Raw genomic sequence first — 55256 nt, 5'->3', positions numbered from 1 at the left:
TGACGCGCTCCGGGCCCGGGGTAGGTTCGAGGAGTGACCGAAGAAGCCTCCGCGACCGTGCCCGACTCCTGCGATGCCGGCCGGCTCGTCCTGCTCACCGCGAGCCACCGGGTCGCCCCCGGGCTGCTGTCCTGGCCCGCCTGGCGGGTCCTGCGCGCGGCGGACCTGGTGCTCTGCGCCGACGCGGCCCACCCCCAGCTGCCGTATCTGCGGGAGGCGGGCGTCGCGGTGGAGCACGGGGTGCCGGGCGCGGAGGAGCTGGTGGCCGCGTGCGCGGGCGGGCGGACGGTGGTCGTGGTCACCTCGGGCACGGGGGACCAGCCGCTGACCGACGGGCTGGCCCGCCTCGGCGGCTCGGGCCGGGTGGCGATGCCGGAGCTGGAGCTGCTGCCCGGCTCCTACGACCTGCCGGGCGCCCGGCTGCTGGACCTGGTCGAGGTCATGGACCGCGTCCGGCGCGAGTGCCCGTGGACCTCGCGGCAGACGCACCGGGGGCTGGCCAAGTACGGCATCGAGGAGGCGTACGAACTCGTCGAGGCCATCGAGGACGGCGACCGCACCGAGCTGCGCGAGGAGCTGGGGGACGTCCTGCTCCAGGTCGTCTTCCACGCCCGGATCGCGGAGGAGGACGCGGAGGAGCCGTTCTCGGTGGACGACGTGGCCGCGACGATCGTGGAGAAGCTGATCCACCGGCATCCGCACGTCTTCGGCGACGAGAGTGCCGAGACCCCGGAGGACGTGCACGCGCACTGGCTGCGCACCAAGGCGATCGAGAAGCAGCGCGCCTCCGTCACCGACGGCGTCCCGCTGGGCCAGCCCGGCCTGGCCCTCGCCGCGAAACTGGCCTCCCGCGTCCGCGCGGCGGACCTCCCCGTGGACCTCCCGGCGGGCGAGGGCATCGGCTACGACCTCCTCCGCCTCGCGGTCCGCGCCGAGGCCGACGGCACCGACCCGGAAGCCGCCCTCCGCGCGGCGGCCCGCGCCTACCGCGACGCGATCCGCACGGCGGAGTCGGCCGGACCCGCCCCGGCCTGACCGCCGCCACGGGAGCGGGTCCGCGTGCGTCAGTCCTGGGCGGGGCCCCGGCGCCGGTCCATCGAGGTCAGGTCGACGTCGATCGGGTAGGGGACCTCCGCCTTGAGCCGGCTGTGGTGGATGCCGGTCACCGCGTATGTACCGGTGGCGGGGTCGAGTTCGTAGACGTAGACGACCGGTGCGTCGCCGTTCTTCTCCACCCGCCAGAAGTGGCGGATGCCGGCGGCGGCGTACTTGCGGGGCTTCAGCTCACGGTCCCGCTGGACGGACTCCTCGGAGACGATCTCGACGGCGAGCAGGATGTCCTCGGGGGCGTACCAGGTCTGCTCGGGGCCGGTCAGCGCACTCTCCCGTACCACCATGAGGTCGGGCTCGGGGCGGTCGCGCTCGCCGAGCTTCGTCGTCATCTCCCGGACGACGTACAGATGCTCCGGCACCTGCTGCGCCAGCGCGTTCTCCAGCAGGCGCAGCGCGGCCATGTGGAAGAGAGTCTGCGGACTCACGAAGAACAGGCCCCCGTCGATCAGCTCGGTGTGCGGTGGGAGACCCTTGATCCGGTCGAGGTCGTCCGCCGTCCACCCGCCGCGCGGCGGCACCGGGAAGACGTACTGCTCCCCGGCGGACTCCTCCCGGTCCTCCCGGTCGTCCTGCTCGTCCCGGTGGCCCTCGGCTGCGGCACTCATCAGCGCTCCCATGCGACGGAGTCTGGCGCGTACCGTCAGCCTACCCAGGGGGAATGCCGGGACGTCCGCCGAAGGAGTGATCACGGCGGGGGCGCTACCGTCGTCGCATGCACGACCAGCCGCCCCCCACCCCGCCCGTTCCCGTCGCGCCCGCGCTGTTCACCTGGGAGTTCGCGACCGATCCCTACCCCGCCTACGCGTGGCTGCGGGAGCTTTCGCCGGTGCACCGGACGGAGCTGCCGTCCGGGGTGGAGGCGTGGCTGGTGACGCGGTACGCGGACGCGCGGCAGGCGCTCGCGGACCAGCGGCTGTCCAAGAACCCGGCGCACCACGCCGGGCCCGCGCACGCCAAGGGGAAGACGGGGATCCCGGGGGAGCGCAAGGCGGAGCTGATGACGCATCTGCTGAACATCGACCCGCCGGACCACACCCGGCTGCGCCGGCTGGTGTCGAAGGCGTTCACCCCGCGCAGGGTCGCCGCGTTCGCGCCCCGGGTGCAGGAGCTGACGGACCGGCTCATCGACGGGTTCGCCGGGCGCGGGGAGGCGGACCTCATCCATGAGTTCGCGTTCCCGCTCCCCATCTACGCCATCTGCGACCTGCTCGGCGTCCCGCGCGAGGACCAGGACGACTTCCGGGACTGGGCGGGCATGATGCTGCGACATTTCACACCGGGACAAGGCGGCGGCCCGCGCGGCGGGGTGGCCCGTTCGGTGAAGAAGATGCGCGGCTATCTCGCCGAACTCATCCATCGCAAGCGGGAGTCGCTGGGGGAGGAAGGGGAGGACGACCTCATCTCCGGCCTCATCCGGGCCTCCGACCACGGTGAGCACCTCACCGAGAACGAGGCCGCCGCGATGGCGTTCATCCTTCTCTTCGCCGGGTTCGAGACCACGGTCAACCTCATCGGCAACGGTGTCCACACCCTGCTGAACCACCCCGCGCAGCGGGCTCGGCTCCAGGCGTCGCTGGCGGCGGGGGAGGAGGGGTTGCTCGCGACCGGGGTGGAGGAACTCCTGCGCTACGACGGGCCGGTGGAGCTGGCGACCTGGCGGTTCGCCACCGAGCCGCTGACCCTGGGCGGGCAGCGCATCGCGGCCGGCGACCCGGTGCTCGTGGTGCTCGCGGCCGCCGACCGGGACCCCGCGCGGTTCGCGGAGCCGGACACCCTGGACCTGTCCCGCCGGGACAACCCGCATCTGGGATACGGGCACGGCATCCACTACTGCCTCGGTGCCCCGCTCGCCCGCCTGGAGGGGCAGACCGCGCTGGCGACGCTGCTGACCCGGCTGCCCGATCTGCGCCTTGCGGGTGATCCGGGTGATTTGCGGTGGCGTGGGGGGCTCATCATGCGCGGATTGCGCACTCTGCCCGTTGAGTTCACACCCCAAACAAACTGACGGTCCGTCAATTCTGTGACTTTCACGTGATCTGCGCTGCATCGACTTGTGACTCACGTTCGAATGCGGCTACGTTCACCCCCACCCGGAGACCTCACGAGGTCACACGGGTCCCCGTAGTCACGCGAAAGGCAACTGCATGCTCTCCGGGAACGGACGCCACCGCCGCCCCCGTCAGGCACCGGCCATCGTCGTCGCGGCGGGGGTGACCGGATCGGCCATCGCCATCCCGCTGCTCGGCGCGGGCTCCGCGTCCGCTGCCGACGCCGCCACCTGGGACCGGGTCGCCGAGTGCGAGTCCGGCGGCAACTGGACGATCGACACCGGTAACGGCTACTACGGCGGCCTCCAGCTCTCCCAGGAGAACTGGGAGGACTTCGGCGGCACCGCCTACGCGGAGCGGGCCGATCTGGCCAGCCGGTCCCAGCAGATCGCCGTCGCCGAGAAGGTCCTCCAGGCGCAGGGACCCGAGGCATGGCAGGCGTGCGCGGTGGTGGGCGGTCTGACGGCGGACGGGGACGCCGACCCGGGTGTCCAGCCCGGCGACCTGCTCCCCTCCGAGCCCGCCCCCTCCACCACCCCCGACGCGGACACCGGCACCGGCACCGGCTCCGACGGAACGGACCGCGACTCCGCGAAGAGCGGCTCGGTCGACGAGACCGACGGGACCGACGGGACCGGCTCCGGTGAGACGGGCGCTCCCGAGGGCGGCGCCCCGGACGCCACGGAGAAGGAGGAGGAGCCCGCCAAGGAGGTGGACCCCTCCGCCGACGCGGACGCCGGCGGCTCCGCCCCCGAGGGCGAGCAGGCCGTGCCCGAGGGCACCGGCAAGCACCGCGGCACCCCGGCCCCCGAGGAGTCGGAGACCGCGACTCCGGAAGCCACGGACCAGGACAATGCGGACGTATCCCGCGAGAACGGCCGTCATGCCTCACGAGGTGACGGATCGGCACGTGACGGTGTGACCGGGGCCGCACCCGAGGGCACGTACACGGTCCAGGACGGCGACAACCTCTGGACGATCGCCGCCGACCGGGAGGTCCCGGGCGGCTGGGCGGCTCTCTACGCCGCGAACGAGGAGACCGTGGGCGGCGACCCGGACCTCATCCTCCCCGGTCAGAGCCTCGATCTCGGCCTGGGCCAGGAGTAGTTCACCCCGCCGTTTCGTCGGGTAATGTCCGTTCTGTGCAAGTGAGACAAGGGTCTCTTTGCCGCAACTGGCCCCTTTCGCCCGCCGATTTCGGTCATCTCGACCACGACCTGCGGAAACACCCCGCACCCGCCCGGCGGTTCGTCCGTTTTCTCCCCGATGTTCCTCTTTGAACATCGGGGAGACGTGTGTTTACGGTCTGAACCGCTCGCCACCGGTGGGCACCGCTGACCGTCACGCCGAATCCTGCCGTCGGTCGGGGGAACAGTCGTCGCTGGAACAGCGCCGTAGGCAGGAGCGGGGGACCCAGGTAAGTGCCGGTCCCGGCCGCCCGCGAGGGAGGGTCGAGAACGGCTTGGGGTGAAGCCGCGCACCACGAGTGCGCGGCCGGGCACCTTTCCGGCCCGAACCCGACAGCTCACCTCGTAGGCGTCGGTGAGGAGACGATTCATGCTGCGTTCCGGCATCGCCAAGCACCGCCGCCCGTCGAAGATGACCCGTGTCGCCGCCCTCGTGGGCATCACCGGTGCGGCCGTCGCCGCCCCGCTGATCGGCGCGACCTCCGCCTCCGCCGCCACGGCCTCCGAGTGGGACGCCGTCGCCCAGTGCGAGTCCGGCGGCAACTGGTCCATCAACACCGGCAACGGCTACTACGGCGGTCTGCAGTTCTCCGCCTCCACCTGGGCCGCGTACGGCGGCACCGCGTACGCCGCCTCCGCCGACCAGGCCTCCAAGTCCCAGCAGATCGCCGTGGCCGAGAAGGTCCTCGCGGGCCAGGGCAAGGGCGCCTGGCCGAGCTGCGGCGTCAACCTGTCCAGCACCCCGTACGGCGGCGGCGCCGCCGAGCAGCCGAAGGAGCGCGCCGAGGCCCCGACCACCCGCTCCGAGCGGTCCGAGGCCCCGAAGAAGTCCGCCCCGGCCGCCCCGAAGGCCGAGTCCGCGCCGAAGGGCGGGGCCAAGGGCTTCAAGAAGGGCGACGGCGAGTACAAGGTCAAGGCCGGCGACACCCTCAGCGGGATCGCCGAGGCCGAGAAGGTCGACGGCGGCTGGAAGAAGCTGTTCGAGCTCAACAAGGACATCCTGGAGAGCGCCGACATCATCCACCCGGGTCAGCAGCTCCACCTGAGCTGACCCCTCCCTCCCGTCACCGGGGGGACCTCCCCCCACCCGCCCCGACGGGCACCGGCGACCCCGGTCCGGCGTGCCTTCCCCCGTACACGCCGGGCCGGGGTTCCGTCCGTCCGGGCCGGCCCCGAGGGCCCGGCAGCCGGCCCCCGCGGCCGGGGTCCGGGCGCGGAGGCTGGGGTTCCGCCCCTTTCTCCGCTCTTGATGTCCTTTTTCGTCCCAGGGAGCGGGCATCGGGCGGCCTTTCCCTCCGGTGCGGTTAGGCTCTTGCCGCAAGGCCAAGCAGACCTCTGCACCTATCTCGCGTCACATCCCAGAAGGAGATGCTCGTGCCGTCCATCGACGTCGTCGTAGCCCGGGAAATCCTGGACTCCCGAGGCAACCCCACGGTCGAGGTCGAGGTCGGCCTCGACGACGGCAGCACCGGTCGTGCTGCCGTTCCGTCCGGCGCCTCCACCGGTGCGTTCGAGGCCCTGGAGCTCCGCGACGGGGACCAGAACCGCTACCAGGGCAAGGGCGTCGAGAAGGCCGTCCTCGCCGTCATCGAGCAGATCGGCCCGGAGCTCGTCGGCTACGACGCCACCGAGCAGCGCCTGATCGACCAGGCGATGTTCGACCTGGACGCCACCCCGGACAAGTCCTCCCTCGGCGCCAACGCCATCCTCGGCGTCTCCCTCGCCGTCGCGCACGCCGCCTCCGAGGCGTCCGACCTGCCGCTCTTCCGCTACCTCGGCGGCCCGAACGCGCACCTGATGCCCGTTCCGATGATGAACATCCTGAACGGCGGCTCGCACGCCGACTCCAACGTGGACATCCAGGAGTTCATGATCGCGCCGATCGGCGCCGAGTCCTTCTCCGAGGCCCTGCGCTGGGGCACCGAGGTCTACCACACCCTCAAGAAGGTGCTGAAGACCAAGGGCCTGTCCACCGGCCTCGGCGACGAGGGCGGTTTCGCGCCGAACCTCGACTCCAACCGCGCCGCCCTCGACCTCATCATCGAGGCGATCAAGGAGGCCGGTTACGCCCCCGGCAAGGACATCGCGCTGGCGCTCGACGTCGCCGCCTCCGAGTTCTACAAGGACGGCGTCTACGAGTTCGAGGGCAAGTCCCGCTCGGCCGCCGAGATGACCGAGTACTACGAGGAGCTTGCCGCCGCGTACCCGCTGGTCTCCATCGAGGACCCGCTGTTCGAGGACGACTGGGCCGGCTGGAAGGTCCTCACCGACCGCCTCGGCTCCAAGGTCCAGATCGTCGGCGACGACCTCTTCGTCACCAACCCGGAGCGCCTGGCCCGCGGCATCGAGGACGGCGCCGCCAACGCCCTGCTCGTCAAGGTCAACCAGATCGGCTCGCTGACCGAGACCCTGGACGCCGTCGAGCTGGCCCAGCGCAACGGCTTCAAGTGCATGATGTCCCACCGCTCCGGCGAGACCGAGGACGTCACCATCGCCGACCTGGCCGTCGCCACCAACTGCGGCCAGATCAAGACCGGCGCCCCGGCCCGCTCCGAGCGCGTCGCCAAGTACAACCAGCTCCTGCGCATCGAGGAGATCCTGGACGACGCGGCGGTGTACGCGGGCCGTTCGGCGTTCCCCCGCTTCCGCTACGAGGGCTGACAGGCACAGCCGTTACGAGGGCTGACGCTCTCCCGGCGGACACCGCCGCCCCGCGCGGGCGGTGTGACCCCGCCTCCGTACGTCCCCGTCCCCGGTCCCGTACCGTGTCCGGGGACGTACGCGTGTGCAGCGGCGCGCGCGAGGAGCGGGAAGTTGGGGAGGCGAGCCCATGGGGCGCAGGCCGGAGCCGGACCGGTTCTCCACCGCGACCAGGCTGCGGCTGCTCGGGGAGCAGACCGCGGCCCGCGTCTACCGCTCCCAGAGCCGCCGCCAGGACCGCCGCTCCCGGCTCACCGGCCGGGCCGCGTTCCTCGCGCTCGTCGTCTGCTCCCTGGTCGTCGCCCTCGCCTACCCGATGCGGCAGTACGTCTCCCAGCGGGCGGAGATCGCCGAGCAGGAGCGCCTCATGGAGGAGGCGCGCGCGCAGGTCGAGCACCTGCGGGACGAGAAGGCCCGCCTCCAGGACGACGCCTACGTCCGGCGCCTCGCCCGTGAGCACCTGCACTATGTGCTCCCCGGGGAGACCGGCTACACCGTGATCGACCCCGAGGCGGCCGAGGAGCGCCGCCGCGACCCGGAGGCGGGCGACCGCCCCTGGTACTCCAACGTCTTCAACGGCGTCGACAACGCCGACCGCAAGTAGCGCGCGGCACGCCGACACCGCCGCCGCCCGGCCGCCCCCGCGCCGGCGGCCCGCCCACCAGCCCACCCACCAGCGGACACAGCAGCAAGGCAGGCATGGAAACCCCTCCTCCCACCACCGAGCACACCGCGCCGAGTGACGCGGACATCATCGCGTTCGAGCAGCAGCTCGGCCGGCCGCCCCGCGGCCTGCGGACGATCGCCCACCGCTGCCCCTGCGGGCAGCCGGACGTCGTCGAGACGGCTCCCCGCCTGCCCGACGGCACCCCCTTCCCGACGCTGTACTACCTGACCTGCCCGCGTGCCGCCTCCGCGATCGGCACGCTGGAGGCCAACGGCGTGATGAAGGAGATGCAGGCCCGGCTCGCCACCGACCCGGAGCTGGCCGACGCCTACCGCTCGGCGCACGAGGACTACCTCGCCCGCCGGGACGCGATCGAGGTGCTCCGGGGCTTCCCCAGCGCGGGCGGTATGCCGGACCGGGTGAAGTGCCTCCATGTCCTGGTCGGCCACTCGCTGGCCGCCGGCCCCGGGGTCAACCCCTTCGGCGACGAGGCCCTGGCGATGCTCCCCGAGTGGTGGCGCAAGGGCCCGTGCGTCACGGGCTGCGACCCGAAGCCCGCCGACGCGGACGCCCCGCAGGGCGCCACCGGCGACGCCCCGGGCCAGGGGGCGGGCGCGTGAGCGTGACCCGGGTCGCCGCCGTGGACTGCGGCACCAACTCCATCCGCCTGCTCGTCGCCGACGTCGACACCGCCACCGGCCGGCTGACCGACCTCGACCGGCGGATGACCATCGTCCGCCTCGGCCAGGGCGTCGACCGCACCGGCCGGCTCGCCCCCGAGGCGCTGGAGCGCACCTTCACCGCCTGCCGCGAGTACGCCGGGGTGATCAAGGAACTGGGCGCCGAGACCGTCCGCTTCGTCGCCACCTCCGCCTCCCGTGACGCCGAGAACCGCGCGGAGTTCGTCGCCGGGGTCCTGGACATCCTGGGCACCGAGCCGGAGGTGATCACCGGGGACCAGGAGGCCGAGTTCTCCTTCACCGGCGCCACCCGCTCGCTCACCGGCCGGACCGACCTGCCCAGGCCGTACCTGGTGGTGGACATCGGCGGCGGCTCCACCGAGTTCGTCGTCGGCGAGGACCACGCCCGGGCCGCCCGGTCCGTGGACATCGGCTGCGTCCGCCTCACCGAGCGGCACGCGCCGTCCAGCCCGGCGACCGAGGCGCAGATCACGGCGATCCGCGCCGACATCGAGGCGGCCCTCGACCTCGCGGCCGAGTCCGTCCCGCTGACCGGGGCCCGCACCCTGGTCGGCCTCGCCGGCTCGGTGACCACGGTCGCCGGGATCGCCCTGGGGCTCGACGCGTACGACTCCGAGGCGATCCACCACGCGCGGATCTCCTACGAGCAGGTCGCCGAGGTCACCGCGATGCTGCTGGGCGCGACCCACGACGAGCGCGCGGCGATCGGCGTGATGCACCCCGGCCGGGTCGACGTGATCCAGGCCGGGGCGCTGGTGCTGCGCACGATCATGGAGCGGGCGGGGGCCCGGGAGGTCGTGGTCAGCGAGCACGACATCCTGGACGGCATCGCCTACAAGGCCGCCGAGGGCTGGATCTGAGCACGCGGCGCGCCCTCCCGGGTACCCCGACGGGTCGGCGGGGTCGGCGGGATCAGTGGGGCCGGCGGGGCCGGCGGGGTCAGCCCGCCGGCTCCGCCGGCTTGAGGACGACGAACTCCGCGCCCGCCGGGTCCGTGCACACCGCGAGGCGGCCGACGCCCTCCGCGTCCTCCGGTCCCATGGAGAGGGAACCGCCGCTCTCCCGGACCTTCGCCACGGTCGCGTCGCAGTCCTCGGTGACGAAGACCGGGTGCCAGTAGGGCTTGTTCTCCCCCGAGGCGAACAGCTCCGGGGTGCCCATCACCCCGCCGAACATACGCTCATCCGACTGTCCGGCGGGCGTCACCATCGTGTATGTCCCGCCGCCGCCGGGGAGTTCCATGTCCTGGCCGGTCCAGCCGAAGACCTCGCCGTAGAAGCGCTGCGCGGCGGGCGAATCGGTCGTCATCAGCTCGATCCAGCCGAGGGTGCCGGGGCCGTCGACCGCCTGGAACCCGGCGAAGCCGCCCGGCTCCCACACGGCGAACTGCGCGCCCTGCGGGTCGGTGAGCTGCGCGAGCCGGCCGAACTCGGTGTCGCCCCAGGGCTCGCCGCGCACCGAGCCGCCCGCCTGCTCCACGGCGCGGACCGTGTCGTCGAGGACCGGGGTGTGGAAGTACGCCGTCCAGGCCGACTTGGCGCCCTCCTCGGTGAGCTTGCCGACCGCCGCGACGACCTTGCCGTCCCGCTCGAAGAGCCGGTAGTCGCCGTCACCCTCGTTCCCGCCGCCCGCGGCCTGGGCCGTCCACCCGAACACGGAACCGTAGAAGTCCGCGGCGGCGCCGACGTCCGGCGCGCCCAGGTCGAGCCAGCAGGGGGAACCGGGCACGAAGTCCGTGGTGATCATGGTTGCCCTCGCTTTCCGGGAGAGGAGCGGTGGGGGGCGGGGGCCCGCGCCGCTCGGGCGGGGCACTCCCCTTCCCAGCCTGGCACCGCGCGCCGGAACCCGCGCGCCGACGCGCCTGCCCCGGGGCGGACGCCCACGACGGCCGCCCGGCCGGTCCGATGGACCGGCCGGGCGGGTTCCGGCTTCCCCCGTGCCCCTCCTCGGCGCCGGATCGGGAGTGGACTGGTGGCCCCGGGGCGTCCCCCGGGGCCCTGGGCGTCAGAGGGTGGACTTGAACAGCAGCCGGTTCGGGGTGCCGCTGACATTGCCGCCGATGACGTTGGTGGTCGCGTGGGAGATCAGCCAGTTGTTCACGGTGGCGCTGGACGCGTCCCCGTTGGCCGACTTGTAGAGCGCGGCCACGCCCGAGACGTGCGGCGAGGCCATCGAGGTGCCGCTCATCGAGGTGGAGCCGCCGCCGGCCCGGGCCGAGGTGATGCTCACGCCGGGGGCGTAGATGTCGGCGCAGTTGCCCCAGTTGCTGAAGCTCGCCTTGCGGTCGGAGGAGTCGGACGCGGCGACCGTGATGGTCCCGGCGGCGCTGGCGGGCGAGTAGTTGCACGCGTTCCGGTTGTCGTTGCCCGCCGCGACGGCCAGGTGGACACCGGAGTTGGCCAGGTTGGTGGCCGCGTTGTTCAGCGCCTGCGAGTAGCCGCCGCCGAGGGAGGCGTTGGCGACGGCGGGCTTCACGGCGTTCTGCCGGACCCAGTCGAACCCGGCGATGATGCCCGAGAAGGAGCCGGAGCCCTGGCAGTTGAGCACCCGGACACCGCGGAGCTGGACGCCCTTGGCCACGCCGTAGGTACTGCCGCCGACCGTTCCGGCGACATGGGTGCCGTGGCCGTTGCAGTCCTGGCCGTTGCCGCCGAAGGCGTCGAAGACGTTGCGGGCCCGGCCGCCGAAGTCGGCGTGCGCGGTGTCGATCCCGGTGTCGATGATGTACGCGGTGACGCCGGAACCGTTGCGGTTGTACGTGTACGAGCCGTCCCGGCCGGTGCGCTGGTCGATGCGGTCCAGGCCCCAGGGGGCGTTGTACTGGGTGGCGACGGAGGCGACCTTCTGGTCCTCCTCTATGGACACCACACGGGAGTCGGCCCGCACCCGGGCGAGCTGGGCGGCCGTCAGGTCGGCGGCGAAGCCGTTGACGACCTCCTCGTAGACGTGCAGGGCGGTGAGCGACCGCGCCTTCAGCACGGCCGCCGGGTCGGCGTTCCCGGCGAGCGTGACGATGTAGCGGCCCTTGATCTCCTGGGCGGCGGGGGCGTCGGCGACCGCGACGAGCGGGGTGGGCTCGGCGGCGGAGGCGGCGGATCCGAGTGCCGGGGTCAGGGCCAGCGGCATGGCCAGGACGAGGGCACCGAGGTGGGTTCTGCGCATGGAGAAGCTGACACCTTTCGTGGGACCGGCCACGGGGACGCCGGGCCGGCGAGTGGGGGAGCGCACGCCCCGCCGGCAGAACGGTGGGTGGCCGCCTGCCGGGGAGGCGGGACGTGGCGCGGAAGGTGGAACAGCACGCTGTGGGCCCCTCGCGAGGGGGCGGCACCGGCCGCGGGGACGGGATCGCCGCCCGGCGGCTCCGGCGCGTCGACCGGTACGCGGCGCCAACATAGCGGCGCCGCGCCCCCGTTGACCACGGCCGTTTCGGGCATGACCCCAACCGGCCACGAGGGCGGGCCGGAGGCCCGCGCGAAGGGGACGGACCCGCGCGGGCCCGGGCCTGCGCCGGCTGGGTGGTCCTGCGGGCGGTCCGCGCCCGGGCGGGCGGGCCGCTCGGCGCCCCCGGCCGTGCCCTCGGTCGCCGCCGGGGGCGCGGCCCTTGCGTCCGGGCCGTGCCCTGGACAGGGCGCAGGGTGCCGCGCTGCACCGCTGGACCGGCACGCCACGCCGGGGCGGGGTGTTCGCCCCGCCATGGGCATGGTCGTCGCGCCGAGGCGGGGGCCGCGTGAGCCCGGGCCCGCGCCCGGGTGGGGCGGCCCCGCCCGTACCCCCCCGCACGGCCCTGGTCGGGGGCGGTGAGGCCGCCTAGGGTCGGCGGCATGCCGGTTACGCAGCGGGACGAACCCGGTGGGGAGGACCGGGCCCCCGGGCCCGGTCTGCCCGGGGGTGAGGAGGTGCCGCCCGAGGTGCGGCGGTGGCTGGCCGAGCGGCGGCTGATCGCCGGTCCGGACGGTGACGGCGGCCCCGCCGACGACCGCGTCGGCGCGCCGGAGCGCGCCCTGCACGAGCTGCTCGCCGGGCAGCGCGCCCAGCTCGGCGCCCTGCACCGCAATCTCGACGCCCTCGGCGACGTCCTGCGGCTCCTGCCCGATCTGCGGCAGGCCGGCCGGGAGACCCTGGAGGCGGAGTTCTACGCGGACCGCGCCCGGCTGCGCAGCCGGATGGAGGACCTGGACGCGCTGTGCCGGAACGAGATCCTCGCCATGCGCTCGTCGTTCGCCGCCCCCGAGGTGCTGGACGCGGGCCTCCCCGAGGACCTGCGCATGCTGGAGCGCGGGGTCTCCATGCTGCTGCTCGTGTCCACCCGGGCCGCCCGTCTCACCGGAGCGGCCCGCTACCTCTCCGTCCTGCTGGAGCACGGCGCGCGGATACGTCTCGCCACCACCGTCCCGCTCCATCTGAACGTCGTGGACCGGGCGGTCACCGTGCTGGCGCTCGGCCCCGCCCGGCCGCGCGGAGAGCAGGCGGAGGACGTGATCCTGCACGGCGCCCGGCTCGCCGGGTGCTTCGCGCAGGTCTTCGACCACCACTGGAGCACCGCCCGGCCCTACGAGCCGCACGCCGCCCACGGCCACGGCGCCCGGCCGCCCGCCGGCGCCGCGGAAGAGTGGACGCCCCGGGAGCGCGAGGTGCTGGCCCTGCTGGCGGCCGGTGCCAAGGACGAGGCGATCGCCCGGCGGCTCGGCTGTTCGGAGCGGACCCTGCGCCGGCTGCTGACCGGGCTGGTCGCCAAGCTGGGGGCCGAGAGCCGCTTCGCCGCCGGGGTCCGGGCCGCCCGCCTCGGCCTGGTCGACTGAGCCCTCCGCACCGGCCCCCGGGGCCCCGGAACCCGGCCCGTGGAGCCCCCGGACGCGCCCTCGGAAGAAAGTTCGTGAAGTTCTTCACAAGGAATTCGGTCCCGAGGGGCCCTTCCGGCCCTTGAAATCCCCTCCGCAGCCGCCCGCTGGGCTTCGGAAGGCGGGGCGCGCGCGGGCGCAGGGCCTTCCGCGCGCCCCCGTCAGGGCCCCGCGAGAAGCGCTCGCGGCCGCGCCCACGGCCCTTCGGTCCAGCTCACGCGGGGTGCACAACGTGTCATGCCCCCTCCGGGTTCCCTCCCGGCACCATGACCTGGGTCACGTGGGCGGCGGAGTGTAGCAGAGCACACCGGCAACCTTGTGAAGGGGCTCACGAAGGGGGGTGCCGGGGTGGGTGGATACTCGATGGCATGAGCACCACGGAGCGTCCCCGGATCCTCGTTGTAGGCGGTGGGTACGTAGGCCTGTACGCGGCACGTCGCATCCTGAAGAAGATGCGGTACGGCGAGGCGACCGTCACGGTCGTCGACCCGCGCTCGTACATGACGTACCAGCCCTTCCTCCCCGAAGCTGCCGCCGGCAGCATCTCGCCTCGGCATGTCGTCGTCCCGCTGCGACGCGTGCTGCCCAAGGCTGAGGTCCTCACCGGTCGCGTCACGACCATCGACCAGGACCGCAAGGTCGCGACGATCGCCCCGCTGGTCGGCGAGGCGTACGAGCTGCCCTTCGACTACCTGGTGATCGCGCTCGGCGCCGTCTCCCGTACCTTCCCGATCCCCGGCCTCGCCGAGCAGGGCATCGGCATGAAGGGCATCGAGGAGGCCATCGGCCTGCGCAACCACGTCCTGGAGCAGCTCGACAAGGCCGACTCGACGACCGACGAGGAGGTCCGCCGCAAGGCGCTCACCTTCGTCTTCGTCGGTGGCGGCTTCGCCGGCGCCGAGACGATCGGTGAGGTGGAGGACCTGGCCCGCGACGCGGCCAAGTACTACAACAACGTCAAGCGCGAGGACATGCGCTTCATCCTCGTCGACGCCGCCGACAAGATCCTTCCCGAGGTCGGCCCGAAGCTGGGCGCGTACGGCAAGGAGCACCTGGAGGCCCGCGGGGTCGAGGTCTACCTCTCGACGTCCATGGACTCCTGCGTCGACGGCCACGTGGTGCTGAAGAACGGCCTGGAGGTCGACTCCAACACCATCGTGTGGACCGCCGGTGTGAAGCCGAACCCGGCCCTGGCCCGCTTCGGCCTGCCGCTCGGCCCCCGCGGCCACGTGGACTGCAACGAGAAGCTCCAGGTCAACGGCACCGACTACATCTGGGCCGCGGGCGACAACGCCCAGGTCCCGGACATGGCCGCCCGCGCGGCCGGTGTCGAGAACGCCTGGTGCCCGCCGAACGCCCAGCACGCGCTGCGTCAGGCGAAGGTCCTCGGCGACAACGTCATCTCCGGGATGCGCGGCTTCCCGCAGGAGACGTACAAGCACGCCAACAAGGGCGCGGTCGCCGGGCTCGGCCTGCACAAGGGCGTCGCGATGATCGTCATGGGCAAGATGAAGATCAAGCTCAAGGGCCGTCTCGCCTGGTACATGCACCGTGGCTACCACGGTCTGGCCATGCCGACCTGGAACCGCAAGATCCGCGTCTTCGCGGACTGGACCCTCGGCATGTTCCTCAAGCGCGAAGTCGTCTCCCTCGGTGCGATGGAGACCCCGCGCGAGGAGTTCTACGAGGCGGCCAAGCCGACCCCGGCCCCCGCGCCCGCCGCCGTGAAGCCGGAGGCCGAGAAGGCCAAGGCTTCGTAGGACACCGCACAGCCCCGAAGGGGCCGCCTGCCATCCGTGGTGCAGGCGGCCCCTTCGGCGTACCCGGCCCCGCCGCCCCCGTACGCACCGCAGTCCCGACCGCCCCGGGAAGCGCCCCGACCGCCCCGTGAACCCGCCCCGCCGTACGCACCGTCGCCGGGAAGCCCCCGGGCCGGTCACTCTGTTGTCGGTAGTGAGCGTTTCGTGAGCAAGCATCGCGTGGGATCCAGCGTCACGGAGGTGTGTGCCATGGCCGGTGCCGCAGTGCGGCTGACCACTCTCGCCGAGGAACTGCTGGGGGCGCCGTTCCCGGTCCGCGTCCGGGCCTGGGACGGCAGCGAGGCCGGCCCGCCGGCCGGCGGCCCCGTCCTCGTCGTCCGCCACCGCCGTGCGCTGCGGCGGCTGCTGTGGCGGCCCGGCGAGCTGGGGCTCGCCCGCGCCTGGGTCGCCGGGGAACTCGACGTGGACGGCGACCTCTACACCCTCCTCGGTCGGCTCGCCGGGACCCTGTGGGACCGGGAACCGGACGCGCCGGCCGTGCACCCCCTGCGGGACCCCGGGACCCGCGCCGCCGCCCGCGAACTTCTGCGCCTCGGCGGCCCGCTGCCCCCGCCCCCGCCGCCCCCCGAGGAGTCCCGCCGGCGGTCCGGGCCCCTGCACACCCGCCGCCGGGACCGCGCGGCCGTCAGCCACCACTACGACGTGGGCAACGCCTTCTACGAGCTGGTCCTCGGCCCGTCGATGGTCTACTCGTGCGCCTACTGGGACGCGCCGGACGGCACCCTGGAGGACGCCCAGCGGGACAAGCTCGACCTGGTCTGCCGCAAGCTCGCGCTGCGCCCGGACGACCGGCTGCTGGACGTCGGCTGCGGCTGGGGCTCGATGGCCCTGCACGCGGCCCGCGCGTACGGCGCCCGCGTCACCGGCGTCACCCTCTCCCGGGAGCAGGCCGCCTACGCGCGCAAGCGGATCGCCGAGGAGGGCCTGACCGACCGCGTGGAGATCCGGGTGCAGGACTACCGGGACGTCCGCGACGGCCCGTACGAGGCGATCTCCTCCGTCGGCATGGCCGAGCACGTCGGGGAGGTCCGCTTCGGCGAGTACGCCCGGCAGCTGCACTCCCTGCTCGCGCCGGGCGGCCGGCTGCTCAACCACCAGATCGCGCGCCGCCCCGAGCCCGACGAGTCCGGCTACCGCCTCGACGACTTCATCGACCGCTATGTCTTCCCCGACGGCGAACTCCTCCCGCTGGGCCGCACGGTCGCCGGGCTGGAGGACGCGGGCTTCGAAGTCCGTGACGTGGAGGCGATCCGCGAGCACTACGCCCGCACCCTGCGCGCCTGGGTCGCCAACCTGGAGTCCTCCTGGGCGGCGGCGGTCCGCGCCACCACACCCGGGCGGGCCCGGGTGTGGCGCCTCTATATGGCCGCCTGCGCCCTCGCGTTCGAACGCAACCGCATCGGCGTCAACCAGATCCTGGCCGTCCGCCCCCTCCCCACGGGCCCCTCCGGCCTCCCGCCCCGCACCCGCACCTGGACGGCCGACGGCTCCGCCTGAGCCCCGTCCCCGGAACGGCGGAGGGCCGGGCACCCGCTGGGTGCCCGGCCCTCCGCCGTGTCCTCGCGTCCCCCGGACGCTACTCCGTCTTGATCGCCCGGAGCATGTTCAGCCGCGCCGCGCTCCGCGCCGGCCACAGCGAGGCGAGCACGCCCACCAGCCCGGCCAGCAGCAGGAAGACCGCGATCCGGTCCCACGGCAGGACCAGCTCGTACGCCGGGATGCTGTCCCGGATCGACTCACCGACCGCCCAGCCGAGGAACGAGCCCAGCCCGATGCCGACCAGCGCGCCGAAGAGCGAGATCACGACCGCCTCCAGCCGCACCATCCGCTTGACCCGGCGCCGGTCCAGACCGATCGCGCGGAGCATGCCGATCTCCTGCTGCCGCTCGAAGACGGACATCGCCAGGGTGTTGACGACGCCGAGGACCGCGATGATCAGGGCCATCGCCAGCAGCGCGTACATGATGTTCAGCATCGTGTTGATCATGCCGCCGAGTTGGTCGCGGATGTCCTGGTGGTCCATCACGTTGATCGCCGGGTTCTCACCGAGCGCGCTGATCAGGGCCTTCTCGTTGGCCGCGGTCCGGCCGCCGTCCGTCTTCACGAAGATCTCGCGGATGTACGGCTTGGCCTCGTGCTCCTTCACCACGGAGGTGTCCACGAGCACGGGCGAGAGGAACTCGGTGCCCTTGAAGACCGCGCCGACCTCCAGGGTGTCCTTCTTCTCGTCGTTGTAGACGACCGGCAGCCGGTCCCCGACCTTCCAGCCGTGCTTCTTCGCGGAGTCCTCGGCGACCGCGATCCGGCCCTCGGCGAGGGAGGCCGTGCTGCCGCTGACCACGTCGACGCGGAGCACCTTGTCGATCGCGCCCGGGGTGACGGCCGAGGCGGAGGCGAACTCGCCGTCCAGTTCGAAGTAGACGGCCTGCTGCGGTGAGACCGCCACGGCGCCGGGGGCCTTCTCCAGGGCGGTGACGGCGGACCGGTCGAGGTCGCCGCCGTTCGCCATGGTGACCATGTAGTCGGCCTTGATCTGGTCCGTGGTCGTCTTGTCGATCGCCTGGCCGACGGTCACACCGAGCACCGACAGGCCGGTGACCAGGGTCAGACCGATCGCCAGCGCGGAGGCGGTCGCGCCGGTGCGGCGCGGGTTGCGGACCGCGTTCAGGCCGGCCAGCTTGCCGGACACCCCGAACGGGCCCACCAGCAGCGGCCGCACCAGGGCGATGACCGGCCGGGAGAGCAGCGGAATCAGGATGATCACACCGATGAGGGCGAAGAACGCGCCCGCCGCGATGTAGTAGCGGCCCGTCTCACCGGCCGTGCCGGCGCCCGCGACGATCCCGAAGGCGCCGAGGGCGGTGATCGCCGCGCCGATCGAGTTCCGCACCACCAGGGACTTGGTGGTGGCGGCCGCGTGGACGCTGCTCATCGCCGCGACCGGCGGGATCTTCGCGGCCCGGCGGCCGGGCAGCCACGCGGCGAGCATGGTGATCAGCACACCGACCGCGAGGGAGGCGACGACCGGCGTCGCCGAGAGGACCAGCGGCCCGGCCGGGATCTTCATGTCGAAGGCGTTCATACCGGAGCGCAGCCCCAGCGCCAGCCCGACGCCGAGGACGAAGCCGACGGTGGCGGCGACGAGTCCGACGAGCGCGGCCTCCAGGAGCACCGAGCGGGTGATCTGCCTCCGGGAGGCGCCCACCGCCCGCATCAGGGCCAGCTCCTTGGTGCGCTGGGCGACCAGCATCGTGAAGGTGTTGGAGATCAGGAAGACACCGACGAACAGGGCGATGCCGGCGAAGGCGAGCAGCACCTGGCTGAGCGCGCTGAGGCCCTGCTCGATGTCCCGGGCCTCCTCGGCCGCGAGCGCCTGACCGGTCTTGGCCTCGGCCTCCTCGGGGACCAGCGGCTCGACGGCGTCCAGGATCGCGCCGGCGTCCGCGCCGGGGGCGGCGGTGACGGTCAGGGCGCTGTAGTAGCCGGGCTTGAGGTACTGCTTCTGAGCCACGGGGGTGTCGAAGAGGACCAGGCTGCCGCCCGCGTTGACCGCGCCGTCCTTGGTGGTGAACACCCCGCTGAGGGTGTACTCCTGCACCGGGCCGTTGGTCGCGACGCGCACCCGGTCGCCGACCTTGTACTCGCCCTTGGCGGCCGAGTCCTTGTCCAGGGCGACCTGGTCGGCCTGCACGGGGCCGGAGCCCTCGGTGAAGGTGTAGGCCGGGTCCTCGCCGTCCTTGCCGGGGGCGAAGTTGGCGCCCCTGTTGGACCAGCCGACGCCGATCAGCTTGCCGTCCGGGTCGGCGACACCGGCGAAGCCGTCGACGCGGCCGTAGGCGCCGGCGACGCCGTCCAGGCCGCGGATTTCGTCCACCGCCTTCTGGGAGAGGCCGGGCTCCTTGCCCGGGTCGTCCGCGCTCGCGTAGGAGGTCACGGCGACGGCCACGTCGTCGTAGCTCTTCGCGGACTGGTTGCGGAAGGCATGGGAGAGGGTGTCGGTGAAGACCAGGGTGCCGGAGACGAAGGCGACGCCGAGCACCACGGCGAGCACGGTCATCAGCAGCCTGGCCTTGTGCGCGAGCACATTGCGCAGGGCGGTACGGAACATGGTGTGTCCTGGGGAGGGATGCCGGCGCAGGCCGGACAGGGCCCGTGGCGCGGTGGCCGCGGGTCCGACGACTGAGGTGGGTTCCTGGGTGCGGTGCCCGGCGGAAGGGGGGCCGGTCACCGGGCGGCGGGCCGGGGGGCGCGGACGCGCCGGCCGGGCGCCGTGGCGGCGCGCGTCAGCTGGTGCGGCCCTTGGCGTCGAAGTCCTTCATACGGTCGAGGACGCCGTCCGCGGTCGGGTTCAGCATCTCGTCGACGATCCGGCCGTCGGCCAGGAAGATCACCCGGTCCGCGTAGGAGGCGGCGACCGGGTCGTGGGTGACCATCACGACGGTCTGGCCGAGTTCGCGCACGGAGTTGCGCAGGAAGCCGAGCACCTCGGCGCCCGAGCGGGAGTCCAGGTTTCCGGTGGGCTCGTCACCGAAGATGATCTCCGGCTGGGAGGCGAGGGCGCGGGCGACGGCGACGCGCTGCTGCTGGCCGCCGGACAGCTCGGTCGGCCGGTGCCCGAGCCGGTCCCGCAGACCGACCATGTCGATGACCCGCTGCACCCACTCCGCGTCGGGCTTGCGGCCCGCGATGTCCATCGGGAGGGTGATGTTCTCCTTCGCGGTGAGCATGGGCAGCAGGTTGAACGCCTGGAAGATGAAGCCGATCTTGTCCCGGCGGAGCTGGGTGAGCTGCTTGTCCTTGAGCGAGCCGAGCTCGGTCTCACCGATGCGCACCGAGCCCGAGCTGAAGCTGTCGAGACCGGCGACGCAGTGCATCAGCGTCGACTTGCCCGAGCCCGAGGGGCCCATGATCGCGGTGAACTCGGCCTGCTGGAAGTCCACGCTGACCCGGTCCAGGGCGACCACCTGGGTCTCGCCCTGTCCGTACACCTTGGACAGTTCCGTGGCGCGGGCGGCCACGGCGGTGGCGCGGTGAGCGAGGGAAGTGGTGGTCACGGAAGTGCTCCTGTCGGGACGTGCTGAAGGGGACCGTTCCATCGTGTCCGCTCCGGTGCCCCGGATCGTCACTCCCGATGCCCCTTTCCGGGGCCCTCTGCGGTCGGACGGGATCCGCCCCGCGGTCATCCTTGGGTATGACGGCGCCCCTCCCACGGGCTCATCACGGCGCCGGACCTCGCGGGCGGCGCTTTTTCGTCAATCACCCGCCCCCGCCGACCCCCACCGGACCCCGCCCCGGCTCCGCACCGACCGGTCCCACCTGCCCTGACGACCCCTCAGGAGCCCACCGCCCAGGGCAACATCGGGCCACGGACCCCGGGGGCGGGTCGATCTCCACCGATAGGCTCCTGTGCTGACGCCGACCGCGTGCACGCCCGGATGGTGGAATGCAGACACGGCGAGCTTAAACCTCGCTGCCCCTCGGGGGCGTGCCGGTTCAAGTCCGGCTCCGGGCACCACGCCGCGCACGCGTGCGCGGGTCGCGACGGGGCGTTCTCCCCCGGGCCCGCGGAAGCGCCCACGGGTGCCCCGGCGGCCTCGGGGCTCAGGGCTGACCTGCGAGGAAGTCGTCGCGGCCGGTGTCCCCGCCTGCATCGCCACCCTCGGCGCCGAGGGTGGCGCGAAATGCGAGAAGGGCATCGAGCTGCGGTTCACTTACATGGGCAGGGCCAAGGGCGGCAAGTGCATCCGAGGGGACGGGGTCGAGGGATGAGTCAGCAGCAGAGGGCGGCCGTCGGTGCGCCGGCCGCGATCTTCGTTGTCTTCCTCGGTCTGCTCGTCCACCATCAGCTCACTTCGCCGGACGGCGACCTCGCCGAGGGGCTGGCCGTCTTCGCGTTGGTCGCGGTGCCGGGTGCCCTGCTGTGCGGGTGGATCGCCGGTGTGGGCCGCCGCAAGCGCTGAGCGCGGACCGGATGCGGGGCGGTACGGCGTGCACAGCGTCGTACCGCCCCGCACGCCGTTTCCGTGCGTGGACGGGCCGGGGCGCGGGAAGGTCGTGGGCGGCCGGGCCCGACCGGGCGCGGCGGGCGAGGGAAGAGGCCGGGATGGACGCGAGTGCGTGGGCGGATGTGCGGCGGTTGGTGGAGTGGCTGGACGCGGAGGCCGTGCCGGTGCCCGGGGAGACCGCGCGGCTGCTGCGGGTGATCAAGATCGGGGAGGAGTTCGGCGAGGTCGTCGAGGCGGTGCACGGGGCGATGGGCGCCAACCCGCGCAAGGGGGCGAGCCACAGCTGGGAGGACGTGCACAGCGAGCTGTGCGATGTGATCGTCACCGCGATGGTCGCGCTGGCCTCGCTCACCCCGGACGCGCCGGGGGTCCTGGAGGCGCGGCTGCGGGAGCTCGTCGCCCGCACCGGCGCCCCGCCGGCCGCCCGCTGACGGCCGGCGGGAGGGGCCTCGGACCGTCGGTCAGACCGCCGGGAGGGGCCTCGGACCGTCGGGTCAGACCGCCGGGAGGCCCGTCACCCGGCGGCCGTGCATCGCGACCAGGCGTTGGCCGGACCCGGTGACGTACCACTGCTCGCCCGAGCCCGAGCCGTCGTTGTACGTCCAGCGCAGCCTGCCCGTGCGCGCCTCGTACGCGTGGACCCCGCCCTCCGCGTCGAACTGCGTCGCCCCGTAGAGGGTGCCGCCCGCCCTGGCGAACTGCACCGGGTACGCGGCCTCGCCCAGGTCCTCGTTGCGCCAGATCCGTTTCCCGGTCGCCGGGTCGACCGCCCACAGGGTGCGGCCGCTGTCGGAGACGTGCAGCACGCCGTCGAGGACCGCCGGGCCGTTGAAGGTGCTCCCCGCGTCCGTCGCCAGGGTCCAGCGCTCCGTGCCGGTGACGGCGTCGAAGGCGCGCAGCCGGTCGCCGTCCGCGACGATCACGAGGCCCTGGTGCACGGCGAGGCGGACGAAGTTCGACCGGCCGATCTTCTTCGTCCAGCGCTGCCGACCGGTGGCCGCGTCCCGCACGGTGACGTTTCTGCGCTGGTCCGTGTAGACGAGGTGCGGACCTGCCACGGTGGAGGTGATGCCGTGCTCCGCGGTCCCGGCGTCCCGGCGCTCGCTCCAGGCGACCTTGCCGGTCCGGGTGTCGATCGCCGCCACCACGCTCTCGGGCGTGCTGTTGTCCTCGGCGAGCAGCCCGGCGAGGACGTAGACGCGTTCCCCGTCCGCCGCGATCGGCCGGGGCAGGTCCACCCGGCCGCCGAGCCGGCTGCGCCAGGTCTCCTTCCCGGTGGCCGGGTCCAGGCCGACCAGGTCGCCGTCGTACTCGGTGCTGGTCAGGTAGAGCGTCCCGCCGCCCAGGATCAGCCGGGCACCTGGCACCGCCGCGCCCTTGCGCGACCACCGCTCCTCGCCGGTGGCGAGGTCCCGGCCGACCAGCGGGTCCCCGGACACCAGGACCGTGCTCCCCGCGACCGCCAGCGCGTCGAGGCTGCCGAGCGCCCCGAAGGCGGCCTCCTCCTGCCACAGCGGCTTCGGCGCGGTCCCCGGCGGCGGGGTGGTGAAGCCGCCGTCCGGCGCGGCCGTGCCCTGGTCCGGGCCCTTCGCCGCCGGACCGTCCGCCTCCGCCTCCGGTCCGCAGCCGGTGAGCGCCGCGCCCCCGGCCGCCAGGCCCAGCCCCGCCCCCGCCAGCCGCAGCAGCCGCCGGCGCGACAGCTCCGGCCGGCCCGCCCGGCCCGCGCCCGGTCTCTCCGCTCCGCGCACACCCTGTGTCGGCACGTCCGTGTCTCCCCACCCTTGTCGATCACCGTCGTCGATCACCGCCGCCCGGGCCCGGCACCCCTGGGGGGCGCCCCCCGCCCGGGGCCCGGACAGGCTAACCACGGGCCCCGGGCGCGCCGCCGGGCCGTGCGGAGCTGCGACCGCGCCGTGAACCTTCTGTCACAAGGTCGCGGAGCCGCCCCCTCCCGTCCCGACCCGGCCCCGCGGAGCCCCCGGAAACGGCCCCCACCTGGCGGATCGGGCAACGATTGCCGAAAGATCCTCCCTGGGCACTAGAGTCATTCTTTTGCTCGCCCATTACTCTTGTGGCAAGGCCGCGCACGGTGGCCATGGAGGAGTGAGATGAGGAGCAGCAACCCGGTCTTCTCGCGACGGGGGTTCAGCCGCGACAACGGCTACGCCGGCTTCAACGCGCAGCAGCCGCAGGCCGGGGGCCCCGCCGCAGGAGCGAACCCGTACGCCCAGGGCACCGGCGACCCGTACGCCCAGCCCGGCACCAACCCGTACGCGACGAACCCCTACGCCCCGACGGCGGACACCCAGGCCGGCGCCCCGCAGGCCCCCGCCCGCCCGGGCGCGATGACGATCGACGACGTCGTCACCCGCACCGCGATGACGCTGGGCACGGTCGTGCTCACCGCGATCCTCTCGTGGGTGCTGCTGCCGGTCGACGAGGCCAACATCGGCACGTCGTACGGCATCGCCATCGGCGCCGCGCTGGTCGCGATGGTGCTGGCGCTCGTGCAGTCGTTCAAGCGCAAGGCCTCGCCCGCGCTGATCCTGTCGTACGCCGCGTTCGAGGGCGTGTTCCTCGGCGTCATCTCCAGCGCCGTCTCCACGTACATCGCCAACGGCGTCGTCGCCCAGGCGGTGCTCGGCACCATGGCGGTCTTCGCCGGTGTGCTGATCGCGTACAAGATGCGCTGGATCCGCGTCACCCGCCGCTTCTACGGCTTCGTGATGGCGGCCGCGATGGGCTTCGTCCTGCTGATGATGGTGAACCTGCTGTTCGCCGTCTTCGGCGGCGGTGACGGCCTCGGCTTCCGCAGCGGCGGCCTGGGCATCCTGTTCGGCGTCATCGGCATCATCCTCGGCGCCTGCTTCCTCGCCCTCGACTTCAAGCAGGTCGAGGACGGCATCACCTACGGCGCCCCGCGCGAGGAGTCCTGGCTGGCGGCCTTCGGCCTCACCCTGACCCTGGTGTGGATCTACCTGGAGATGCTGCGTCTGCTGTCGATCCTCCAGGGCGACGACTGACGCACCCCGCTCCGCACGGGGCACGACACCACGAAGGGCCCGTCCGGCGACTGCCGGGCGGGCCCTTCCGTGTGCGTGCGCGGTCTTGTGTGCGTGTGTGCGTGGTGTTCGCGGTCGCGGGGCCGGGGCTACAGGAGCTTGCGCGCCGCGCGCCGCAGGTCGTACTCGTGGATGATCGCCTTCGCGTGGCCGTAGGAGAGGTCGTGTTCGCCGCGGAGCCAGCTCACCTTCTCCTCGAAACGGAAGAGGGACGGGCCTTCCTCTACGGTGCGGAGCCAGTCGGAGATCTCACGACCGGTGCAAGCGGGGATGCGGGAGAGCAGGTTTCGATGGGTCTCTTCGGAGAATGCATGGGACATCGGCGCCTCCGGACGCATTGCGCGTGGTGCTCTTCCCGCCACCGTGCCCGAGTGTCCGGCCGTTGGCAACAGTCCCGAGAGGGCGCATAGGGTCGCGGAGTGCTCGATACGACGGAATTCACCGATGCGGTGGTGCGCTTCTCCGACCGGCTGCGGGCGGCTCCGCAGAGCCGGCTCCAGCGCGGCGCCGCGGCCGAAGGACTCGCCCTCGCCCGGGAGTTGTCCCTGCGTGCGCAGCGTCTGGAGGCCCCGGGCGGGCCCGGCGGACGGGAGCCGCTGATCATGCCGGACGCGGGTGTGTTCGCGGTGGCCGACCAACTGCTGGTGGCGGGCCGGGATTTGGCCGAAGCGCTGCGGGCCGCCGACGCGGGGGCGGCCGGGGCAGGCGCGGGGGAGCAGCTGCGCGCGGCCGTCTCCCTGGTGGAGTCGGCCGCGGGGCGGGCGGGGCTGTGACGCGGGGACCCGGCGGGCGTCGTGCATGGGCCCGCGGCGTCCGTGTGCTCAGTGGGACGCGATGACGCGGTCCGCGAGGATGTAGACGCTCTCCTCGCCGCAGGCGAAGGTCAGGGCGTAGGCACCGGAGACGCCGGACCCGCCCAGCAGGACCGGGGTGTCACCCGCGCGCAGGGCCTCGGCCAGCTGCTCGGCGGTCTCCCGGTGGCCGGGGGTCAGACAGAGGGTGGTGCCGTCGGCGAAGACGTACACGTCCAGGGTGCCCAGCGGACCGGGGCGGACGTCGGTCAGCTCGGTGCCGGACTCGGCCAGCTCCTCCAGGCGCGCCACGGTGCGCTCGTGGTCGGTGACCACGGGGGTCTGCACGGGGACGAAGTCCGGGTGCGAGGGGTGACGGCGGCGGGCGGCGGCCAGCTCGGGGGAGTCCTCCGCGAACTCGGCGGCCTCGGGCAGCTCGGCCATGTCGTCCAGCGCCTCGACGGCGTCCAGGTCCATGGCCTCAAGACCGGCGAAGTCGGCCTGGCGGGGCACGTAGAAGGCGGTGACCTCCTCGCTGATGCCGGTGAAGCCGGTCAGTCCGCCCAGCGGGGCGGACTCGCCCGGGAAGCGGGCGGAGGCGTCGGCGGCGTCCCTGGCCTCCTGTGCGGCCCAGAACGCCCGCGCCTCGGCGAGCTCCCGCTCCCGCTCCTCCGCGAGCGCCTCGGCGACCGCCGCGCGTATCTCGGCGGTGTCGCTGGTGCGGGCCTGGGGGACGGACGCGGTGCGGCCGGCGCCGTACGACGCGGCGAGTTCGGTGCGCAGGGCCGTGACCTGCTTGCGGAGCCCGTGGGCGGCGTGCAGGGCAGCGGCGCCCACGGCCGTGGCGGCGGCCGTGGCCAGCAGCAGGGCAAGAGACATGGCGCTCACTGACTTACTCCCGGTTTCACTCGATACCCCCGACTTCCTACCTCAGCTTGCGATGAGTCGGCGCCTTCTGTCAGTGCATTACGTCACGAAATGGACAGGACTTTGGGCCTCATGTTTAGCCGTGGAACCACTGTGACCTGCTGAAAGACCTCTCCCCCAGGAGATAGGTCACATCCTGGGGGAGATTGAGTCACGAACCGGGTTCCCCGGTCATCGAGCGGCTCAGCTCAGCCGCTCGATGACCATGGCCATGCCCTGCCCGCCGCCCACGCACATCGTCTCCAGGCCGAACTGCTTGTCGTGGAACTGGAGGCTGTTGATCAGCGTGCCGGTGATGCGGGCGCCCGTCATGCCGAAGGGGTGGCCGACGGCGATCGCGCCGCCGTTCACGTTGACCTTGTCCAGGTCGAAGCCGAGGTCCCGGTACGAGGGGATGACCTGCGCGGCGAAGGCCTCGTTGATCTCGACCAGGTCGATGTCGGACGTGGTGAGACCCGCCCGCCGGAGCGCCTGCTTCGACGCCTCGACCGGGCCCAGGCCCATGATCTCGGGGGAGAGGCCCGAGACGCCGGTGGAGACGATCCGGGCGAGCGGGGTCAGGCCCAGCTCGCGCGCCTTGGTGTCGCTCATGATGACGAGCGCGGCGGCGCCGTCGTTGAGCGGGCAGCAGTTGCCGGCGGTGACCAGGCCGTCGGGCCGGAAGACCGGCTTCAGGCCCTGGACGCCCTCCAGGGTGACGCCCGCGCGGGGGCCGTCGTCCTTGCTCACGACCGTGCCGTCGGGGGTCGTGACGGGGGTGATCTCGCGCTCCCAGAAGCCGTTCTTGATGGCCTCCTCGGCGAGGTTCTGCGAGCGGACGCCGAACGCGTCCATGTCCTCGCGGGTGACGCCCTTCCAGCGAGCCAGGTTCTCGGCGGTCTGGCCCATCGCGATGTACGCGTCCGGGACGAGGCCGTCCTCGCGCGGGTCGTGCCAGGTCGAGCCCTCGGACTCGGCGACCGCGGCGGTGCGGGCCTCGGCCTCGGCGAAGAGCGGGTTGTGCGTGTCCGGCAGGCTGTCGGAGTTGCCCTTCACGAAGCGGGACACCATCTCGACGCCCGCCGAGACGAAGACGTCGCCCTCACCGGCCTTGATGGCGTGCAGCGCCATCCGGGAGGTCTGGAGCGAGGAGGAGCAGTAGCGGGTGACCGTACAGCCCGGCAGGTGGTCCATGCCCATCTGCACGGCGACGATGCGGCCGAGGTTGTTGCCCTGCTCGCCGCCGGGGAGGCCGCAGCCGAGCATCAGGTCGTCGATGTCGCGCGGGTCCAGCTCGGGCACCTTCGCCAGGGCGGCCTGGATGATCGTGGCGGTCAGGTCGTCCGGCCGCAGGTCCTTCAGGGACCCCTTGAACGCCCGGCCGATGGGCGAGCGGGCGGCAGAGACGATCACGGCTTCGGGCATCACGGCTCCATGGGAAGTCAGGACGGGCTGTCTGGGAAGTTACCGGTCCGTATGCCCGCGGTCACGGCGCGAGCCGTGTGATGCGGGCCTCTTTTCTAAGCGGGCGCTTGCTCAGTACGAGTGTGCCACGAGGGGGCGCTCGCGCGCCCGGGAACCGGGTCACGCGCCCGCCCCGGCCGGTCTCGGCGGGGCCTGCGGCCGGCCGGGGTGCCCAGGTGCCCGCGCCTGGCGGCGCGGAGCGCCGCGCGGCTCAGCGCGGGCCCGCGTGGTCCTGGGTGCGGGGTGGTTGGTCGGCCGGGGTGGCGGCGGGGGTCTCCGGGCCGGTTTCCGTCGCCGGGAGGCGCCGCCGGCGGCGGTGCTTGAGGAGGGCCCAGGGGGCGCGGACGCCGCTGACCTCCGTGCCCGCCTCGGACGCGGCCTCCGCCGCCGCCCGGGCCACCGGCAGGACGTCCTCGTCCCGGCCGACGTCCAGGGTGTCCGTCTCCGGCCAGAGCCCGAGCGCCGCGCAGAGCGTGGGCAGCATCGCCATCGCCGCCGTCGCGTACCCCTCCGCCGACGGGTGGTAGTTGTCCGCGCCGAACATCTCGCGCGGGTTGGCCGCGAACTCCGGACCCAGCAGGTCGCCGAGGGAGACCGTGCGCCCGCCCTGCTCGACCGCCACGATCGTCTGGGCCGCCGCGAGCTGCCGGCTCACCCGCCGGGCCAGCCAGCGCAGCGGCTGGTACACCGGCTCGATGGTCCCCAGGTCCGGGCAGGTGCCCACGACCACCTCCGCCCCCGCCGTGCGCAGCCGCCGGACCGCCGCGGCCAGGTACCGCACGGACTGCGTGGGCGGCATCCGGTGGGTGACGTCGTTCGCCCCGATCATGATCACGGCCACGTCCGGGGTGCGGGTGCGGTCCGCGAGGAGCAGGGTGACCTGCCGTTCCAGGTCGTCGGACTGCGCCCCCGGCAGCGCGATGTTGCGGACCTCCACCGGGCGCTCCGCGACCGCCGCCAGCCCCGAGGCCAGCAGGGCGCCCGGGGTCTGGCCCGCGCGCCGCACACCCTGCCCCGCCGCCGTGGAGTCGCCCAGGACGGCGAGGTGCAGCGGGTTCGCCCGGCCGAAGGAGAGCCCGTAGAGCCCGTTCCCCTTCGGTGGCACCGGCGCCGTCCCGCCGCCCACCGAGCGCTTCGCCAGCTGGACCTCCGCCAGCAGCACCCCCACCGCCGCCGCGCCGACGAGCCCGATGCCGCCCCCGCCGTACGCCGCACCCGCCGCGATGCGCCTGGCCACCCTCGCCCTCGACACAGCCAACCTCCTCGCGACCGCTGCGGGCCGCAGTCGTGCCCGTACAAGACGTAACTGCCCCGTACGGGCCGTCGCCCAATCACGTCCGTATCCGGCATACGCTGGCGGGACCATTACGGAGACCCCGGAGAACATTGTGCGCATCCACGACTCGATGATCAGTCTCGTCGGCGACACCCCGCTGGTGAAGCTGAACAACGTGACCGAAGGCATCTCGGCGACCGTCCTCGCCAAGGTCGAGTACTTCAACCCCGGCGGCTCGGTCAAGGACCGCATCGCGCTGCGGATGATCGAGGCCGCCGAGCAGAGCGGCGAGCTGGAGCCCGGCGGCACCATCGTCGAGCCGACCAGCGGGAACACCGGCGTCGGCCTGGCGATCGTGGCCCAGCAGAAGGGCTACAAGTGCATCTTCGTCTGCCCGGACAAGGTGTCCACGGACAAGATCAACGTGCTGCGCGCGTACGGCGCCGAGGTCGTGGTCTGCCCGACCGCCGTCGACCCCGAGCACCCCGACTCGTACTACAACGTCTCCGACCGCCTGGTCCGTGAGACCCCCGGGGCGTGGAAGCCGGACCAGTACTCCAACCCGAACAACCCGCGCTCGCACTACGAGACCACCGGCCCCGAGCTGTGGGAGCAGACCGAGGGGCGGATCACCCACTTCGTCGCGGGCGTCGGCACCGGCGGCACCATCTCCGGCACCGGCCGGTACCTGAAGGAGATCAGCGACGGGAAGGTCCGCATCGTCGGCGCCGACCCCGAGGGCTCGGTCTACTCGGGCGGCTCCGGCCGTCCGTACCTGGTCGAGGGCGTGGGCGAGGACTTCTGGCCGACCGCGTACGACGCGAACGTGACGGACGAGATCGTCGCCGTCTCGGACAAGGACTCCTTCCAGATGACCCGCCGCCTCGCCAAGGAGGAGGGCCTGCTCGTCGGCGGCTCCTGCGGCATGGCGGTCGTCGCGGCCCTGCGCGTGGCGCGCGAGCTGGGCCCGGACGACGTGGTCGTGGTGCTGCTGCCCGACAGCGGCCGCGGCTACCTCTCGAAGATCTTCAACGACGAGTGGATGGCCGACTACGGCTTCCTGGAGAGCGGCGGCGCCTCCGTCGCCGACGTGCTCCGCCACAAGGAGGGCGGCGCGCTGCCCAGCCTGGTGCACATGCACCCGGAGGAGACCGTCGGCCAGGCGATCGAGGTGCTGCGCGAGTACGGCGTCTCCCAGATGCCCATCGTCAAGCCGGGCGCGGGCCACCCGGACGTGATGGCCGCCGAGGTCATCGGCTCGGTCGTGGAGCGGGAGCTGCTGGACGCGCTGTTCACCCAGCGCGCCTCGCTGAACGACCCGCTGGAGAAGCACATGTCCCCGCCGCTGCCGCAGGTCGGCTCCGGCGAGCCGGTCGCGGACCTGATGTCGGTCCTGGGCGACGCGGCCGACGCGGCGATCGTGCTGGTCGAGGGCAAGCCGACCGGTGTGGTCAGCCGTCAGGACCTGCTCGCCTTCCTGGCCGGCGACGCCAAGTGAGGCGCGGGCCCGCGCGGTTGCCCCCACCCGGGTCCGCGCGGGCCTCGTCGGCCTTCGCCGAAAAGGTACGAGCGCGTCACGTCCGCGCAGCACCGGCTTAACACGCGTCCGGCACATTGGTGGATGTCGGCAGGGGGACCGGGCAGGTGACCCGGCCGGCACGGACGGCGTCCAGGACTACGGAGCGGCTCCCGGACCTCCAGGACGCCCCGGACGCGGAGACCGGCCCTGACCCGGTCCGTGTCCCTCGCGGGGACCGCCGTCGTCCCGCCCCCCGGTCCGCCGGGGGTGCGGCGGTCCCCGCCACACCCGTACGACGGCGGCGGGCGTATCCCCTGGGATACGCCCGCCGCCGTCGTTCCGTTGCCGTTCCCGCGCGGCTCAGTCGTCCCGGCCATCCCGGGCCGAGGGGCCACGCCCGCGCTGCCAGGGCCACAGATGCGCCGCGTGCGCCGCGTTCACCCCGACGATGCCGAGCCAGGTCACCAGCAGCCCGGCCAGGTTCGCGTGGGCCGCGCCGATCGCGGAGAGCGGGATCGCCAGCACCAGGGTGACGATCGCGAAACCGAAGCGCTCCCCGAAGTCCGACCCGGACGAGCGGGCCGCCGGGCGCGCCCCGCCCCGCGCGACGACCATCTGCTGCTCGGCGAGCTGCCGGCGCACACGGCGGTCCACGGTGCTGTCGAGGCGCTGCTCGACCTTCTCCAGGAACGACTCGACCAGTGCCGAGTCGTACTCCTCGCCCAGCTCGCGGCGGGCGTTCAGGGTGGCGTCGAGCTCCTTCTTGAGCTCCGGGTCCCGGGCGTCCATGGTGCCCACGCTACGAGCACGGGCCCGCGCGCGTCAGTGGGGACAACCCCCGTCTTCGCCCGGGGGTTCCCGGCCGGGTCGCGGGGCGGGGTGTTCCGCTTGCCCGGCCTGTATATCGTCATGCAGAGTTCAGGGTGGCTGAATAGGCAGGTAGGCCCGGCGGCGGTGGCCGGACGAGGGGGCAGGAAATGAGCGACAGCCCGGCCGCGCGGCTGCAGGTGCTCTTCGAGGGGCACCGGCTCACCCCGACCCAGCGGCGCATCGCGCACAGCATGGTCCGCAGGGCCGGTGACGTGCCCTTCCTGTCGAGTGTGGAGCTGGCGGAGCTGGCCGGGGTCAGCCAGCCGTCCGTGACCCGGTTCGCCGTCGCCCTCGGCTTCGACGGCTATCCGGCGCTGCGCCGGCATCTGCGCGAGGTCGCCCCGCCGGAGGCCGCCGTCCCCGACGAGGACGCGCCCAACGAGTACCAGCAGGCCGTGCAGGCCGAGATCGAGAACCTCCAGCACCTCGCGGCGATGCTCGCCGAACCCGAGCCGGTGGAGCGGGCCGGCCGGCTGCTCGCCGCCTCCCGCCCGCTGCCCGTCCTCGGGCTGCGCGCCGCCTCCTCGCAGGCGCGCGGCTTCGCGTACTTCGCCGCCAAGGTGCACCCGGACGTGCGGCTGCTGGACGAGGGCGGCTCGATGCTCGCCGACCGGATCGACGCCGCCCGGCGGGCCGGGGCGAGCACGCTGCTCTGCTTCGCGCTGCCCCGCCACCCGCGCGAGGTCGTGGAGGCGCTGGAGTACGCGCGGGGCGCGGGGCTCACCGTGGTGACCGTCGCCGACTCGGCGTTCGCGCCGGTCGCCGCGCACAGCGATCTGCTGATCCCGGCGGCCGTCGGCACCGGGCTGGCCTTCGACACGGCCTGTGCACCGATGCTGCTGGGGCGGGTGCTGCTGGAGGCGATGTGCGACGGACTCCCGGACGCGCAGGCCCGCCTGGAGGACTTCGACGCGCAGGCGGCGGAGCGCGGGCTGTTCGTCGACTGAGGCCGGCGGGAGTGTGCGGGCCCGCCGTGCCCGCGTAGACGGCGGGAGCCGCCGGGCCCGTCCGCCGCGTGGGACCGCCCGTCGCGGATTCTCAGCTTCCGCTCGGATTGCGCCGCTACCGTGCCCGCCCGGCACACCACCCTGCGGACGGACCCGGCGCGCGGCCGGGCGGAGGGAGCACCTGCCCGCCGCGGGCGGTCTGGCGCTGGCCGGGGCCGGTGCGGGCCTGTGGGCGAAGGCGGTGTGGCTCGGCCGCCGCGAGCGGGACGGCGAGACGCTGCTGTGGGTGCGCACGGACTGGCCGCCCGGCGCCCCGGCGGCCGGGCGGTGAAGGGCTTCCGCACCACGGGGGTCGCGGCGGGCGACGCCGCGCCCGGTGGGGCGCGGCGCCGCTGAGGGCCGCCCGCGGCCGGGGGCCGGGGCAGTCCGGACCGCCCGGTCAGACCTCCAGGTCCGCCTCGATCCGCCGGAGCTGGTGGCGGGCCATCGCCAGGTTGGCCCGCTCCTTGTCCAGGGCGAGGTAGAGGAACAGCCCGTTGGAGTTGCGGCTCTTGAGGAGCCGGATCAGGTGGTACTGGGTGTCGAGGGTGATCAGGATGTCCTCGATGTCCTCCTTCAGGCCCAGGTGCTCCATGGTGCGCACCTTGGCGCGGACCACGTCGGTGTTGCCGGCGGCGGCGACGTTGAGGTCGAGTTCCTTGCCGCCGCCGATGGTGCCCAGCGCCATGCCGCTGGTGTAGTCGACGAGCGCGGCGCCGACGGCACCCTCGATCGTGAGGGCTTCCTTGAGTGCGGTTTCGGTGTTGGCCATGACAGGCGCACTTTCCTTCCGTGTGGTTCTGGTTCTGCCGGTGGTCTTCGGTGTGCGTGGGGTCTTCGGTGGTGTCCGCGGTGCGGGTGGCGTCCGTGGCGTCGGGGGCGTCCCCGGGGGTGTGGTGGCCATGGGTCAGGCGTCCTGGGTTCGTTCGAGGGCGCCGTCGACCAGGTCTCCGATGCGGGCTCCGGCGCGGCGCGCCTCCAGATGGAGCCGGCCGACGTTGATCCGCGGTTCGGCCAGCACGGTCAGCACGGCCGAGGAACCGGCCGCGTACGTCGCGACGTAGCCGGTCTCGCCGCGGACGAGCAGTTCCTTGAAGCCGCCCTGGCCGGTCGCCTCGGTCAGGCGCAGGGCGACCCCGAGCGCGGCGGCGGTGAGCGCCGCCACGTGCTCCGCCTCGGGGCTGTCCGTCGCCAGCACCAGTCCGTCGGCGCTGGCCGCGAGCGCCCCGGTGAGCTGGGGCAGCCGGGCCCGCAACCGTCTGATCTCGCCGAGCACTTCGGCCTCGGCCGTCATGAGCAGTCTCCTCTCGGCGCGCAGCCGCAGCGCACGCCTCATGACGGATCGCGCCGGGCCCGGTGGGTCGGGCGGTGGTTCACAGGGTTGCCTCCAGTGCGTCGCGGAGCCGGCGTAACAGGGCGATGTCCGGGTCGTCGGAGACCCGGGGTATCCAGTCCGGGAGCCGCGCGGGGGCCTGGGCGAGCGGGTCCGGCGGGGTCTCGACGAGCCCGGCGGCGGCCATCCGCCGTACCTCGACCAGGGTGTTGAACGCGGGGCGGCCCAGGGTCCGCGCGATGGCGGCCGGGGTCCGGACGCCGTCCGCGAGGTCCAGCAGGGCGCGCTGGCGCGGGGAGGCCCCCGGCCCGGCGGGGGCGGGCCGCAGCGGGGCGGTGTCCACCTCCGGGTAGGGCCAGACCGCGTCCAGCAGATCGCGCCGCCGCAGCGCCTCGCGGGCGACGTCCGCCGCCGGTACGGGCCGGATGCTGCCGATCCAGTGCCACACCCCGTACCGGAAGCGGGTCGGTCCGCTGGTCGGCGCGAGGGCGAAGAAGGCGGCGTCGTGGAGGGCGGCCAGATGGCAGATCTCCAGCTCCCCGTCGGCCAGTTGGCCGCTGTCGACGAGGAAGCGGGCCACCTCCCGGCGGGCGCCCGCCTCGGCCACGGCCTCCTGCCAGCCCTCGGCCGGCAGCCGCCCGCTCGCCGTGAGCAGGATGTCGAGTCCGGGCGCGGCCGGGCTCTCGGCGTGCACCACCTGGCCGTCGACCAGGTAGAGGGCGCCGTGGTCGCGGACGAGGGCGCCGGTGGCGCGTTCCGAGGCGAGCCGGTCGAGCATCGGGGAGACCGCGCTCGCGGCGGTGGCGGGGGCGGTGACGGTGGCCGGGGTCATCCGAGCACCAGCCGCTCGGCGATCTCGGCCATCCGGAGTCTGGCCAGGGCCAGGTTCCCGGTGTCCCGGTCGAGCCACAGATGGAGGAAGACACTGCTGTCGAAGGTGGTCTCCACGAACCGGAGCACGTGGTAGCCGGTGCGGGTGATGACGATCAGGTCCTCGACGGGGAGCCCCTTGACGCCCTCGTCCGCGCCGCCTCCGCCGGGTGGCGCGCCGGCCGGCCGGAAGCCGCTCGGGACCTGGCCGAGGCCGCGCGGTCCGCCGGGGGCCCCGAAGGCCCGCCCGCCGTCCGGTCCGTCGGGGGCGAAGGACGGGAACTCCGCCGCCATGCGTGCCAGTTCGGCCGTCTCGGCGGCGGTCGCCTCGGCGTCGCCACCGGGGCTCTCGCCGACCGCGCCGAGGGCGAGACCGCTGGTCCAGTCCACGATGGCCGCACCCCGCGCTCCGGGCACCACCATGGCCTGGAGCAGACACTCGTCGATTCCGGGCACGCGGAACTCCCCTCCCCGCCTCGGTACGCTGCGCACGGATGCGCACCGGTGACGGACAGGTTACGCAACGTGGCTTCGTCCGTGGGGAGTTCTGGCATTTTCCAACGGAAGTTGCCCGGGGTCGGTAGTCTCCCCGGCCGAAATCCGCCGGGCGCCCGGCCGGCGGCGCGTCCCGGGGCCCTCAGTCCTCCGGCCGCAGCCGCATGAACAGCCTGTTCACGCCCCACAGGACGATGCCGAGGGCGATGAGCACCCCGGCGCGGACGTAGACGTCGGCCGCCCGGTCCGCCAGCGGACTGGCCAGGATCAGGGCGGTCAGGGCGCCGAGGACCGGCAGGGCGGTCGGGGTGCGGAAGTGCCGGTGCGCCACCCGGTCCCTGCGCAGCACCAGGACGGCCACGTTGACCACCGCGAAGACGATCAGCAGCAGGAAGGAGGTGGTGTCGCCCAGCCCCTCGATCTCCCCGGTGGACACCAGGCCGAGGGCGAGGACGGTGACGAAGGCGATGCCGACGACCGGGGTCCGCCGGGTGGGATGGACCTTGCCCATGCCGCGCGGCAGGACGCGCTCGTTGGCCAGCCCGTAGCAGAGCCGGGAGGCCATCATCAGGTTGATGAGCGCCGAGTTGGTGACGGCGAACAGGGCGATCAGCGCGAAGAGCTGGGGCGGGAAGTCGACGCCCCCGGCCTTGACCACCTCCAGGAGCGGCCCGCTGGACCCCTCCAGGGTGCGGGAGTCGACCAGCAGCGAGGACACCAGCGCCACCAGGACGTAGATCGTGCCCGTGACGGCGACGCCGATGAAGATGGCCCGGGGGAAGGTGCGCACCGGGTCCTGGGTCTCCTCGGCCATGTTGACCGAGTCCTCGAAGCCGACGAAGGCGAAGAAGCCGAGCGCGGTGGCCCCGAGGACGCCGGTGATCAGCGCGTATCCGGTGCCCGACGCCTCGAACTGGGTGAGCCGGGCCGGTTCGCCGTCCCCGTTGAGCACGGCCCAGGCGCCGATGCCGAGGATCACCAGCAGACCGCTGAGCTCGACGACGGTGAGGACGACGTTGGTCTTCACGGATTCGGAGACCCCGCGCAGCGTGAGGGAGGCGAGGGCGAGGACGAAGAGGACCGCCACCAGGGTCGGCGGGATCGCCTCGGTGAACTCCCGGAAGTAGTCGCCGCTGAACGCGAGAGCCGCCGCGCTCGCCGAGGAGAGGCCCGAGCATATGACCATGAAGGCGACGACGAAGGTCAGGAAGGGGACCTTGAACGCCTTCTGCGTGTAGAGGGCGGCGCCGGCGGCCTTCGGGTACTTGCCGACCAGTTCCACGTAGGAGGCGGCGGTCAGCAGCGCGACCACGAAGCCGATGACGAAGGGGAGCCACAGGGCGCCGCCGACCTTGCCCGCGACCTTGCCGGTGGTGGCGTAGATGCCGGTGCCGAGGATGTCGCCGATGACGAAGAGGATCAGCAGCTTGGGGCCGATGGCGCGCTTGAGCGAGGGGGCGCCGCCGGGTTTCCCGTCGGGGGCCTCGGCGGGCCCGGGCGCGGGCCCGGGGGCGGATGCGCTCATGAAACACCTCTCCTGTCCCGTCCGGTGATCCGGTTCTCCGGTGAGGGCCGTCTGCCCGGGCGGGGGGAGGGTGATGCACGGAGGGCGGTACGGGGGCGCGGGGGCCGGGCGCGGGGCGGGCCGGGCGGCTCAGTGGCGGCCGGCCTCCACCGCCGCCGCCACGTCCGCCAGGTCCTGCGACATGCCCTTGCGCACCGCGCGCGCCGCGACCGGCGCGAGGAGCCGTGCCAGGGCCCCCTTGGCGCCCGTGGGGAGACGGGCGGAGAAGGTCATCCGCACCGTGGTCGCCTCCGGGCCGGCGGTGAGCAGGCGCAGCTCGGAGACGTAGTGGCTGCCGTGCGACTCGGCCTCCACCACATAGCGCTCGGGCGGCTCGCTGGCCGTCACCCACATCTCCTCGGTGGCCTCCTTGCCCAGCATCCGCCGGGTCTCCCGCCACCGGGTGCCGACGTCGAAGCCGCCGGGGGTGAGCACCTCGATCCGTTCCACGCCGGTGAGGGTGTCCTCCCAGCCGCTCAGGTCGGTCAGCGCCTCCCACACGGGCCCGGGGGGTGCCTGGATCAGCCGCTCGACGACGACTGTGCTGGTAGTCATGGATCCATGGAACCACCGGGGTACGACAGCCGCCCCCGGTCCACTCCCGGTCCAGTTCCGGCGCGGGCCCCGTCCCCGCCCCGCCGGGCCCGGTGCTCAGCCCAGGAGGGCGTCCCGGTGCGCCGCCCCCGCCTCCGCCGCGATCGACGCCCGGGACTGGGCCTCGCGCACGGTCCGGAAGGTGATCCCGTCCGGCCCGGCGGTCCAGCCGTGCACGGCGACCCGGGGCAGGCTGTTGTAGCCGTAGTGGCTGGCGAAGTAGTACGCGCCGGTGTCCAGGGCGGCGACCACGTCCCCCTGCTCCAGCGGCGGCAGGGCCCGCCGCTCGGCGATCAGGTCGCCCGCGAAGCAGGCCGGCCCGGCCACGTCCTGCTCCACCGGCGGCCCGGTGCGCGGCAGGCCATCGGCGTCGTACGCGAGGATGCGCAGCGGCCAGGACGCAGGGTCGTAGACGGTGCGGGTGGCGACCTGCACCCCGGCGTGGGTGACCGCGATGGGGCGGCCGCCGGAGGTCTTGGCGTACTCGACCCGGGCGAGGACGAGGCCGTGCTTGGCGACCAGGGAGCGGCCGAACTCGGTCACGAGGCCGAAGCTCCCGTCGAACAGCCCGGGGACCTCCTCGGCGAGGCGCCGGGCGTACTCGTGGTGGGTGGGGGTGTGCTCGTCGGAGGCGAAGTTGACCGGCAGGCCGCCGCCGATGTCGAGGGTGTCGATCCGCCGGTGCGCGGCGGCGGCGTTGATCTCCTCGGCGAGGGCGTGCACGGCCCGCACCCCGTCCGCCATGCGGCTCAGGGAGACCCCCTGGGAGCCGGAGTGGATGTGCAGCCGGGTCACCCACGGCCGGTCCAGGACGGCGCGGACGAGGGCGGCCCGGGCTCCCGGGTCGCCGAGCGCGAAACCGAACTTGGAGGTCGCGGTCGCCGTCGACAGGGCGCCGATCGAGCCCCCGCCGACCTGGGGGTTGACCCGCAGCCCGATCGGCGAGGCGGAGGGCGCGGCGGTCAGCAGGGCGTCCAGGCGGGCGAGTTCCTGCGCGTTGTCGGCGTTGACGGCGACGCCCAGGGCCAGGGCCTCGCGCAGTTCGGCGGTGGTCTTGGCGGGGGAGTCCAGCACGATCCGTTCCGGCGGCAGCCCGGCGGCCCGGGCCAGCTCCAGCTCACCGGGGCTCGCGACCTCCGCGCCGATGCCCTCGGCGGCCAGCAGGGCGAGCACCGGGACCAGCGGGGACGCCTTGACGGCGAAGGCGTGCAGCACGGGCGCGTCGGTGACGGCGGCGAACGCCTCCCGCAGCCCGGCCGCCGAGGCGCGCACCCCGGCCACGTCGACCAGGGCGGTCACGGGCTGCTCGTCGCTGAGGAGTCCCTGTTCCACGGCGGCGCGGACGGCCCGGTCCCGGAGCTCTGGAGTCATGCCCGCCAGCCAATCATCCGGCCCGGGGGCCCGCAGGGGCGCCCGGGTGGTTGACTAGAAGTATTCAGCTCGTCAGGATGTGAATATCCAGTTCAACACGCAGTCGTCGAGTTCCGACGAGTTCCGAGGAGGCACTGCCATGTCAGGACCCCGCCCCGTACGGGCCCCGCGCGGTACGGACCTGAGCGCCCTGGGATGGCAGCAGGAAGCCGCCCTGCGCATGCTCCAGAACAACCTCGACCCCGAGGTCGCCGAGCACCCGGACAAGCTCGTGGTCTACGGCGGCACCGGCAAGGCCGCCCGTGACTGGCGCTCCTTCGACGCCATGGTGCGCACCCTGCGCACGCTGAAGCAGGACGAGACGATGCTCGTCCAGTCCGGCCGCCCGGTCGGCGTGATGCAGACCCACGAGTGGGCCCCGCGCGTCCTGATCGCCAACTCCAACCTGGTCGGCGACTGGGCGAACTGGGAGGAGTTCCGGCGCCTGGAGCAGCTCGGACTCACCATGTACGGCCAGATGACGGCCGGTTCCTGGATCTACATCGGCACCCAGGGCATCCTCCAGGGCACCTACGAGACCTTCGCCGCCGTCGCCGCCAAGAAGTTCGGCGGCACCCTCGCGGGGACCATCACCCTCACCGCCGGGCTCGGCGGCATGGGCGGCGCCCAGCCGCTCGCCGTCACCATGAACGACGGCGTCGCCCTCTGTATCGACTGCGACCCGCGCGCCATCGAGCGCCGGATCGAGCACCGCTACCTCGATGTGCGGGCCGACTCCCTCGAAGAGGCCCTGCGCCTCGCGGTCGAGGCCCGGGACGCCCGCCGCCCGCTCTCCATCGGCCTGCTGGGCAACGCGGCCGAGCTGCTGCCCCGGATGCTCGCCGAGGGCGCGCCGGTCGACATCGTCACCGACCAGACCAGCGCCCACGACCCCCTCGCCTACCTCCCCCTCGGCATGGACTTCGACGAGATGGCGGACGCGGCCGCCAAGGACCCGGCGGGCTTCACCAGCCGCGCCCGGGAGTCCATGGCCCGCCATGTCGAGGCCATGGTCGGCTTCATGGACGCGGGGGCCGAGGTCTTCGACTACGGCAACTCCATCCGGGGCGAGGCGCGACTCGCGGGCTACGAGCGGGCCTTCGCCTTCCCCGGCTTCGTCCCCGCCTACATCCGGCCGCTGTTCTGCGAGGGGAAGGGCCCGTTCCGCTGGGCCGCCCTCTCCGGGGACCCGGCCGACATCGCGAAGACCGACAAGGCGATCCTCGACCTGTTCCCGGAGAACGAATCCCTCGCCCGCTGGATCAGGATGGCCGGCGAGCGGGTCCACTTCCAGGGCCTGCCCGCCCGGATCTGCTGGCTCGGCTACGGCGAGCGCGACAAGGCAGGCGAGCGCTTCAACGACATGGTCGCCGGCGGCGAACTGGCCGCCCCGCTGGCCATCGGCCGCGACCACCTGGACTGCGGCTCGGTCGCCTCCCCGTACCGCGAGACCGAGGCCATGCTCGACGGCTCCGACGCCATCGCCGACTGGCCCCTGCTCAACGCCATGGTCAACGTCGCCTCCGGCGCCTCCTGGGTCTCCCTCCACCACGGCGGCGGCGTCGGCATGGGCCGCTCGATTCACGCCGGGCAGGTCTCCGTCGCCGACGGCACCGCGCTGGCGGGGGAGAAGATCCGCCGGGTCCTCACCAACGACCCGGGCATGGGCGTGATCCGCCATGTGGACGCGGGCTACGACACCGCCGAGACGGTCGCGGCGGACAAGGGCGTCCGGGTGCCCATGCGCGAGGACGGCGACACCGGGCGCGAAGGTGCCGGGGCGGCCGGGAGCGCCGCCGGGTCCGCCGGGGGCGAGGGCGCGTGAGCACCTCCTTCCACGGCATGTGGGCGGATCTCGCCCCCCTCGGCCGCCACCCGGAGTCCGGCGGCTACCGCCGCTACGCCTGGACCGGCGCGGACGCCGAGTGCCGCGCCTGGTTCCGTGCCGAGGCCGAGTCCCGGGGCCTCGCCGTCGAGACCGACCGCAACGGCAACCAGTGGGCATGGCTGGGCGACCCGGCCGCCGGGGACGCCGTCGTCACCGGCTCCCATCTGGACTCGGTGCCGGACGGCGGCGCCTTCGACGGCCCCCTCGGCGTCGTCTCCGCCTTCGCCGCGCTCGACGAACTCCGCGACAGGGGTGCGGAGTTCGCGCGACCGTTCGGCATCGTCAACTTCGGTGACGAGGAGGGGGCGCGGTTCGGGCTCGCCTGCGTCGGCTCCCGGCTCGCCGCCGGGCAGCTCACCCGGGAGGCCGCGTACGAACTGCGCGACGCGGACGGGATCAGCCTGCCCGAGGCGATGGAGGCCGCCGGGTACGACCCGTCCGCCATCGGCGCCGACCCCGAACGCCTCGGCCGCATCGGCGCGTTCGTGGAACTCCACGTCGAGCAGGGCCGGGCCCTGGACCTGAGCGGGGACGCGGTCGGCATCGCGAGCGCCATCTGGCCGCACGGCCGCTGGCGCTTCGACTTCCGGGGCGAGGCCAACCACGCGGGCACCACCCGGCTCGTGGACCGGCGGGACCCGATGCCGACCTACGCGGAGACCGTCCTCGCCGCCCGCCGCGAGGCCGAACTCGCGGGCGCGGTCGCCACCTTCGGCAAGGTGGCGGTCGAACCCAACGGCGTCAACGCGATCCCGTCCCTGGTGCGCGGCTGGCTGGACTCCCGCGCCCCCGACCAGGCCGCGCTGGACACCGTGGTCGCCGCCGTGGAGCGCGCCGCGCGGGAGCGGGCCGAGCGGGACGGGGTGGAGCTGGCCGTGGTCCGCGAGTCGTTCACCCCCGTCATCGAGTTCGGGCACGCCCTCCGCGACGAGCTGGACAAGCTGCTCGGCGGGGCGGTGCCGGTCCTCGGCACGGGCGCGGGACACGACGCCGGAATCCTCTCCGGCACCGTCCCGACCGCCATGCTGTTCGTGCGCAACCCCACCGGCGTCTCCCACTCCCCGGCCGAACACGCCCGGGAGGACGACTGCGTGGCCGGGGTCCGCGCGCTCGCCGACGTACTGGAGGGCATGGCGTGCAGGTGACCACGTACTGGCTGGAGCACGCCTGGCTCGGCGACCACGTCGAGCCGGGCGTCGCCCTGGAGGTCTCCGGCGGCCGGATCACCGCCGTGCGCACCGGGGCGGAGGCGCCCCCGCCCGGCGCGGCGGTGCTGCGCGGGCTGACCCTCCCCGGGCTCGCCAACGCGCACTCGCACGCCTTCCACCGGGCCCTGCGCGGCACGGTCCAGGTCGGCAGCGGCACCTTCTGGACCTGGCGCGAGGTCATGTACCAGGTCGCCTCCCGGCTCACCCCGGACAGCTACTTCGCCCTGGCGCGGGCGGTGTACGCGGAGATGGCCCTCGCCGGGATCACGGCTGTCGGCGAGTTCCACTACGTCCACCACGCGCCCGGCGGCACCCGTTACGCCGACCCCAACGCCATGGGGGAGGCGCTGATCGCGGCCGCCGCCGAGGCGGGGGTCCGGATCACCCTGCTGGACACCGCGTACCTCTCCTCCGGTTTCGGCGCGGCCCCCGACCACCACCAGCTCCGCTTCTCCGACGGCACCGCCGAGGCGTGGGCCGAGCGGGTCTCCCTGCTCAAGGGGAGCGACCACGTCCGGATCGGCGCGGCGATCCACTCCGTGCGGGCCGTCCCCGCCGACCAGCTCACCACCGTCGCCGAGTGGGCCGCCGGGCGGGGCGCGCCGCTGCACGTCCACCTCTCCGAGCAGACCGCCGAGAACGACGCCTGCCTCGCCGCGCACGGCCGCACCCCGGCGGCCCTCCTCGCCGACCACGGCGTCCTCGGGCCGCGCACCACCGGCGTCCACAACACCCACCTCACGGACGCGGACATCGCCCTGATCGGCGGCTCCGGCACCGGCACCTGCATGTGCCCGACCACCGAACGCGACCTCGCCGACGGCATCGGGCCCGCGCCCGCGCTGCACGCCGCCGGGTCGCCGCTCTCCCTGGGCAGCGACAGCCACGCGGTGATCGACCTCTTCGAGGAGGCGCGCGCGATGGAGCTGAACGAGCGGCTGCGCAGCCGCACCCGGGGCCACTGGACGGCCGCCGCGCTGCTGCGGGCGGCCTCCGAGGACGGGCACGCGGCCCTCGGGCGGGCCGACGCGGGGGTGCTGGAGCCGGGGATGCTCGCCGACTTCACCACCGTCGCGCTGGACTCCGTGCGCACCGCCGGGCCGGTGCCGCGTCTCGGCGCGGAGACCGCGGTGTTCGCGGCGACGGCCGCCGATGTGCGGGACGTGGTGGTGGGCGGCGAGCGGATCGTCCGCGACGGCGTCCACACCCGTGTCCCGGACGCGGCCCGCGCGCTCGCCGGGGCGGTGGCCGCGCTGCGGTCCTGACGCGCCGCGAGGCCCCTCCCGCTCCTGAACCGACCCCGGAAGGACCCATGACCACCACCCTCGTCACCGGCATCCGCAGCCTCGTCACCAACGACCCGGCCCTCGGCGACGGCAGCCCGCTCGGCCTGATCGAGGACGCTGCCCTCGTCGTCGACCAGTCCGGGCACATCGCCTGGGCCGGACCGGCGGCCGCGGCCCCCGACGCCGACGTGCGCCACGACGCGGGCGGGCGGGCCTGCGTCCCCGGCTTCGTCGACTCCCACTCCCACCTGGTCTTCGCCGGGGACCGGACCGCCGAGTTCCACGCGCGGATGTCCGGGCGGGCGTACTCGGCGGGCGGCATCCGCACCACCGTCGCGGCCACCCGCGCGGCGAGCGACGACGCGCTGGAGGCCAACCTCGTCCACCACCTCACCGAGGCGCTGCGCCAGGGCACCACCACCTTCGAGACCAAGTCCGGCTACGGGCTGACCACCGAGGACGAGGCCCGGGCCCTGCGCATCGCCGCCCGGCACACGGAGGAGGTCACCTACCTCGGCGCGCACATCGTCTCCCCGGACTTCGCGGACGACCCGGCGGGCTATGTCGCCCTGGTCACCGGCGAGATGCTGGACGCCTGCGCCCCGTACGCGCGCTGGGTGGACGTCTTCTGCGAGAAGGGCGCGTTCGACGGGGACCAGGCGCGGGCCGTCCTCACGGCGGGCAAGGCGAAGGGCCTGATCCCGCGGGTGCACGCCAACCAGCTCTCGTACGGGCCGGGGGTGCAGCTGGCCGTCGAGCTGGACGCCGCCTCCGCCGACCACTGCACCCATCTGACCGACGCGGACGTGGACGCCCTCGCCCACAGCTCCACGGTCGCCACGCTGCTCCCGGGCGCGGAGTTCTCCACCCGCGCCGAGTGGCCGGACGCGCGCCGGCTGCTGGACGCGGGCGCGACGGTCGCCCTCTCCACGGACTGCAACCCGGGCTCCTCGTACACCTCGTCGATGGCCTTCTGCATCGCCCTGGCGGTACGGGACATGGGCATGACCCCCGACGAGGCCCTGTGGTCCGCGACGGCGGGCGGCGCGGCGGCCCTCCGCCGCACCGACATCGGCCGCCTCTCCCCGGGCGCCCGCGCCGACTTCATCCTCCTCGCCGCCCCGAGCCACGTCCACCTCGCCTACCGCCCGGGCGTCCCCCTCACGTCGGAAGTCTGGCGCGAGGGCCGCCGGGCCGCCTGACGGCGGCGCGCTTGTGGGGGCGGGCCCGGGCCCGCCGCTGCGCACGCGGGTGTGCCCGGCCCGTTCCGGGCCATGCGCGGGGGCCCGTGCCGGTCCGCCTGCGGCTGGCGTTCCGGGGGCCGTCGCGCTCAGGGGCGCCTGCGGCAGTGGCGGCCGACGTCGCCGGGTGCGGGCCGGGGCCGCATGTGGTGGTCCCGGGCGGGCCGGGTCTCAGGGGAGCAGGTGGGCCAGGCTGCGTGGGTGGGTCGTCAGGTAGGCGTGCAGGGACTGGGCGGGGTGGCCCGTGAGGCGGGGGATCGTGTCGGAGACGAGGGCCATTTCGCCTGCCGCGATGGCCTCGTAGGAGGTCACCCAGCCGGTGACCTCCCACTCCTGCGCGCCGTAGCCGGCGCGTGAGGCGTACGCCTCCTCGCGGGACTCGGGGAGGTAGCGGATCGTCCGGCCGGTCACGCGGCTGAGTTCGGCCGCCGCCTCGGTGAGGGAGAAGGCCGTCGGGCCGGTCAGGTCGTACACCGCCCGTTCGTGCGCGCCGTGTTCGTCGAGCAGGACGGCCGTCGCCGCGTCCGCGATGTCGTCGTGCGCCACGGCGGCGACCCGTCCCCGGCCGGCCGGGCCGCGCAGGACCCCGTCCGCGCCCGTCATCGCCGGGATCGCGGCCAGGTAGAGGTTGTCCCGCAGGAAGGTGCGCCGCAGGCCGGTCGACCGGATGTACTGCTCGGTGTGGAAGTGGTCGCGCGCGAAGGTGAACGTGGCATCGGGGGCCGCGCCCGTGAACGAGACGTACACGATCCGCTCCACACCCGCCGCGACCGCCGCGTCCACCGCCGTGCGGTGCTCCGCGACCCGGTCGCGGGACTCGCGCGCCGAGACCAGGAAGAGCGTCGTCGCGCCGTCCAGGGCCCGCCGCATCGCCTCGCCGTCGCCGTCGCCGTAGGCCGCGGGCGGGGCCGCGACCGCGCCCGGCAGTTCGGGCAGCCGGGCCGGGTCCCGGCCCAGCAGCCGGACCGCGGCGCCCGCGGCGGCGAGCCGGCGGGCCACCCGCCCGCCGACCCGGCCGCCGGCTCCGGTGACTGCGATGACGGGTGGCGCGGCCGGCACGGCGGACATGGCGGACATGGCGGGTCCTCTCGGGTGGGTGAGCGGGAGGGCATGACGGGAGGGCATGAGTGGAGGGGCCCAGTCTCCCGGGCGCGCGCCCGGTACGGCCGCAGACATGCGCAGGGCCCGTTCCGGCGTGGAACGGGCCCTTGCGGGTGCTTCCCGGGCGGCACCGCCCGGTCCGGCCGCCGCGCGGCTCACCAGCGGTTCACCAGCGCGCGGTTCACCGCCGCGCACGGCTCACTGCTCGGCGGTGAGCCCCTTGCGCAGCTTCACCAGCGTCCGCGTCAGCAGACGCGAGACGTGCATCTGCGAGATGCCCAGCTCCTCGCCGATCTCGGACTGCGTCATATTGGCCACGAAGCGCAACGACAGGATCGTGCGGTCGCGCGGCGCCAGGCTCGCGATCATCGGCTTCAGGGACTCGATGTACTCGATGCCCTCGATGCCGTGGTCCTCGTAGCCGATGCGGTCGGCCAGCGCGCTCTCGCCGTCGTCGTCCTCGGGCTGCGCGTCCAGCGAGCTGGCGGTGTACGCGTTGCTCGCCGCCATGCCCTCCAGGACCTCGTCCCGGGGGATGCCGAGGTGTCCGGCCAGCTCGTCGACGGTCGGGGCGCGGTCCAGGCGCTGGGACAGCTCGTCGCCCGCCTTGGCGAGATCCAGGCGCAGTTCCTGGAGCCGGCGCGGCACCCGCACCGACCAGGAGGTGTCCCGGAAGAAGCGCTTGATCTCGCCGATGATGGTCGGCATCGCGAAGGTCGGGAACTCGACGCCCCGGCTGAGCTCGAAGCGGTCGATCGCCTTGATGAGGCCGATCGTGCCGACCTGGACGATGTCCTCCATCGGCTCGCTGCGGGTCCGGAACCGGGACGCGGCGAACTTGACCAGGGCGAGGTTCAGCTCGATCAGGGTGTTGCGTACGTACGCGTGCTCGTGGGTGCCCTCTTCCAGGGCGGCGAGCCGGTCGAAGAGGGTCCGGGACAGGGCCCGCGCGTCGACCGCGCTGAGCTCGCCGGCCGCCGGAATCTCGGGCAGGCCCTCCAGGCCCTCGGGGGCGGGGTCCTGCGGGGCCAGGTCCTGCGGACCGGTCGCGTCCGCCTCGGCGGCGGCCTCCGCGGCCTCCGCCGCCTCCGCGCCGGCGTGGCGCCGCGGGCCCGGGACGGGTTCGTGGCCCGGGACGGTTTCGTGGATTGCCGACGGCGCGGTGGGGGTACGCGGTTCGTCGAGCCGGGGTGACATGGTGTCCTCCATCGTTCTCGGCGTATGGCTGCCGATGCCGTGCATGCTGCTGCGGTGAGCGGCGCCTCCAAAGCCGGCCGTGTCGGTTGTGTCTTTACTAGCCCTATCGGTTCGGTGGGACCGATCGCAAGTGGCTAATGTCCGGTATGTGTGTATTGTTGGCTGGTTCGACTACCCGTGGAACCGGCGAAGGCGTAATGTTCGGCGGGTGTCGTTCCCTTGCCCGCCGCGAGGGATGTGACATGTGGCATGACGGTGGATGAGCAGCGACGACACGGCGAAGAGGGACGGGCATGGACCGCGAGACGGTCGGCAGCGTGAACCGGGGCCGACTTCAGGTCGAGGTTCGGGCCGAGGGGCGCAGCGAGATTGTGCGGCCGGCGGGTGAGTTGGATCACCACACGGCCGAGCTGCTGCGTGTCCCCTTGGACGAGGCGATCGACCGTGGCCGGGTACGGCTGGTGGTCGACTGCTCCGCGCTCGAGTTCTGCGACTCCACCGGGCTCAATGTCCTGCTGGGTGCCCGGCTCCGTGCCGAGGCCGGCGGAGGAGGGGTCCATCTGGCCGGGATGCAGCCCGTGGTGGCGAGGGTCTTCGAGATCACCGGAGCGGACGCGGTCTTCACCGTGCACGACTCCCTGGAAGCGGCCCTGGCCGACTGAACCGGCCCTCCCTCCTGTTGCACGTTTCACGCGGGCAACGGCGACCTCGTGGGTGTTGTCCCGATTCGACCGGGCAGGAGAACCCCACGGCACGTACGACGTCCGGGAACCACCCGTGCGCCACCGTGCGTACTCCATCAATGTGAACTGGTGAATCGGTGAATCGGTGAGGTGAAGCGCTGATGAGCACCACCCGGCAGCAGCCGCCGGGCGACCTCGGCCCCGAGCCGGGGAGCGCGGGCGCGGCACCCGCCGTATCCGCCCCGGCAGCGGCGGGCGGCACGACGCGCCGCCTCACGCTGCGCAACGCGAGCGGCATCGTCCCGATGGCCCGCGACTTCACCCGGCAGGCCCTGTACGACTGGGGCTGGCTGCCTGCCGCCACCGCCGACCGCCGAGCCGCCGCCGAGGACGTCCTGCTGGTCGTCTCCGAGCTGGTGACCAACGCCTGCCTGCACGCCGAGGGCCCGGAAGAACTCCGCATCGCCACCGACGGCAAGGTCCTCCGCCTGGAGGTCACCGACGACGGCAACGGCCAGCCCGCACCCCGCACCCCGCACCGCGCGGGCCGCCCGGGCGGCCACGGCATGTTCATCGTCCAGCGCCTCTGCCTCGACTGGGGCGTCCTGCGCGCCCCGGACTCCCCGGGCAAGACGGTCTGGGCCGAACTGGCGGCCCCCGCCTAGTTCCTGACGCAGACGCAGACGCAGACGCAGACGCAGACGGCGAAGGCCGCCGCACCGTTTCCGGTGCGGCGGCCTTCGCCGTCTGAAGCCGTGCGCGGGGACGTCGTCAGTGGACGTCGCCCATCAGCGCGCGGATCCTGCGGCCCGCCATCATGAACGCCAGGCCCGTGGCCACCGCGATGACCGCCCAGAGGGAGTAGTACAGGGCGTCGCCCAGCGGGGCGTTGAGCTTGGTGGTCCAGCCGTTGAGGGCGTTGCCCGTCGCCGTGGCGAGGAACCACAGGCCCATGATCTGGCCGACGAACTGCTTCGGCGCCAGCTTGGTGGAGAGGGAGAGGCCGACCGGCGAGAGGCACATCTCACCGATGGTCTGGACGAGGTAGACGCTCAGCAGCCAGAAGACCGTGACCTTGCCGGTCTCGCTGTTCGCGGCGGCGGCGCCGGCGAGGCCCATGATGGCGAAGGAGCCGCCGATGAGGAGCATCGCCAGCGCGAACTTCATCGGGGTGCTGGGTTCGCGGTTGCGCTTGGCCAGGGCGACCCACAGGGCCGCGAAGACGGGCGCCAGGACGATGACCATGGCCGGGTTGACCGACTGGTACCAGGACGCCGGGAACTCCCAGCCGCCGATCATGCGGTCGGTCTTGCCGTCGGCGAACAGGGTGAGCAGCGAACCGGACTGGTCGTAGATCATCCAGAACAGCACGGCCGTGGCGAAGAACCACGCGAACGCCTGGATCTTCGGGCGGTCCGCGGCCGACAGGCCCGGGTTGCGGTACATCGCGACGAAGTAGACGACCGGCACGACGATGCCGAGGACCGCGAGCACGTTCACGATGTGCTCGATGTCGTAGGTGCCGAGGGCGATGTCCACCGCCAGCGCGGCCACCGCGATGCCGCCCCACAGCAGCACCTTGCGCAGCACCTTGCGCTTCTCCTCCGGCGAGGCCGGGGTGCCGGGCTCCTTGCCGACGTCGCCGAGGTGGCGGCCGCCGAGGACGTACTGCACGACGGCCAGCGTCATGCCGACACCGGCGACGGCGAAGCCGAGGTGCCAGTTGACGTTCTCACCGAGGTAGCCGACGATCAGCGGCGCGGCCATGCCGCCGATGTTGATCGCCATGTAGAAGAGGGTGAAGCCCGCGTCGCGGCGCGCGCTCGGCTGGCCCTCGTAGAGGCCGCCGACCATCGCGGAGATGTTGGGCTTCAGCAGGCCGGTACCGGCGGCGATGAGCGCCAGACCGGCGAAGAACGCGGCGTCCGACGGGATCGCCAGCGTGTAGTGGCCGAGGGCGATGACGATGCCGCCGACGAGGACGGCCTTGCGCGCGCCCCACAGCCGGTCGGCGATCCAGCCGCCGGGCATCGCGGCCATGTAGACGACCGCGTTGTAGACGCCGTAGATCGAGGCGGCCAGCGCCTCACGGCCCGCCAGCGGGCCGTCGAGAACGCCCGCGACCAGGTAGAGCACGAGGATGGCGCGCATCCCGTACCAGGAGAAGCGCTCCCACATCTCCGTCATGAAGAGCGTGGCCATACCGCGGGGGTGGCCGAAGAAGGTCTTCTCGGAGCCAGGGGTGCCGGCCGAGTCCTTCGTCAGGCTGGACGCCATGTCGATCCTTGTTCGTGTCGGGACGCGCCGCCTTGTGAGCGGTGGTGCGCCCGGTGGGGGCAGCCGGCACCGGGGGCGGGCCGCGCGCCCACGCCTGAGGGCGTCCCCGGCGAGCGGGAAACGGGCGACGTCACACCCCGGGATCCACACCCCGCGCACGTCCTCGCGCACAGGGCCCGGCCCACAGGTCATTCACTTCTGGTGCGCCGCACGGCGTCGGTCGGGGCCAACCCCGCGCAGCAAAGGGACCTTTGGTGCACTCGCGTGCCAAAGGCCCCAGGACGCTACTTCAGGCGTCTCGCCACCATACGCCACGACACTGCCGCATATGGAAGGACTTGAGAGATGGATCACAGGTAAAGACGGAACCAACTGCCCTGAATCGAAGGTCATCACCAGGATGCCACCTCTGAGTGGCAGGTAACGCCAGGAAGCGCACGTCCCGGGTCATGGGCCTCTCCGTCCCGCCCCGGCGTCCCGCCATGCGGACTACCATCAGGTTCATGACGCGTGTACTGCTCGCCGAGGACGACGCATCCATCTCCGAGCCCCTCGCCCGCGCCCTGCGCCGTGAGGGCTACGAGGTGGAGGTGCGCGAGGACGGGCCCGCGGCCCTCGACGCCGGACTCGCGGGCGGCATCGACCTCGTCGTCCTGGACCTCGGGCTGCCGGGCATGGACGGCCTGGAGGTCGCCCGGCGGCTGCGCGCCGACGGCCACACCGTCCCGATCCTGGTGCTGACCGCCCGCGCCGACGAGGTGGACACCGTCGTCGGCCTCGACGCCGGCGCCGACGACTACGTCACCAAGCCCTTCCGGCTCGCCGAACTCCTCGCCCGCGTCCGGGCCCTGCTCCGCCGCGGCGCCACCGAGCCGGCGCCCGCGCCCGCCACCCACGGCGTCCGGATCGACGTCGAGTCGCACCGTGCCTGGATGGGCGACGAGGAGCTCCAGCTCACCGCCAAGGAGTTCGACCTGCTGCGGGTCCTGGTCCGGGACGCGGGCCGGGTCGTCACCCGCGACCAGCTGATGCGCGAGGTCTGGGACACCACCTGGTGGTCCTCCACCAAGACCCTCGACATGCACATCTCCTGGCTCCGCAAGAAACTCGGCGACGACGCGGCCAACCCCCGCTACATCGCCACCGTGCGCGGCGTGGGCTTCCGCTTCGAGAAGTCCTGATACGCAGGAGACATGCGCCGCCGTCTGATCAACTCCACGCTCGCCGTGGTGCTCGTCGTCATCGCCGTCTTCGGCGTCTCCCTCGTCCTGGTGGAGACACGCACCATCAGCAGCAGCGCCCAGGAGAGCGTGGAGTCCGAGGCGCTGCGGCTCGCGAGCATCGTGGACTCCCGGCTGGTGGGCGGCGAGCCGGTGAACCCCGACATCATCGCCCAGCAGGGCGACATCACCCGGTACGCCGAGATCCGCATCCCCGGCCGCGCGCCCATCGAGATCGGCAAGCGCCCCACCGGCAGTGTGATCCGGGCCACCGAACAGGGCGAGCAGGGCACCGACATCGTGGTCGAGGAGTCCCGCTCGGCCGTCACCCGCGAGGTCGGCAGGTCGCTGCTGATCATCGGCGCGGTGGCGCTGGTCGCCGTGGTCGCCGCCGTACTCCTCGCCGTCCGCCAGGCCAACCGCCTCGCCTCCCCGCTCACCGACCTCGCCGAGACCGCCGAACGCCTCGGCTCCGGCGACCCGCGCCCCCGCCACCGCCGCTACGGGGTGCCCGAACTGGACCGTGTCGCCGATGTCCTCGACGCGAGCGCCGAGCGGATCGCCCGGATGCTCACCGCCGAACGCCGCCTCGCCGCGGACGCCTCCCACCAGCTCCGCACCCCGCTCACCGCGCTGTCGATGCGGCTGGAGGAGATCACCCTCACCGACGACCCGGAGAACGTGAAGGAGGAGGCGAGCATCGCCCTGACCCAGGTCGAACGCCTCACCGACGTGGTGCAGCGGCTGCTCACCAACTCCCGGGACCCCCGGATCGGCTCCGCCGTCTCCTTCGACCTCGACGAGGTGGTCAAGCAGCAGCTGGAGGAGTGGCGTCCCGCCTACCGCAGCGCCGGGCGGGCCGTGGTGCACTCCGGCAGGCGCGGGATGCGCGCGGTCGGCACCCCCGGCGCGGTCGCCCAGGTCCTCGCCGCGCTGATCGAGAACTCCCTGATGCACGGCGGCGGGACGGTCGCGGTCCGCACCCGGGTCACCGGCAACCAGGCGGTCGTGGAGGTCACCGACGAGGGCCCCGGCGTCCCCGCCCACCTCGGCGCGCGGATCTTCGAACGCACCATCAGCGGCCGCAACTCCACCGGTATCGGCCTCGCGGTCGCCCGGGACCTCGCCGAGGCGGACGGGGGCCGGCTCGAACTCCTCCAGCAGCACCCGCCGGTCTTCGCCCTCTTCCTCAGCCGGTCACCGCGCGAGCGGGGCGAGGAGAAGCCCACGGTCCGGTGAACCGGCGCCCCGCCGTCCGGTGAGACGCGGGCCCCGCGGTGCCTCAGCGGCGCCCGGCGGGCGTCTGCCGTGTCCCGTGCGCCCCGCGCTGCTCCAGGAACGATTCCGCCTGCTGCACCGCCTCCCGCGCGGGCAGCGCCCGGAACACCCACGTCCGGTACGACCAGAAGCGGAAGAGGGTCGCCACCGCGATGCCCAGGAACTTGAAGATGTTGCTCTGCAGCGGGGTGTCCCAGCCGAAGCCGTAGGTCGCCGCGTACAGGACGCCGTTCTCGATCACCAGGCCCGCCGCGCTGAACAGCAGGAAGAGGCTCAGCTCCCGAGTCCGGCCGCTCTTGTCCCGGTCCCGGTAGGTGAAGTAGCGGAAGCCGACGTAGTTGAACGCGATGGCCACCACGGTCGCCAGCACCGAGGCGCGCACCACCTGGAGGTCCGTCGTGTGCCGGAGCAGGTTGAAGACGCCCAGGTTGACCAGGAGGCCCGCACCGCCGACCGCGCCGAACTTGGCGACCTCGCGGGCGAGCCGCCGCAGCCGCCCGCCCGGTCCTCCGCCTCGTTGGCTCATGGTGGGTGTCCAGCCTCGTCCGTCGGCGGCGTCGAGCGGCAGTGTCGACACCGCCATGCTAACCAGCGCCTCCCCGCGTCGCCCGGGAGTCACGGGGCGCATGTGACGCCCGCTACACCGCTTGTCGGAACATACGGCGAACGGGGGCGCCCCGGTCGGCGGATACCCTGAAGGGGTGACGTTCCCGGTAGTCGGCATGGTCGGCGGCGGTCAGCTCGCCCGTATGACCCACGAGGCGGGCATCCCCCTCGGCCTGAAGTTCAAGCTCCTCAGTGACACGCCCCAGGACTCGGCGGCCCAGGTCGTCGGCGACATCGTCGTCGGCGACTACCGCGACCTGGAGACCCTGCGCGCCTTCGCGCGCGGCTGCGATGTGATCACCTTCGACCACGAGCATGTGCCCATCGAGCACCTGCGCGCCCTGGAGGCCGACGGCATCCCCGTCCGCCCCGGCCCGGACGCCCTGCGGCACGCCCAGGACAAGGGCGTGATGCGCGAGCGGCTCACCGAGCTGGGCGCCCCCTGCCCCCGGCACCGCATCGTGGCCGACCCGGCCGACGCGGCCGCCTTCGCCGAGGAGGTCGGCGGCTTCCCCGTCATCCTCAAGACCGTGCGCGGCGGCTACGACGGCAAGGGCGTGTGGTTCGTGCGCTCCCAGGCCGACGCCGAGGCCCCGTTCAAAGCCGGGGTGCCGGTCCTCGCCGAGGAGAAGGTCGACTTCGTGCGCGAGCTCGCCGCGAACGTCGTCCGCTCCCCGCACGGCCAGGCCGTCGCCTACCCGGTCGTCGAGTCCCGGCAGGTCGACGGCGTCTGCGACACCGTGATCGCGCCCGCCCCCGGACTCAGCGAGGAGCTGGCCGGCCGGGCACAGGAGCTGGCCCTGCGGATCGCCCGCGAACTGGACGTGACCGGCCACCTCGCCGTCGAGCTGTTCGAGACCACCGACGGCCGCATCCTCGTCAACGAACTCGCGATGCGCCCCCACAACTCCGGCCACTGGACCCAGGACGGCGCGATCACCTCGCAGTTCGCCAACCACGTCCGGGCCGTCCTGGACCTGCCGCTGGGGGACCCGCGTCCCCGCGCCCCGTGGACCGTGATGTGCAATGTCCTGGGCGGCGACTACCCGGACATGTACCAGGCGTATCTGCACTGCATGGCCCGCGACCCGCAGCTCAAGATCCACATGTACGGCAAGGACGTGAAGCCCGGCCGCAAGGTCGGCCACGTCAACACCTACGGCGACGACCTCGACGACGTGCTGGAGCGCGCCCGTCACGCCGCCAGCTATCTGCGAGGGACGATCACCGAATGAGCGCTGTCGTCGCCATTGTCATGGGCTCGGACTCCGACTGGCCCGTCATGGAGCTCGCCGCCCAGGCCCTCGACGAGTTCGAGATCGACTACGAGGTCGACGTCGTCTCCGCCCACCGCATGCCCCGCGAGATGATCGCCTACGGCGAGGAGGCGGCCGGCCGGGGCCTCAAGGCGATCATCGCGGGCGCCGGGGGAGCGGCCCATCTGCCGGGCATGCTCGCCTCCGTCACCCCGCTGCCCGTGATCGGCGTGCCCGTCCCGCTGAAGTACCTGGACGGCATGGACTCCCTGCTCTCCATCGTGCAGATGCCCGCCGGGGTCCCGGTGGCCACCGTCTCGGTCGGCGGCGCGCGCAACGCCGGGCTCCTCGCGGCCCGCATCCTCGCCACCCAGGACCCGGACCTGATGACCCGGATGACCGAGTTCCAGCAGGAACTGAACGACCAGGCGACCGAGAAGGGCAAGCGGCTGCGCACCAAGGTCGCCGGCGCCGACTCGTTCGGCTTCGGCGGCTGACGGCGTGGGCATGCAAGACCCCATGACGTCCCCCACGGATCTTCTGCCCCGGGCGCTCGACCTGCTCGCCGCCCACCCCGTCGTCGACGGCCACAACGACCTGCCCTGGGCGCTGCGCCAGCACGTCCGGTACGACCTGGACCGCCTGGACATCGCCGGCGACCAGACCGGCCGGCTGCACACCGACCTCCCCCGGCTGCGGGCCGGCGGGGTGGGCGCGCAGTTCTGGTCCGTGTACGTGCGCAGCGACTTCGCCGGCGACGAGGCGGTCAGCGCGACCCTGGAGCAGATCGACGCCGTCGACCAGCTCCTCACCCGCTACCCGGCGGACCTCGCGCGCGCCCTGACCGCCGAGGACATGGAGATCGCGCGCGGCGAGGGCCGGATCGCCTCCCTGATGGGCGCCGAGGGCGGCCACTCGATCAACAACTCCCTGGCCACCCTGCGCGCCCTGTACGCGCTGGGCGTGCGCTATATGACCCTCACGCACAACGACAACATCGCCTGGGCGGACTCCGCGACGGACGAGCCCCGGGTCGGCGGGCTCTCCCCGTTCGGCCGCGAGGTGGTGCGCGAGATGAACCGCCTCGGCATGCTCGTCGACCTCTCGCACGTGGCCGCGACCACGATGCGCGACGCGCTGGAGGCCACCGTCGCGCCGGTGATCTTCTCGCACTCCTCGGCCCGCGCGGTCTGCGACCACCCGCGCAACGTCCCCGACGACGTGTTGGCCCAGCTGCCCGCCAACGGAGGCGTCGCGATGGCCACCTTCGTGCCCAAGTTCATCCTCCCCGCGGCCGTGGACTGGACCCGGGCGGCCGACGAGAACATGCGCGCCCATGGACTGCACCCGCTGGAGACCACGCCGGAGGCGATGAAGATCCACGAGGCGTTCGAGGCGGCGAACCCCCGGCCGGCCGCGACCGCGGCGACGGTCGCCGACCACCTGGACCATATGCGGGAGGTCGCCGGGATCGACCACATCGGCATCGGCGGCGACTTCGACGGCACGGCGTTCACCCCGTCCGGTCTGGACGATGTCGCGGGCTACCCCAACCTGGTCGCCGAACTGCTCCACCGCGGCTGGTCGGACGCCGACCTGGCCAAGCTGACCTGGCAGAACGCGGTCCGGGTGCTGCGCGCGGCGGAGGACGTGGCGCGGGACCTCCAGTCGGTCCGGGGCCCGTCGAACGCGACGATCGACGGGCTCGACGGGCTCGACGAGGAGGGCTGAGGGGCGGACTGGCGGCGGGGACGGCTCCCGGTGGGCCGTTCGGGGCGCCCCCCGAACGGCCCACC

The 55256-nt window shown here is 73.4% G+C and carries 52 protein-coding genes, 1 tRNA gene, 1 pseudogene and 1 riboswitch (1 of these 55 running past the window's edge); of the genes and pseudogenes, 32 read left to right on the top strand and 22 right to left on the bottom strand.

The window, feature by feature from the left end; translation table 11 throughout:
- Both ABZ457_RS15135 and ABZ457_RS15130 read left to right on the top strand, forming a co-directional pair.
- Window positions 1–3, top strand: the end of a protein-coding gene (locus tag ABZ457_RS15135) for a SurA N-terminal domain-containing protein (protein ID WP_359157899.1). The gene continues 645 nt to the left of window position 1, outside the view; only the last 3 of its 648 coding nucleotides appear in the window; its start codon lies beyond the left edge, outside the window; the stop codon is at window positions 1–3.
- 30 nt (window positions 4–33) lie between these two features.
- Window positions 34–1035 carry a nucleoside triphosphate pyrophosphohydrolase gene (locus tag ABZ457_RS15130; RefSeq protein ID WP_359157896.1) on the top strand — a complete coding sequence of 334 codons (1002 nt, stop codon included), beginning with the start codon at window positions 34–36 and terminating at the stop codon, window positions 1033–1035.
- Between the two features lie 29 nt (window positions 1036–1064).
- Here the strand turns inward: ABZ457_RS15130 and ABZ457_RS15125 are convergent, their stop codons facing one another.
- On the bottom strand, window positions 1065–1718 hold the full coding sequence (locus ABZ457_RS15125; protein ID WP_359157894.1) for a Uma2 family endonuclease: 654 nt from the start codon (window positions 1716–1718) through the stop codon (window positions 1065–1067).
- Between the two features lie 107 nt (window positions 1719–1825).
- On the opposite strand from ABZ457_RS15125, the gene ABZ457_RS15120 reads away from it, so the two are divergent.
- From ABZ457_RS15120 to ABZ457_RS15090, 7 genes are all read left to right on the top strand, one after another.
- Window positions 1826–3118, top strand: a complete 1293-nt coding sequence (locus ABZ457_RS15120; protein WP_359157892.1) for a cytochrome P450 — start codon at window positions 1826–1828, stop codon at window positions 3116–3118.
- A 139-nt stretch (window positions 3119–3257) separates the two neighbouring features.
- On the top strand, window positions 3258–4268 hold the full coding sequence (locus ABZ457_RS15115; protein ID WP_359157890.1) for a transglycosylase family protein: 1011 nt from the start codon (window positions 3258–3260) through the stop codon (window positions 4266–4268).
- Between the two features lie 273 nt (window positions 4269–4541).
- Window positions 4542–4715: riboswitch (cyclic di-AMP (ydaO/yuaA leader) on the top strand.
- Window positions 4716–4718: 3 nt separating this feature from the next.
- Window positions 4719–5399 (top strand): transglycosylase family protein, encoded by a 681-nt coding sequence (locus ABZ457_RS15110; protein ID WP_359157888.1) that lies wholly within the window; start codon window positions 4719–4721, stop codon window positions 5397–5399.
- Window positions 5400–5722: 323 nt separating this feature from the next.
- Window positions 5723–7009: a phosphopyruvate hydratase gene (gene eno / locus ABZ457_RS15105; RefSeq protein ID WP_359157886.1), complete on the top strand. Its 1287-nt coding sequence runs from the start codon at window positions 5723–5725 to the stop codon at window positions 7007–7009.
- A gap of 169 nt (window positions 7010–7178) precedes the next feature.
- Window positions 7179–7652: a septum formation initiator family protein gene (locus ABZ457_RS15100; RefSeq protein WP_359157882.1), complete on the top strand. Its 474-nt coding sequence runs from the start codon at window positions 7179–7181 to the stop codon at window positions 7650–7652.
- 95 nt (window positions 7653–7747) lie between these two features.
- Window positions 7748–8335, top strand: a complete 588-nt coding sequence (locus tag ABZ457_RS15095) for a DUF501 domain-containing protein (RefSeq protein ID WP_359157880.1) — start codon at window positions 7748–7750, stop codon at window positions 8333–8335.
- Window positions 8336–8337: 2 nt separating this feature from the next.
- Window positions 8338–9276, top strand: coding sequence for a Ppx/GppA phosphatase family protein (locus tag ABZ457_RS15090; protein ID WP_359157984.1), 939 nt, complete (start codon window positions 8338–8340; stop codon window positions 9274–9276).
- A 79-nt stretch (window positions 9277–9355) separates the two neighbouring features.
- Here ABZ457_RS15090 and ABZ457_RS15085 read toward each other — a convergent pair whose 3' ends face one another.
- Both ABZ457_RS15085 and ABZ457_RS15080 read right to left on the bottom strand, forming a co-directional pair.
- Window positions 9356–10162 carry a VOC family protein gene (locus ABZ457_RS15085; protein WP_359157878.1) on the bottom strand — a complete coding sequence of 269 codons (807 nt, stop codon included), beginning with the start codon at window positions 10160–10162 and terminating at the stop codon, window positions 9356–9358.
- A 258-nt stretch (window positions 10163–10420) separates the two neighbouring features.
- Window positions 10421–11578, bottom strand: a complete 1158-nt coding sequence (locus ABZ457_RS15080) for a S8 family peptidase (RefSeq protein WP_359157875.1) — start codon at window positions 11576–11578, stop codon at window positions 10421–10423.
- Window positions 11579–12237: 659 nt separating this feature from the next.
- Between ABZ457_RS15080 and ABZ457_RS15075 the strand changes: the two genes are divergently transcribed.
- The 3 genes from ABZ457_RS15075 to ABZ457_RS15065 all read left to right on the top strand — a co-directional run bounded on the left by ABZ457_RS15075 (window position 12238) and on the right by ABZ457_RS15065 (window position 16571).
- A complete protein-coding gene (locus ABZ457_RS15075; RefSeq protein WP_359157873.1) occupies window positions 12238–13215 on the top strand; it encodes a helix-turn-helix transcriptional regulator in 978 nt (325 codons plus the stop codon).
- 407 nt (window positions 13216–13622) lie between these two features.
- Window positions 13623–15014: an NAD(P)/FAD-dependent oxidoreductase gene (locus ABZ457_RS15070; protein ID WP_359157871.1), complete on the top strand. Its 1392-nt coding sequence runs from the start codon at window positions 13623–13625 to the stop codon at window positions 15012–15014.
- A 249-nt stretch (window positions 15015–15263) separates the two neighbouring features.
- Window positions 15264–16571 carry a cyclopropane-fatty-acyl-phospholipid synthase family protein gene (locus ABZ457_RS15065; protein ID WP_359157868.1) on the top strand — a complete coding sequence of 436 codons (1308 nt, stop codon included), beginning with the start codon at window positions 15264–15266 and terminating at the stop codon, window positions 16569–16571.
- A 79-nt stretch (window positions 16572–16650) separates the two neighbouring features.
- On the opposite strand, the gene ABZ457_RS15060 is transcribed toward ABZ457_RS15065, so the two are convergent.
- Window positions 16651–19182: an FtsX-like permease family protein gene (locus ABZ457_RS15060; RefSeq protein WP_359157865.1), complete on the bottom strand. Its 2532-nt coding sequence runs from the start codon at window positions 19180–19182 to the stop codon at window positions 16651–16653.
- A gap of 175 nt (window positions 19183–19357) precedes the next feature.
- Entirely contained in the window at window positions 19358–20128 is a 771-nt protein-coding gene (locus ABZ457_RS15055; protein WP_359157863.1) for an ABC transporter ATP-binding protein, read from the bottom strand.
- A gap of 375 nt (window positions 20129–20503) precedes the next feature.
- On the opposite strand from ABZ457_RS15055, the gene ABZ457_RS15050 reads away from it, so the two are divergent.
- The 4 genes from ABZ457_RS15050 to ABZ457_RS15035 all read left to right on the top strand — a co-directional run bounded on the left by ABZ457_RS15050 (window position 20504) and on the right by ABZ457_RS15035 (window position 21510).
- Window positions 20504–20589 (top strand) — tRNA-Leu (locus ABZ457_RS15050).
- A gap of 65 nt (window positions 20590–20654) precedes the next feature.
- Window positions 20655–20843, top strand: a complete 189-nt coding sequence (locus ABZ457_RS15045) for a hypothetical protein (protein ID WP_359157861.1) — start codon at window positions 20655–20657, stop codon at window positions 20841–20843.
- Complete coding sequence (locus tag ABZ457_RS15040) at window positions 20840–21034, top strand: hypothetical protein (protein ID WP_359157859.1); 195 nt, start codon at window positions 20840–20842, stop codon at window positions 21032–21034. The genes ABZ457_RS15045 and ABZ457_RS15040 overlap by 4 nt, the downstream gene beginning before the upstream one ends.
- Window positions 21035–21177: 143 nt before the next feature.
- Window positions 21178–21510: a MazG-like family protein gene (locus tag ABZ457_RS15035; protein WP_359157857.1), complete on the top strand. Its 333-nt coding sequence runs from the start codon at window positions 21178–21180 to the stop codon at window positions 21508–21510.
- Between the two features lie 63 nt (window positions 21511–21573).
- On the opposite strand, the gene ABZ457_RS15030 is transcribed toward ABZ457_RS15035, so the two are convergent.
- Window positions 21574–22764 carry a PQQ-binding-like beta-propeller repeat protein gene (locus ABZ457_RS15030; RefSeq protein WP_359157983.1) on the bottom strand — a complete coding sequence of 397 codons (1191 nt, stop codon included), beginning with the start codon at window positions 22762–22764 and terminating at the stop codon, window positions 21574–21576.
- 423 nt (window positions 22765–23187) lie between these two features.
- On the opposite strand from ABZ457_RS15030, the gene ABZ457_RS15025 reads away from it, so the two are divergent.
- Window positions 23188–24102: a Bax inhibitor-1/YccA family protein gene (locus tag ABZ457_RS15025; RefSeq protein WP_359157854.1), complete on the top strand. Its 915-nt coding sequence runs from the start codon at window positions 23188–23190 to the stop codon at window positions 24100–24102.
- Window positions 24103–24230: 128 nt separating this feature from the next.
- Here ABZ457_RS15025 and ABZ457_RS15020 read toward each other — a convergent pair whose 3' ends face one another.
- Window positions 24231–24461 carry a DUF4287 domain-containing protein gene (locus ABZ457_RS15020; protein WP_359157852.1) on the bottom strand — a complete coding sequence of 77 codons (231 nt, stop codon included), beginning with the start codon at window positions 24459–24461 and terminating at the stop codon, window positions 24231–24233.
- 99 nt (window positions 24462–24560) lie between these two features.
- On the opposite strand from ABZ457_RS15020, the gene ABZ457_RS15015 reads away from it, so the two are divergent.
- Entirely contained in the window at window positions 24561–24914 is a 354-nt protein-coding gene (locus ABZ457_RS15015) for a hypothetical protein (RefSeq protein ID WP_359157850.1), read from the top strand.
- A 48-nt stretch (window positions 24915–24962) separates the two neighbouring features.
- On the opposite strand, the gene ABZ457_RS15010 is transcribed toward ABZ457_RS15015, so the two are convergent.
- From ABZ457_RS15010 to ABZ457_RS15000, 3 genes are all read right to left on the bottom strand, one after another.
- A complete protein-coding gene (locus ABZ457_RS15010; RefSeq protein WP_359157847.1) occupies window positions 24963–25811 on the bottom strand; it encodes a hypothetical protein in 849 nt (282 codons plus the stop codon).
- A gap of 231 nt (window positions 25812–26042) precedes the next feature.
- Window positions 26043–27263: an acetyl-CoA C-acetyltransferase gene (locus tag ABZ457_RS15005; RefSeq protein ID WP_359157845.1), complete on the bottom strand. Its 1221-nt coding sequence runs from the start codon at window positions 27261–27263 to the stop codon at window positions 26043–26045.
- A gap of 250 nt (window positions 27264–27513) precedes the next feature.
- Window positions 27514–28539 carry an SGNH/GDSL hydrolase family protein gene (locus ABZ457_RS15000; protein WP_359157981.1) on the bottom strand — a complete coding sequence of 342 codons (1026 nt, stop codon included), beginning with the start codon at window positions 28537–28539 and terminating at the stop codon, window positions 27514–27516.
- Between the two features lie 151 nt (window positions 28540–28690).
- Between ABZ457_RS15000 and ABZ457_RS14995 the strand changes: the two genes are divergently transcribed.
- Complete coding sequence (locus tag ABZ457_RS14995; protein ID WP_359157842.1) at window positions 28691–30076, top strand: cystathionine beta-synthase; 1386 nt, start codon at window positions 28691–28693, stop codon at window positions 30074–30076.
- A 381-nt stretch (window positions 30077–30457) separates the two neighbouring features.
- Here the strand turns inward: ABZ457_RS14995 and ABZ457_RS14990 are convergent, their stop codons facing one another.
- The gene (locus ABZ457_RS14990) at window positions 30458–30886 is read right to left on the bottom strand and encodes a hypothetical protein (protein WP_359157840.1); all 429 of its coding nucleotides are present in this window, start codon (window positions 30884–30886) and stop codon (window positions 30458–30460) included.
- A gap of 188 nt (window positions 30887–31074) precedes the next feature.
- Between ABZ457_RS14990 and ABZ457_RS14985 the strand changes: the two genes are divergently transcribed.
- The gene (locus tag ABZ457_RS14985; protein WP_359157838.1) at window positions 31075–31914 is read left to right on the top strand and encodes a MurR/RpiR family transcriptional regulator; all 840 of its coding nucleotides are present in this window, start codon (window positions 31075–31077) and stop codon (window positions 31912–31914) included.
- Window positions 31915–32095: 181 nt separating this feature from the next.
- Window positions 32096–32310, top strand: a pseudogene (locus ABZ457_RS14980) (hypothetical protein); the annotation flags it as partial.
- Window positions 32311–32353: 43 nt separating this feature from the next.
- Here ABZ457_RS14980 and ABZ457_RS14975 read toward each other — a convergent pair.
- The 7 genes from ABZ457_RS14975 to ABZ457_RS14945 form a co-directional block, all read right to left on the bottom strand.
- Window positions 32354–32725 carry a hypothetical protein gene (locus ABZ457_RS14975; RefSeq protein ID WP_359157836.1) on the bottom strand — a complete coding sequence of 124 codons (372 nt, stop codon included), beginning with the start codon at window positions 32723–32725 and terminating at the stop codon, window positions 32354–32356.
- 135 nt (window positions 32726–32860) lie between these two features.
- Window positions 32861–33247 (bottom strand): roadblock/LC7 domain-containing protein, encoded by a 387-nt coding sequence (locus ABZ457_RS14970; RefSeq protein ID WP_359157834.1) that lies wholly within the window; start codon window positions 33245–33247, stop codon window positions 32861–32863.
- 79 nt (window positions 33248–33326) lie between these two features.
- Window positions 33327–34118, bottom strand: coding sequence for a transcriptional regulator (locus ABZ457_RS14965; protein WP_359157832.1), 792 nt, complete (start codon window positions 34116–34118; stop codon window positions 33327–33329).
- Entirely contained in the window at window positions 34115–34612 is a 498-nt protein-coding gene (locus tag ABZ457_RS14960) for a hypothetical protein (RefSeq protein ID WP_359157829.1), read from the bottom strand. The genes ABZ457_RS14965 and ABZ457_RS14960 overlap by 4 nt, the downstream gene beginning before the upstream one ends.
- 181 nt (window positions 34613–34793) lie before the next feature.
- Window positions 34794–36176: an APC family permease gene (locus ABZ457_RS14955; RefSeq protein ID WP_359157827.1), complete on the bottom strand. Its 1383-nt coding sequence runs from the start codon at window positions 36174–36176 to the stop codon at window positions 34794–34796.
- 129 nt (window positions 36177–36305) lie between these two features.
- Window positions 36306–36770, bottom strand: a complete 465-nt coding sequence (locus tag ABZ457_RS14950) for an SRPBCC family protein (RefSeq protein ID WP_359157825.1) — start codon at window positions 36768–36770, stop codon at window positions 36306–36308.
- Between the two features lie 96 nt (window positions 36771–36866).
- On the bottom strand, window positions 36867–38180 hold the full coding sequence (locus ABZ457_RS14945) for a diaminopimelate decarboxylase (RefSeq protein ID WP_359157823.1): 1314 nt from the start codon (window positions 38178–38180) through the stop codon (window positions 36867–36869).
- A gap of 139 nt (window positions 38181–38319) precedes the next feature.
- Here ABZ457_RS14945 and hutU point away from each other — a divergent pair, with 139 nt between their 5' ends.
- Genes hutU through hutI form a run of 4 tightly spaced genes read left to right on the top strand, consistent with a single transcriptional unit; the run spans window position 38320 to window position 43803 of the window.
- Window positions 38320–40044: a urocanate hydratase gene (hutU, locus tag ABZ457_RS14940; RefSeq protein ID WP_359157821.1), complete on the top strand. Its 1725-nt coding sequence runs from the start codon at window positions 38320–38322 to the stop codon at window positions 40042–40044.
- Between the two features lie 17 nt (window positions 40045–40061).
- On the top strand, window positions 40062–41252 hold the full coding sequence (locus ABZ457_RS14935; protein WP_359157980.1) for an allantoate amidohydrolase: 1191 nt from the start codon (window positions 40062–40064) through the stop codon (window positions 41250–41252).
- On the top strand, window positions 41243–42580 hold the full coding sequence (locus ABZ457_RS14930) for a formimidoylglutamate deiminase (RefSeq protein ID WP_359157819.1): 1338 nt from the start codon (window positions 41243–41245) through the stop codon (window positions 42578–42580). The genes ABZ457_RS14935 and ABZ457_RS14930 overlap by 10 nt, the downstream gene beginning before the upstream one ends.
- 47 nt (window positions 42581–42627) lie before the next feature.
- Window positions 42628–43803 (top strand): imidazolonepropionase, encoded by a 1176-nt coding sequence (gene hutI, locus ABZ457_RS14925; protein WP_359157817.1) that lies wholly within the window; start codon window positions 42628–42630, stop codon window positions 43801–43803.
- 210 nt (window positions 43804–44013) lie between these two features.
- Here hutI and ABZ457_RS14920 read toward each other — a convergent pair whose 3' ends face one another.
- Both ABZ457_RS14920 and ABZ457_RS14915 read right to left on the bottom strand, forming a co-directional pair.
- Complete coding sequence (locus ABZ457_RS14920; RefSeq protein ID WP_359157815.1) at window positions 44014–44919, bottom strand: NmrA family NAD(P)-binding protein; 906 nt, start codon at window positions 44917–44919, stop codon at window positions 44014–44016.
- A 222-nt stretch (window positions 44920–45141) separates the two neighbouring features.
- On the bottom strand, window positions 45142–46140 hold the full coding sequence (locus ABZ457_RS14915; protein ID WP_359157978.1) for an RNA polymerase sigma factor SigF: 999 nt from the start codon (window positions 46138–46140) through the stop codon (window positions 45142–45144).
- A 293-nt stretch (window positions 46141–46433) separates the two neighbouring features.
- On the opposite strand from ABZ457_RS14915, the gene ABZ457_RS14910 reads away from it, so the two are divergent.
- Together ABZ457_RS14910 and ABZ457_RS14905 are read left to right on the top strand one after the other, a co-directional pair.
- Complete coding sequence (locus ABZ457_RS14910) at window positions 46434–46802, top strand: STAS domain-containing protein (protein WP_359157813.1); 369 nt, start codon at window positions 46434–46436, stop codon at window positions 46800–46802.
- 182 nt (window positions 46803–46984) lie between these two features.
- Window positions 46985–47488 carry an ATP-binding protein gene (locus ABZ457_RS14905; RefSeq protein ID WP_359157811.1) on the top strand — a complete coding sequence of 168 codons (504 nt, stop codon included), beginning with the start codon at window positions 46985–46987 and terminating at the stop codon, window positions 47486–47488.
- Window positions 47489–47594: 106 nt separating this feature from the next.
- On the opposite strand, the gene ABZ457_RS14900 is transcribed toward ABZ457_RS14905, so the two are convergent.
- On the bottom strand, window positions 47595–49100 hold the full coding sequence (locus ABZ457_RS14900; protein WP_359157809.1) for a peptide MFS transporter: 1506 nt from the start codon (window positions 49098–49100) through the stop codon (window positions 47595–47597).
- A 503-nt stretch (window positions 49101–49603) separates the two neighbouring features.
- Between ABZ457_RS14900 and ABZ457_RS14895 the strand changes: the two genes are divergently transcribed.
- Together ABZ457_RS14895 and ABZ457_RS14890 are read left to right on the top strand one after the other, a co-directional pair.
- Window positions 49604–50281, top strand: a complete 678-nt coding sequence (locus ABZ457_RS14895; RefSeq protein ID WP_359157806.1) for a response regulator transcription factor — start codon at window positions 49604–49606, stop codon at window positions 50279–50281.
- A 12-nt stretch (window positions 50282–50293) separates the two neighbouring features.
- Window positions 50294–51559 (top strand): ATP-binding protein, encoded by a 1266-nt coding sequence (locus ABZ457_RS14890; RefSeq protein WP_359157804.1) that lies wholly within the window; start codon window positions 50294–50296, stop codon window positions 51557–51559.
- A gap of 43 nt (window positions 51560–51602) precedes the next feature.
- Here the strand turns inward: ABZ457_RS14890 and ABZ457_RS14885 are convergent, their stop codons facing one another.
- Entirely contained in the window at window positions 51603–52124 is a 522-nt protein-coding gene (locus tag ABZ457_RS14885; protein WP_359157977.1) for a GtrA family protein, read from the bottom strand.
- A 175-nt stretch (window positions 52125–52299) separates the two neighbouring features.
- Here ABZ457_RS14885 and ABZ457_RS14880 point away from each other — a divergent pair, with 175 nt between their 5' ends.
- Genes ABZ457_RS14880 through ABZ457_RS14870 form a run of 3 tightly spaced genes read left to right on the top strand, consistent with a single transcriptional unit; the run spans window position 52300 to window position 55191 of the window.
- Entirely contained in the window at window positions 52300–53439 is a 1140-nt protein-coding gene (locus tag ABZ457_RS14880) for a 5-(carboxyamino)imidazole ribonucleotide synthase (protein WP_359157802.1), read from the top strand.
- Window positions 53436–53957 (top strand): 5-(carboxyamino)imidazole ribonucleotide mutase, encoded by a 522-nt coding sequence (gene purE, locus ABZ457_RS14875; protein WP_359157799.1) that lies wholly within the window; start codon window positions 53436–53438, stop codon window positions 53955–53957. Before ABZ457_RS14880 ends, purE begins: the two co-directional genes overlap by 4 nt.
- A 22-nt stretch (window positions 53958–53979) precedes the next feature.
- Entirely contained in the window at window positions 53980–55191 is a 1212-nt protein-coding gene (locus ABZ457_RS14870) for a dipeptidase (protein ID WP_359157797.1), read from the top strand.
- The last annotated feature ends 65 nt before the right edge of the window (window positions 55192–55256 follow it).

The organism is Streptomyces sp. NPDC005805, assembly GCF_040630445.1.
GTDB lineage: Bacteria > Actinomycetota > Actinomycetes > Streptomycetales > Streptomycetaceae > Streptomyces.
This window is presented reverse-complemented; position numbering and strand designations above follow the sequence as displayed.

Bases quoted from the DNA above. Each gene is read 5' to 3' on its own strand.
- ABZ457_RS14950 (WP_359157825.1), bottom strand. From the start codon at position 36,770: ATGACTACCAGCACAGTCGTCGTCGAGCGGCTGATCCAGGCACCCCCC.
- ABZ457_RS15085 (WP_359157878.1), bottom strand. From the start codon at position 10,162: ATGATCACCACGGACTTCGTGCCCGGTTCCCCCTGCTGGCTCGACCTG.
- ABZ457_RS14935 (WP_359157980.1), top strand. From the start codon at position 40,062: ATGTGGGCGGATCTCGCCCCCCTCGGCCGCCACCCGGAGTCCGGCGGC.
- ABZ457_RS15040 (WP_359157859.1), top strand. From the start codon at position 20,840: ATGAGTCAGCAGCAGAGGGCGGCCGTCGGTGCGCCGGCCGCGATCTTC.
- ABZ457_RS15080 (WP_359157875.1), bottom strand. From the start codon at position 11,578: ATGCGCAGAACCCACCTCGGTGCCCTCGTCCTGGCCATGCCGCTGGCC.
- ABZ457_RS14970 (WP_359157834.1), bottom strand. From the start codon at position 33,247: ATGACGGCCGAGGCCGAAGTGCTCGGCGAGATCAGACGGTTGCGGGCC.
- hutU (WP_359157821.1), top strand. From the start codon at position 38,320: ATGTCAGGACCCCGCCCCGTACGGGCCCCGCGCGGTACGGACCTGAGC.
- ABZ457_RS14965 (WP_359157832.1), bottom strand. From the start codon at position 34,118: ATGACCCCGGCCACCGTCACCGCCCCCGCCACCGCCGCGAGCGCGGTC.
- ABZ457_RS15025 (WP_359157854.1), top strand. From the start codon at position 23,188: ATGAGGAGCAGCAACCCGGTCTTCTCGCGACGGGGGTTCAGCCGCGAC.
- ABZ457_RS14920 (WP_359157815.1), bottom strand. From the start codon at position 44,919: ATGTCCGCCATGTCCGCCGTGCCGGCCGCGCCACCCGTCATCGCAGTC.
- ABZ457_RS14945 (WP_359157823.1), bottom strand. From the start codon at position 38,180: ATGACTCCAGAGCTCCGGGACCGGGCCGTCCGCGCCGCCGTGGAACAG.
- ABZ457_RS15110 (WP_359157888.1), top strand. From the start codon at position 4,719: ATGCTGCGTTCCGGCATCGCCAAGCACCGCCGCCCGTCGAAGATGACC.
- ABZ457_RS14955 (WP_359157827.1), bottom strand. From the start codon at position 36,176: ATGAGCGCATCCGCCCCCGGGCCCGCGCCCGGGCCCGCCGAGGCCCCC.
- ABZ457_RS15095 (WP_359157880.1), top strand. From the start codon at position 7,748: ATGGAAACCCCTCCTCCCACCACCGAGCACACCGCGCCGAGTGACGCG.
- ABZ457_RS15115 (WP_359157890.1), top strand. From the start codon at position 3,258: ATGCTCTCCGGGAACGGACGCCACCGCCGCCCCCGTCAGGCACCGGCC.
- ABZ457_RS15070 (WP_359157871.1), top strand. From the start codon at position 13,623: ATGAGCACCACGGAGCGTCCCCGGATCCTCGTTGTAGGCGGTGGGTAC.
- ABZ457_RS14870 (WP_359157797.1), top strand. From the start codon at position 53,980: ATGACGTCCCCCACGGATCTTCTGCCCCGGGCGCTCGACCTGCTCGCC.
- ABZ457_RS15075 (WP_359157873.1), top strand. From the start codon at position 12,238: ATGCCGGTTACGCAGCGGGACGAACCCGGTGGGGAGGACCGGGCCCCC.
- ABZ457_RS14985 (WP_359157838.1), top strand. From the start codon at position 31,075: ATGAGCGACAGCCCGGCCGCGCGGCTGCAGGTGCTCTTCGAGGGGCAC.
- ABZ457_RS15125 (WP_359157894.1), bottom strand. From the start codon at position 1,718: ATGAGTGCCGCAGCCGAGGGCCACCGGGACGAGCAGGACGACCGGGAG.
- ABZ457_RS14905 (WP_359157811.1), top strand. From the start codon at position 46,985: ATGAGCACCACCCGGCAGCAGCCGCCGGGCGACCTCGGCCCCGAGCCG.
- ABZ457_RS15120 (WP_359157892.1), top strand. From the start codon at position 1,826: ATGCACGACCAGCCGCCCCCCACCCCGCCCGTTCCCGTCGCGCCCGCG.
- ABZ457_RS15005 (WP_359157845.1), bottom strand. From the start codon at position 27,263: ATGCCCGAAGCCGTGATCGTCTCTGCCGCCCGCTCGCCCATCGGCCGG.
- ABZ457_RS14895 (WP_359157806.1), top strand. From the start codon at position 49,604: ATGACGCGTGTACTGCTCGCCGAGGACGACGCATCCATCTCCGAGCCC.
- ABZ457_RS15010 (WP_359157847.1), bottom strand. From the start codon at position 25,811: ATGTCTCTTGCCCTGCTGCTGGCCACGGCCGCCGCCACGGCCGTGGGC.
- ABZ457_RS15065 (WP_359157868.1), top strand. From the start codon at position 15,264: ATGGCCGGTGCCGCAGTGCGGCTGACCACTCTCGCCGAGGAACTGCTG.
- ABZ457_RS14975 (WP_359157836.1), bottom strand. From the start codon at position 32,725: ATGGCCAACACCGAAACCGCACTCAAGGAAGCCCTCACGATCGAGGGT.
- ABZ457_RS15100 (WP_359157882.1), top strand. From the start codon at position 7,179: ATGGGGCGCAGGCCGGAGCCGGACCGGTTCTCCACCGCGACCAGGCTG.
- ABZ457_RS14885 (WP_359157977.1), bottom strand. From the start codon at position 52,124: ATGAGCCAACGAGGCGGAGGACCGGGCGGGCGGCTGCGGCGGCTCGCC.
- hutI (WP_359157817.1), top strand. From the start codon at position 42,628: ATGACCACCACCCTCGTCACCGGCATCCGCAGCCTCGTCACCAACGAC.
- ABZ457_RS14910 (WP_359157813.1), top strand. From the start codon at position 46,434: ATGGACCGCGAGACGGTCGGCAGCGTGAACCGGGGCCGACTTCAGGTC.
- ABZ457_RS14900 (WP_359157809.1), bottom strand. From the start codon at position 49,100: ATGGCGTCCAGCCTGACGAAGGACTCGGCCGGCACCCCTGGCTCCGAG.
- ABZ457_RS14915 (WP_359157978.1), bottom strand. From the start codon at position 46,140: ATGTCACCCCGGCTCGACGAACCGCGTACCCCCACCGCGCCGTCGGCA.
- purE (WP_359157799.1), top strand. From the start codon at position 53,436: ATGAGCGCTGTCGTCGCCATTGTCATGGGCTCGGACTCCGACTGGCCC.
- ABZ457_RS14990 (WP_359157840.1), bottom strand. From the start codon at position 30,886: ATGGACGCCCGGGACCCGGAGCTCAAGAAGGAGCTCGACGCCACCCTG.
- ABZ457_RS15035 (WP_359157857.1), top strand. From the start codon at position 21,178: ATGGACGCGAGTGCGTGGGCGGATGTGCGGCGGTTGGTGGAGTGGCTG.
- ABZ457_RS14890 (WP_359157804.1), top strand. From the start codon at position 50,294: ATGCGCCGCCGTCTGATCAACTCCACGCTCGCCGTGGTGCTCGTCGTC.
- ABZ457_RS15020 (WP_359157852.1), bottom strand. From the start codon at position 24,461: ATGTCCCATGCATTCTCCGAAGAGACCCATCGAAACCTGCTCTCCCGC.
- ABZ457_RS15060 (WP_359157865.1), bottom strand. From the start codon at position 19,182: ATGTTCCGTACCGCCCTGCGCAATGTGCTCGCGCACAAGGCCAGGCTG.